Origin of the sequence: Marinobacter lipolyticus, assembly GCF_018424605.1 — a bacterium.
Classification (GTDB): Bacteria; Pseudomonadota; Gammaproteobacteria; order Pseudomonadales; family Oleiphilaceae; genus Marinobacter; species Marinobacter lipolyticus_B.
Genome location: NZ_QTKT01000005.1, coordinates 1 through 57,671, shown reverse-complemented (window position 1 = coordinate 57,671; position 57,671 = coordinate 1). Strand labels below are relative to the sequence as shown.

General features: G+C 59.9%; 49 protein-coding genes and 1 pseudogene (1 of these 50 running past the window's edge). 23 read left to right on the top strand and 27 right to left on the bottom strand.

The annotated features are described in order from the left end of the window. The 5 genes from DYI22_RS08815 to DYI22_RS08795 all read right to left on the bottom strand — a co-directional run. Positions 1-2,089: the 5' portion of a S8 family serine peptidase gene (locus DYI22_RS08815; RefSeq protein ID WP_213477699.1), read on the bottom strand. The gene continues 464 nt to the left of window position 1, outside the view; only the first 2,089 of its 2,553 coding nucleotides appear in the window; the start codon lies at positions 2,087-2,089; the stop codon falls past the left edge of the window. 280 nt (positions 2,090-2,369) lie between these two features. Beyond that, a complete protein-coding gene (locus DYI22_RS08810) occupies positions 2,370-4,421 on the bottom strand; it encodes a TRAP transporter large permease subunit (protein ID WP_213477698.1) in 2,052 nt (683 codons plus the stop codon). 19 nt (positions 4,422-4,440) lie between these two features. Continuing rightward, positions 4,441-5,451: a putative solute-binding protein gene (locus DYI22_RS08805; protein ID WP_213477697.1), complete on the bottom strand. Its 1,011-nt coding sequence runs from the start codon at positions 5,449-5,451 to the stop codon at positions 4,441-4,443. Between the two features lie 63 nt (positions 5,452-5,514). Beyond that, the gene (locus DYI22_RS08800) at positions 5,515-6,576 is read right to left on the bottom strand and encodes a hypothetical protein (protein WP_213477696.1); all 1,062 of its coding nucleotides are present in this window, start codon (positions 6,574-6,576) and stop codon (positions 5,515-5,517) included. A gap of 279 nt (positions 6,577-6,855) precedes the next feature. Further along, positions 6,856-7,482, bottom strand: coding sequence for a TetR/AcrR family transcriptional regulator (locus tag DYI22_RS08795; protein ID WP_213477695.1), 627 nt, complete (start codon positions 7,480-7,482; stop codon positions 6,856-6,858). Between the two features lie 146 nt (positions 7,483-7,628). Here DYI22_RS08795 and DYI22_RS08790 point away from each other — a divergent pair, with 146 nt between their 5' ends. The 8 genes from DYI22_RS08790 to DYI22_RS08755 all read left to right on the top strand — a co-directional run bounded on the left by DYI22_RS08790 (position 7,629) and on the right by DYI22_RS08755 (position 19,468). Continuing rightward, entirely contained in the window at positions 7,629-9,437 is a 1,809-nt protein-coding gene (locus DYI22_RS08790; protein WP_213477694.1) for an acyclic terpene utilization AtuA family protein, read from the top strand. Then, entirely contained in the window at positions 9,434-10,300 is an 867-nt protein-coding gene (locus tag DYI22_RS08785; protein ID WP_213477693.1) for an SDR family oxidoreductase, read from the top strand. Before DYI22_RS08790 ends, DYI22_RS08785 begins: the two co-directional genes overlap by 4 nt. A 10-nt stretch (positions 10,301-10,310) precedes the next feature. Beyond that, complete coding sequence (locus tag DYI22_RS08780; RefSeq protein WP_213477692.1) at positions 10,311-11,927, top strand: acyl-CoA carboxylase subunit beta; 1,617 nt, start codon at positions 10,311-10,313, stop codon at positions 11,925-11,927. A 549-nt stretch (positions 11,928-12,476) separates the two neighbouring features. Continuing rightward, positions 12,477-13,637: an acyl-CoA dehydrogenase family protein gene (locus DYI22_RS08775; protein ID WP_213477691.1), complete on the top strand. Its 1,161-nt coding sequence runs from the start codon at positions 12,477-12,479 to the stop codon at positions 13,635-13,637. Between the two features lie 151 nt (positions 13,638-13,788). Beyond that, the gene (locus DYI22_RS08770) at positions 13,789-14,610 is read left to right on the top strand and encodes an enoyl-CoA hydratase/isomerase family protein (protein WP_213477690.1); all 822 of its coding nucleotides are present in this window, start codon (positions 13,789-13,791) and stop codon (positions 14,608-14,610) included. A gap of 154 nt (positions 14,611-14,764) precedes the next feature. Next, a complete protein-coding gene (locus DYI22_RS08765) occupies positions 14,765-16,747 on the top strand; it encodes an acetyl/propionyl/methylcrotonyl-CoA carboxylase subunit alpha (RefSeq protein ID WP_213477689.1) in 1,983 nt (660 codons plus the stop codon). Further along, a complete protein-coding gene (locus tag DYI22_RS08760) occupies positions 16,744-17,571 on the top strand; it encodes an SDR family oxidoreductase (RefSeq protein WP_213477688.1) in 828 nt (275 codons plus the stop codon). Before DYI22_RS08765 ends, DYI22_RS08760 begins: the two co-directional genes overlap by 4 nt. A gap of 67 nt (positions 17,572-17,638) precedes the next feature. Next, entirely contained in the window at positions 17,639-19,468 is a 1,830-nt protein-coding gene (locus DYI22_RS08755; protein ID WP_213477687.1) for a long-chain-acyl-CoA synthetase, read from the top strand. A 173-nt stretch (positions 19,469-19,641) separates the two neighbouring features. Here DYI22_RS08755 and DYI22_RS08750 read toward each other — a convergent pair whose 3' ends face one another. Next, entirely contained in the window at positions 19,642-20,622 is a 981-nt protein-coding gene (locus tag DYI22_RS08750; RefSeq protein ID WP_213477686.1) for an NADPH:quinone oxidoreductase family protein, read from the bottom strand. A gap of 147 nt (positions 20,623-20,769) precedes the next feature. Then, positions 20,770-21,336: a BLUF domain-containing protein gene (locus DYI22_RS08745; RefSeq protein WP_213477685.1), complete on the bottom strand. Its 567-nt coding sequence runs from the start codon at positions 21,334-21,336 to the stop codon at positions 20,770-20,772. 173 nt (positions 21,337-21,509) lie between these two features. On the opposite strand from DYI22_RS08745, the gene DYI22_RS08740 reads away from it, so the two are divergent. The 3 genes from DYI22_RS08740 (at position 21,510) to DYI22_RS08730 (ending at position 24,147) form a co-directional block, all read left to right on the top strand. Then, positions 21,510-22,130 carry a trimeric intracellular cation channel family protein gene (locus DYI22_RS08740; protein WP_213477684.1) on the top strand — a complete coding sequence of 207 codons (621 nt, stop codon included), beginning with the start codon at positions 21,510-21,512 and terminating at the stop codon, positions 22,128-22,130. A gap of 147 nt (positions 22,131-22,277) precedes the next feature. Continuing rightward, positions 22,278-23,576 carry an NCS2 family permease gene (locus DYI22_RS08735; protein ID WP_213477683.1) on the top strand — a complete coding sequence of 433 codons (1,299 nt, stop codon included), beginning with the start codon at positions 22,278-22,280 and terminating at the stop codon, positions 23,574-23,576. A gap of 28 nt (positions 23,577-23,604) precedes the next feature. Continuing rightward, a complete protein-coding gene (locus DYI22_RS08730; RefSeq protein ID WP_213477682.1) occupies positions 23,605-24,147 on the top strand; it encodes an adenine phosphoribosyltransferase in 543 nt (180 codons plus the stop codon). 79 nt (positions 24,148-24,226) lie between these two features. Here DYI22_RS08730 and DYI22_RS08725 read toward each other — a convergent pair whose 3' ends face one another. Both DYI22_RS08725 and DYI22_RS08720 read right to left on the bottom strand, forming a co-directional pair. Further along, positions 24,227-24,829 (bottom strand): DUF2931 family protein, encoded by a 603-nt coding sequence (locus DYI22_RS08725; RefSeq protein WP_228300923.1) that lies wholly within the window; start codon positions 24,827-24,829, stop codon positions 24,227-24,229. After that, entirely contained in the window at positions 24,813-26,876 is a 2,064-nt protein-coding gene (locus DYI22_RS08720; protein ID WP_213477681.1) for a T6SS phospholipase effector Tle1-like catalytic domain-containing protein, read from the bottom strand. Before DYI22_RS08720 ends, DYI22_RS08725 begins: the two co-directional genes overlap by 17 nt. A 139-nt stretch (positions 26,877-27,015) precedes the next feature. Here DYI22_RS08720 and DYI22_RS08715 point away from each other — a divergent pair, with 139 nt between their 5' ends. Together DYI22_RS08715 and DYI22_RS08710 are read left to right on the top strand one after the other, a co-directional pair. Next, on the top strand, positions 27,016-27,678 hold the full coding sequence (locus tag DYI22_RS08715) for a fumarylacetoacetate hydrolase family protein (RefSeq protein ID WP_213477680.1): 663 nt from the start codon (positions 27,016-27,018) through the stop codon (positions 27,676-27,678). Positions 27,679-27,728: 50 nt separating this feature from the next. Beyond that, positions 27,729-29,066, top strand: coding sequence for an ABC1 kinase family protein (locus DYI22_RS08710; RefSeq protein ID WP_213477679.1), 1,338 nt, complete (start codon positions 27,729-27,731; stop codon positions 29,064-29,066). Here the strand turns inward: DYI22_RS08710 and DYI22_RS08705 are convergent. From DYI22_RS08705 to DYI22_RS08690, 4 genes are all read right to left on the bottom strand, one after another. After that, entirely contained in the window at positions 29,034-29,504 is a 471-nt protein-coding gene (locus tag DYI22_RS08705) for a hypothetical protein (RefSeq protein WP_213477678.1), read from the bottom strand. The two genes, DYI22_RS08710 and DYI22_RS08705, sit on opposite strands and share 33 nt — an antisense overlap. 14 nt (positions 29,505-29,518) lie before the next feature. Beyond that, the gene (locus tag DYI22_RS08700) at positions 29,519-29,899 is read right to left on the bottom strand and encodes a DUF6152 family protein (protein WP_228300922.1); all 381 of its coding nucleotides are present in this window, start codon (positions 29,897-29,899) and stop codon (positions 29,519-29,521) included. An 82-nt stretch (positions 29,900-29,981) separates the two neighbouring features. Then, positions 29,982-30,659 (bottom strand): SIR2 family NAD-dependent protein deacylase, encoded by a 678-nt coding sequence (locus DYI22_RS08695; protein ID WP_213477677.1) that lies wholly within the window; start codon positions 30,657-30,659, stop codon positions 29,982-29,984. Further along, positions 30,659-32,062 carry an FAD-binding oxidoreductase gene (locus DYI22_RS08690; RefSeq protein WP_213477676.1) on the bottom strand — a complete coding sequence of 468 codons (1,404 nt, stop codon included), beginning with the start codon at positions 32,060-32,062 and terminating at the stop codon, positions 30,659-30,661. The genes DYI22_RS08695 and DYI22_RS08690 overlap by 1 nt, the downstream gene beginning before the upstream one ends. A 201-nt stretch (positions 32,063-32,263) precedes the next feature. Here DYI22_RS08690 and serA point away from each other — a divergent pair, with 201 nt between their 5' ends. Further along, a complete protein-coding gene (gene serA / locus DYI22_RS08685) occupies positions 32,264-33,493 on the top strand; it encodes a phosphoglycerate dehydrogenase (protein ID WP_213477675.1) in 1,230 nt (409 codons plus the stop codon). Between the two features lie 346 nt (positions 33,494-33,839). Here serA and DYI22_RS08680 read toward each other — a convergent pair whose 3' ends face one another. Both DYI22_RS08680 and DYI22_RS08675 read right to left on the bottom strand, forming a co-directional pair. Further along, on the bottom strand, positions 33,840-34,496 hold the full coding sequence (locus DYI22_RS08680; protein ID WP_213477674.1) for an OmpA family protein: 657 nt from the start codon (positions 34,494-34,496) through the stop codon (positions 33,840-33,842). 25 nt (positions 34,497-34,521) lie between these two features. Beyond that, the gene (locus tag DYI22_RS08675) at positions 34,522-35,541 is read right to left on the bottom strand and encodes an alpha/beta hydrolase (protein ID WP_213477673.1); all 1,020 of its coding nucleotides are present in this window, start codon (positions 35,539-35,541) and stop codon (positions 34,522-34,524) included. Between the two features lie 131 nt (positions 35,542-35,672). Here DYI22_RS08675 and DYI22_RS08670 point away from each other — a divergent pair, with 131 nt between their 5' ends. Then, complete coding sequence (locus tag DYI22_RS08670; RefSeq protein WP_213477672.1) at positions 35,673-36,566, top strand: alpha/beta hydrolase; 894 nt, start codon at positions 35,673-35,675, stop codon at positions 36,564-36,566. Here DYI22_RS08670 and DYI22_RS08665 read toward each other — a convergent pair. Genes DYI22_RS08665 through DYI22_RS08650 form a run of 4 tightly spaced genes read right to left on the bottom strand, consistent with a single transcriptional unit; the run spans position 36,544 to position 40,537 of the window. Further along, positions 36,544-36,819 carry a GIY-YIG nuclease family protein gene (locus tag DYI22_RS08665; protein ID WP_213477671.1) on the bottom strand — a complete coding sequence of 92 codons (276 nt, stop codon included), beginning with the start codon at positions 36,817-36,819 and terminating at the stop codon, positions 36,544-36,546. The genes DYI22_RS08670 and DYI22_RS08665 overlap by 23 nt on opposite strands. Next, entirely contained in the window at positions 36,816-37,721 is a 906-nt protein-coding gene (locus DYI22_RS08660) for a DMT family transporter (RefSeq protein ID WP_213477670.1), read from the bottom strand. The genes DYI22_RS08665 and DYI22_RS08660 overlap by 4 nt, the downstream gene beginning before the upstream one ends. Beyond that, the gene (locus tag DYI22_RS08655; RefSeq protein WP_213477669.1) at positions 37,714-39,099 is read right to left on the bottom strand and encodes a sigma-54-dependent transcriptional regulator; all 1,386 of its coding nucleotides are present in this window, start codon (positions 39,097-39,099) and stop codon (positions 37,714-37,716) included. The genes DYI22_RS08660 and DYI22_RS08655 overlap by 8 nt, the downstream gene beginning before the upstream one ends. After that, positions 39,089-40,537, bottom strand: a complete 1,449-nt coding sequence (locus DYI22_RS08650) for an ATP-binding protein (RefSeq protein ID WP_213477668.1) — start codon at positions 40,535-40,537, stop codon at positions 39,089-39,091. The genes DYI22_RS08655 and DYI22_RS08650 overlap by 11 nt, the downstream gene beginning before the upstream one ends. 287 nt (positions 40,538-40,824) lie before the next feature. On the opposite strand from DYI22_RS08650, the gene DYI22_RS08645 reads away from it, so the two are divergent. Together DYI22_RS08645 and dctP are read left to right on the top strand one after the other, a co-directional pair. After that, positions 40,825-41,223, top strand: coding sequence for a DUF4168 domain-containing protein (locus DYI22_RS08645; protein ID WP_213477667.1), 399 nt, complete (start codon positions 40,825-40,827; stop codon positions 41,221-41,223). A gap of 147 nt (positions 41,224-41,370) precedes the next feature. After that, positions 41,371-42,474: a TRAP transporter substrate-binding protein DctP gene (gene dctP, locus DYI22_RS08640; protein ID WP_213477666.1), complete on the top strand. Its 1,104-nt coding sequence runs from the start codon at positions 41,371-41,373 to the stop codon at positions 42,472-42,474. Positions 42,475-42,476: 2 nt separating this feature from the next. Here the strand turns inward: dctP and DYI22_RS08635 are convergent, their stop codons facing one another. Beyond that, entirely contained in the window at positions 42,477-43,316 is an 840-nt protein-coding gene (locus DYI22_RS08635; RefSeq protein WP_213477665.1) for a 23S rRNA (adenine(2030)-N(6))-methyltransferase RlmJ, read from the bottom strand. Positions 43,317-43,449: 133 nt separating this feature from the next. Here DYI22_RS08635 and DYI22_RS08630 point away from each other — a divergent pair, with 133 nt between their 5' ends. Further along, complete coding sequence (locus DYI22_RS08630) at positions 43,450-44,778, top strand: MFS transporter (protein WP_228300921.1); 1,329 nt, start codon at positions 43,450-43,452, stop codon at positions 44,776-44,778. Between the two features lie 165 nt (positions 44,779-44,943). Beyond that, entirely contained in the window at positions 44,944-45,234 is a 291-nt protein-coding gene (locus DYI22_RS08625; protein WP_213477663.1) for a DUF6316 family protein, read from the top strand. A 454-nt stretch (positions 45,235-45,688) separates the two neighbouring features. On the opposite strand, the gene DYI22_RS08620 is transcribed toward DYI22_RS08625, so the two are convergent. Then, positions 45,689-46,051: a DUF4870 family protein gene (locus tag DYI22_RS08620; RefSeq protein ID WP_213477662.1), complete on the bottom strand. Its 363-nt coding sequence runs from the start codon at positions 46,049-46,051 to the stop codon at positions 45,689-45,691. Positions 46,052-46,120: 69 nt separating this feature from the next. After that, the gene (locus tag DYI22_RS08615; protein ID WP_213477661.1) at positions 46,121-47,761 is read right to left on the bottom strand and encodes a methyl-accepting chemotaxis protein; all 1,641 of its coding nucleotides are present in this window, start codon (positions 47,759-47,761) and stop codon (positions 46,121-46,123) included. A 273-nt stretch (positions 47,762-48,034) separates the two neighbouring features. Between DYI22_RS08615 and DYI22_RS08610 the strand changes: the two genes are divergently transcribed. After that, on the top strand, positions 48,035-50,236 hold the full coding sequence (locus DYI22_RS08610; RefSeq protein ID WP_213477660.1) for a PhoX family protein: 2,202 nt from the start codon (positions 48,035-48,037) through the stop codon (positions 50,234-50,236). Between the two features lie 61 nt (positions 50,237-50,297). Here the strand turns inward: DYI22_RS08610 and DYI22_RS08605 are convergent, their stop codons facing one another. Together DYI22_RS08605 and DYI22_RS08600 are read right to left on the bottom strand one after the other, a co-directional pair. Further along, the gene (locus DYI22_RS08605) at positions 50,298-50,597 is read right to left on the bottom strand and encodes a hypothetical protein (RefSeq protein ID WP_213477659.1); all 300 of its coding nucleotides are present in this window, start codon (positions 50,595-50,597) and stop codon (positions 50,298-50,300) included. A 128-nt stretch (positions 50,598-50,725) separates the two neighbouring features. Then, the gene (locus tag DYI22_RS08600; RefSeq protein ID WP_213477658.1) at positions 50,726-50,989 is read right to left on the bottom strand and encodes a hypothetical protein; all 264 of its coding nucleotides are present in this window, start codon (positions 50,987-50,989) and stop codon (positions 50,726-50,728) included. Between the two features lie 182 nt (positions 50,990-51,171). Here DYI22_RS08600 and DYI22_RS08595 point away from each other — a divergent pair, with 182 nt between their 5' ends. Beyond that, a complete protein-coding gene (locus DYI22_RS08595; RefSeq protein ID WP_213477657.1) occupies positions 51,172-52,464 on the top strand; it encodes an alkane 1-monooxygenase in 1,293 nt (430 codons plus the stop codon). 317 nt (positions 52,465-52,781) lie between these two features. Here the strand turns inward: DYI22_RS08595 and DYI22_RS08590 are convergent, their stop codons facing one another. After that, the gene (locus tag DYI22_RS08590) at positions 52,782-54,584 is read right to left on the bottom strand and encodes an acyl-CoA dehydrogenase (RefSeq protein WP_213477656.1); all 1,803 of its coding nucleotides are present in this window, start codon (positions 54,582-54,584) and stop codon (positions 52,782-52,784) included. A 257-nt stretch (positions 54,585-54,841) separates the two neighbouring features. On the opposite strand from DYI22_RS08590, the gene DYI22_RS08585 reads away from it, so the two are divergent. Together DYI22_RS08585 and DYI22_RS08580 are read left to right on the top strand one after the other, a co-directional pair. After that, positions 54,842-55,837 carry a GlxA family transcriptional regulator gene (locus DYI22_RS08585; RefSeq protein ID WP_213477655.1) on the top strand — a complete coding sequence of 332 codons (996 nt, stop codon included), beginning with the start codon at positions 54,842-54,844 and terminating at the stop codon, positions 55,835-55,837. Between the two features lie 112 nt (positions 55,838-55,949). Beyond that, positions 55,950-56,114, top strand: a complete 165-nt coding sequence (locus DYI22_RS08580) for a hypothetical protein (protein ID WP_213477654.1) — start codon at positions 55,950-55,952, stop codon at positions 56,112-56,114. A 19-nt stretch (positions 56,115-56,133) separates the two neighbouring features. On the opposite strand, the gene DYI22_RS08575 is transcribed toward DYI22_RS08580, so the two are convergent. Then, entirely contained in the window at positions 56,134-57,153 is a 1,020-nt protein-coding gene (locus DYI22_RS08575; RefSeq protein ID WP_213477653.1) for a CNNM domain-containing protein, read from the bottom strand. A 105-nt stretch (positions 57,154-57,258) separates the two neighbouring features. After that, positions 57,259-57,671, bottom strand: a pseudogene (gene fadH, locus DYI22_RS08570) (NADPH-dependent 2,4-dienoyl-CoA reductase); the annotation flags it as partial.

Here is a 57,671-nt window from a genome sequence, read left to right as displayed (position 1 = left end):
AGTCTATTCGCAGTTCCGCAGTATCGTTCTCGGCTTGTTCGAGCAACGCCTCATTAAGGCTCACCGTAATCGACGAAGGTGGCGGGGAACCTATCTGGAGCTCCTCCCCCAGCTCCAACCAATTTTCGCCAGAATCAATTCCGGTTACAACGAAATCCGCACCAGAGGGGTAGCGGTTCAGCGAGAGTTCCTGCTGATTGTTCGCTAGGTTAAGCGCAACAACAGGTGGCGAGGAAGCGAGCACCGCAGGAATCGCCCCATTGAGGGCAGCATCGACTGATTTTACAGCATTGATCAGGCCCGCGCCGTATTCGAATTCCTGACCAACAACGTCTGTCAGTTCGCCAGCCAGCAGAAGAGCAAAGAAGTCTTCTGCATCTAAAGCAGCATTTTCTGCCTTCATCAGGGCAAACACCCCTGACACATGCGGAGCAGCCATAGAGGTGCCTTGCAGTAGATTATAACGGGGTTCAAAAACGCCGTCGTCGTCCGAGCCCCAGGTACTCAAGACCAGATCAGCACTATTATCTAAGTTGGCATCGCGGCCCGCATCTCCTCCGGGTGCGACAAGATCGACGGAAGGACCAACATTCGAGTAAGAGGCGCGTACTCCCGCCCCATCTACTGCACCCACACCCACAACATTGTCGAAAGCGGCGGGGAAAGTAGCCTCGTCAGTACGCTGATTACCAGCTGCAGCTACCACCAACTTGCCGGCGTTATGGGCTGCATTGATAGCATCTTCCAACTGGTCGTTGGGGCCCACACCGCCAAGACTCAGATTGATCACGTCAATTTCTGGCCTCGAAGCTGCCCAGGCGATGGCATCGATAAGGTCACTGAGTGAACCCGTGCCACCTTCGCCTAAAACGCGGACAGGAATCAGGTCAGATTGGTTAGCGACCCCCACGCCCCCTTCACTGTTATCTACCCCGGCAACGATACCTGCAACGTGGGTTCCGTGAAAACTACTGCTAGTCTGACCATCTCCGGGATCAGCGGGGTTCTGATCGCGGCCCGGCTGATTGTCCAGATCATTGTCGGAACTAACGTAATCAAGTATCTGGCCACCAATGGTAAGCACATTATCCTGAAGATCCGGGTGCCAATTACCGATGGTATTCGGCGAACTGCTGAACAAACCTGTATCCAGAACCGCCACGCCAACGCCCGATCCGGCACGAGGGGCGGCTTGCCAGGCCACGGGCAGATTAATCAGCGGATAATGCCATTGGCGATTATAGAGGGGATTGGTAGCCGGCGAGAGGCTTTGAACGCGATATAGATAATTTGGCGAGGCAGAAACCACGTCAGGTTGTGTTTGCAGTTGACGAATCCAATCCATGGTTTCGGACCGGGCATTAACCGTCATGCTCATCGACTGAAAAACAGGGCGGCGGAGGTGCCACACTCCCGGCCGAAGTTCCCTGGCCGTTTCCGCTGACAGGGCCGTTGCCATTGCCTTCGCGCTGTTTCCGAATGTGTGTCCAGCGCTGGCCGTGACCACGGCCTCACCCGGAACAAATTCGGGCTCTGCGTAAGACGTATTCATTACACTACTGGCGTTTCGGTCTGCGCCTATCAACACGTAGCGGAACGGCCCCCCAGACTCCGCACTTACACGTATCACGTGTTCGCCGGCTGGGGATTCGATAATGTGAATGAATGGCTGTGGGGTGGCCAGATCATTACTGTCGAACACCGCTCGGTTACTGCTATCAAAAACCTGCAACCGCGGCTGCGGTTGACTCACGCGGGAGTCACTGAAAACTTGCAGCGACACGCGGTCACCAGGACGGAAGTCTGCAGCGTAGTAATCCTGGTTATCAGCCTCGAAATCAAATTGGGCATTATCTCCCGCCCTGAAGGGGTATGTCCCCGTCTCTGCACTCAAATACCCGCCTACAATCCCCGTTACGGGAAGTAGTTGCGCTTCATCATCACAGTTATTGCTCGAGGCTTGATTCAGCCTTAAATCGTCGGCTGTATCGACGTCGACCCGGGTTTGACTTTCTATTTCAATGACACCACTTACCTGTACTGCTGAAGCACCAATCGTGCTTTCCCCAATATTGGCAGTTTCGCCCAAACATCCGGAGGAGCTACTGGAACTCCCGCCTCCACCACCTCCGCACCCAACCAGAAAAAGAGCGCTTAGTAATAAAGTCAGGTGAACACCATGCAGCCCATTCATTGTTCTATCCAGCACCTGTCATCGAAGAGAATTGTATTAACAGAAACATACACCATATAAATTACTATTAGATCACGCTTTGTGTTGTGGTTACGTTCCAGATCTTTGCCCGGATGCAAAAAACCGCCGACAGGTTACCCCAGCGGCGGCTTCCGATGTGTTAACTACAGCCGGTTTACAAAGCGTAGAACAACATGGGCACGAATGCGGTCAGCAGCAGTGTGGGCCCCATCACCACCAGCGGCAGCAGCAGGCGCTCATAACGATGCCAGAAGGAACCGGTACGTTCCGCCGCCAACACTTCGGTTTCGCCGACCACCTGACGGGTCAGCAGATGGTTCAGCGCCACCGGCGGGCTCAGATAACCCAGCTCAAAGGCCACCAGGCACACGATCCAGAAATGCAGCGGATCAATACCCAGCTGGATAGCAGGCTGGGCAATCGTTGCCGATACCAGGATAACCGCACCGAACGGGTCCATCACCATGCCGATCACGGTGAGCATTACCACGATCACCAGCATCGCAATCCACGGGCTGGTCAGATCCTCCGGGAACAGTGTGTGTACGATGTCCGAGCGCTCCAGGATACCGCCGAGGCAGATCGAGAAGCCGATCAGCGCCAGCAGCGCGCCAATATGCACGGCAGAGTCGCTGGCCGCCGCGGTGCTGCGGGTCCAGAATGCCCGGGCGCGGCTTTGCCCCTCGTCCCGGCTGTCCTTACCGGCATCCAGGTAGACCAGTGCCAGCATGACCAGCGGCAGGATCATCGGCGCGCTGTATTCATTGAAGCCCAGGCCCAGAATTACCCAGATGCCGAGGATAACCGCCAGGGCTACCGCCGCGTATGGCGCTAGCGGCCTGAACTGCCTAATGGACTCGCGGAAGGCGCCCGGCGCCGGGCGCGGCCGCCAGTTGCCCTGGGTTTTGCAGACGATCACCGAGAACAGCGTGGCCGAGAACATGAACACCCAGAAGCCCCAACCGTACATCTCAGAAGTGGTGACTTCCTTGTTGAGCGCCGCCACCACCACAATCAGCAGGCAGGGGTTGAGCACCACACCCAGACTGCCCGACATGGCGGTTGTCGCCAGCGACAGCTGGCGACCGGCGCCGGCCCGACGCAGCTCGTCGTAGACCACCCCGCCCACAGCCAGAATGAAGATCCCCGATGCCCCGGTGAACGCGGTCGGGAATGCGGTGGCAAAGATCATCACCGAGGCCAGCATGGGCGCCGGCAGCTGGAATGGCTTGATGGTGTTGAGCAGCAGTTCGGGTATCCGCGTCTGCTTCAGTGCCATCCCCACCAGTACATACAGCCCGATGTTTATGAACATCGACGACAGGTTCGTCATCATGTTGAAGTAAATGGCCAGGCCTGATGAGTAGCCGTCCACCAGGAAGAAGTAGCTCATGGCAATCAGGCCCATGACGCAGTACAGCGGCACCACCAGACCGGAGGAAGCGCTCAGGCTTCCCGGCTTCATACGCTCGGGAACGTTTACGAAGCGCACCAGGTTGATAATCATGAACAGCCCGAACACCGCCGCCCAGGCATACTGAAAGACGATGGTGTCCTCGGTGCCCGGCGAATTGGCGAGCCTGCCAATGTACGAATAGAGCGAGAACACCATCAGCCCGTTCACGGCCAGTTGTGCGCCCTGGCTCAGGCGCCATTCGGCCCGGTTACGGGGCAGGCGCAGCGCAATGTGATCCGCGTCCAGTGCAGAGATCGCCGCGGCCATGGCGAACATGGCAATGAACAGGAACTTGGTCAGCTCAATGTTTTCCAGCAGGAACGAAGCGAACCCCTGCTCGACCGTTTTGAACACCGACAGCGCCGCCGTGGCGTGTTTCTGGTTCTCCGCGAACATCTGGTGCTTCTGTTCGCACAGGGCCAGATTGCGCTCCAGCGACTCGCGAATGGCGCCGGCATCCGGCGGAGAACTGAACAGATCATCCGGGTCGGGTTCGTACGCATTCATCCGTTTGCGCACTTCCGCCTCAACATCCATTGTCATGTTGCAGGTCGGCTCAGTCGCATCCGGATTGAGCAGATAGTAGTTCGGCCAGGTTTGCTCCCCCACCCAGAGCATTCTGGAGTGGAGGGAGTTGCCCATGCCAAGCAGCAGGGTGAAGATCAGCAGCAGCAGGAGAATGACCCCGTGCGACCGGTGCACGGGGTACAGAGTTCTCGACCCTGCTACGGAAATTGCTCGCCAGTTCATGAAGGATCAGCCTTGGTTATTATTCGCGATCGCTTGCGGTGCATTCAGACGCAGACGGGTTGCTGGCACAGCGGATCTTGCTGAGCAGGCTCATCATTTTGGGATGATAGACCTTGTCGGCTCCCTCAGTGCCATCCCGCAGCTGCAGGCGGTTATCACGGAACATTTCCTGATAGCCCTGAATATCGCTGTCCGGAATGTTGATCCACTTGTCCTCAGGAATGGCCTCTTCCTGGCCCTGAATCAGATTCATGGCCTGGCCATACATGCCCCAGGCCACTTCCCGGGACTTCTGCGCGGTTTCACTGTCCAGCACGCCTTCACGGGCGATCACCTGGATGGTGAGCTGGGCCAGCGGGTAATCCACAATGCCGCCGCCGTCGCTGATGCCTTTATAGAGTTCCAGAGCCTCGTAGGCGAAGGCGGGGGCGTAAGCGGTGTCAACCGAGCCATTGTTGAACTTGCCGGCAAAATTGGTGATGTCGGAGGGCACTACGGTGGCCTTGACGTGATTAACCATGTGAATGGCATCTTTCTGGTAATCCAGGGTTGCCATCCGCTTGCCGGCGAGTTCGCCTGCGGTATCGATACTGCGATCGTTTACAAACAGGTAGCCGGCGCCCACCGGCACAATACCCAGCACCTCATAGCCGTTGTCTTTCATCAACGGCGCAGCCTTGGGCTGCGCCAGAGTGGCCAGCACGGTTTTCAGATCGTCGTAGGTCGGGATAGCCCCGACCGCACTGATGCTGCCGGTGAACCGGTTGAACGGACGGGTACGCAGATCCGTGGCCGCCACGGCATCACATTGCCCGGAGTTGAAATCGCCGACGGCAACCCCTTCATCGGTGTAGGGGCGCAGTTCGAAGTCAACGCCGTGAGCCTTCATCTCCAGCGCGTAGTCTTTAACCATATTGAACATGTCACCGTTCGCACCGATGACATCGAACACACACATCTTGACCGGTGCTGCGGAGGCGAGCGGAGCCGCCGCAACGAGTGACAAGGCAACGAGGGATTTACGGAACATAACTGACCTCCGGGTCATTCTTGTGTTTGTAAGGAATTTCATTGGTCTGTGCCGGACGACCGCTTACAGCAGATCGTCCAGGTTCATGGTTTCGACTTCCGCCGTGCTTTCCGGGCTCATTTTGCCGAAATGTCGACGGGGCGTCCGATAGCCATAGTTGGCGGTCCAGTGCTTGTCGGACGAGAACTGAAGAACCCTGCGGGCAACTTCATCCACCAGCCGGTAGTCGTCCCAGACCTCGATGGTGTTTTCGGCTTCGGCAAACCGCGCGATGACGTCGGCCAGCACATCAGGCCGGCCGAAGGTTTCCGCGGCCACGGCCTCCAGAGCCATCGAAGCGCGGAAACCGGATTTGACGGACAGCTCCGAGCTGTTTTCCAGCACTTCCCACGGATCCGGTGACAACGCAGGACGGGTGTCCGGCAGCAGCAGCCACACCAGGCTGCGGATAGCGTTCGGCAAACCACCCCACTTTTCATTGTCGAGGCAGGTGGCCGCTCGCTCGGCCTGGGGCGCAATATTGCGCGGCACGCCCGCCATGGCGCCGGAGTTGGCGTCATTCACGATGGCCTGCATGCCGGTGAGGAGGCCCAGCAGGAAGGTCAGCTCATCCTGCGGTTCAAACAGAAACGGGCATTCCAGCGGCTCGGCGGCGGGATCAAATTCGTAGGCGGCCATGGCGCGCTGGAACGCGATGTAGCGGCGCTTGGCGGTTTCAGCGTTCAGGCGCTTGGCACGCTCCCGGGCGTCTTTGGCGGCGGGAACATTGCCGGCGTAATCTTCGCGCAGATACTCCAGCTCCGCCTCCCAGGCCTGGTATTCCGAGCAGTTGGCCGCCAGCAACATCAACAGCGAACCGGTGCTGTCCGGCGCTTCGGTCACCCGTGAGAAGGAGTAAAGCAACGGGTCAATGCCCTCCCCCAGCGCACACGCCATTTCCGGGTCAGACATCTGCATGACGTAGGGAGTCGCCTCCCCTTCGGAATAATTGGAGAGCACCACACCGGTGGTGGTGTAGATCGGATTGGCCGAGCAACCGGCCAGCAGGGCCAGGGCAGTGAGGGTAAGCAGTTTGTTGCGCATGGCGACCATGCACCCGACGGGTTTAACCAGTGAAGAGATCATAATTCGCCTTGAGTTCTGCGTTGTTTTTATACGTCATGGGTGGGAGAGGTTTCCGACCCATGCACCTTCGACGGATCAAAGAATGCGGCGATTCTTGTCTGACAAAAATGGCTCGAATGCCGATCCGGTTATGCCGATCAGGCCAATGGCCGGGCAAGAAAGGAAGGTTGCGAAATTATTTTTATACAAAACAATAACTTCAGAAAAGAGTTATGTGGCGTACATTTGTACCAATAGTGAAACATTTTGGTGGGATGTTGTGTCCGATTCGGCCGCGAACTAGTCCGCCAGCCCCATCATCGCCACCACCTGGTCGGTCAGACCATCCAGGCTCAGCCCGCCGTCGGGACGATACCAGGTCACCGTCCAGCTCAGGGCGCCGGTCAGCATCCGGCGCACGACAAACGGCTCGGCCTGCAGGCGGCCTTCCTTCTGGACCGCTGTCAGTACATCCAGCCACAGCTTTTCATACACATCTCGCAGTTTCAGCACGTCCTCGCGCGCAGGCTCGGACAGGCTTCGCCACTCGAATACCAGCACCGCCATGGCCTCACCGGTCAGGCCATTAATCGATTCAAGCTCCGCCCGGATCAGCGCCCGCAGTTTGTCCCTGGGGGCATCCACCGCATCCATGGCCGCCTGCATCAGTGCGGTGTTCAGGCGAATGGTTTCAACCATCACCGCCTTGAGAATGTCTTCCTTGGTGCGGAAATGGTGAAACAGGCTGCCGGACTGTATACCCACCGCGGCTGCCAGATCCCTGACGGTGGTGCGCTCATAGCCCTTGTCCCGAAACAGGCGGGCGGCTTCTTTCAACAAACGGCCACGGGCACCGGCAGGGTCAGAAACCAGATTATCGGCGATAAGGGATCGAAGGATAGCGTCTTGAGTCACAGGCTTTTCCATACAAAGAAACAGGACCTCGATTCTACCCGCAATTTGCCTGTTTACAAACCAAGCGCTTGCTTGGTATTGTCGTTTTATCGTAAGCCAACCTCCGTCCGGGCAGCGTCATCGCTCCCCGCACGGCCAACGGTCACAGGGCACATACCATGGCAGATTCTGCAAAAACCGTTCGCATCGGCTGTTCCGCCGCGTTCTGGGGCGATACCGAGACCGCAGCGGCCCAACTGGTTCACAAGGGCAACATCGATTACCTGGTGGCGGATTATCTGGCCGAGATCACCATGTCGATCATGGCCGGCCAGAAAATGAAAGACCCGTCCCAGGGCTACGCGCGGGACTTTGTGCAAACGGTGATGGCGCCTTTGCTGGGGGATATCAAGGAAAAAGGCATACGCGTGCTGGCCAATGCCGGAGGGGTGAACCCCGTGGCCTGCCGCGACGCCCTGCAGTCGCTGTGTGACAAGGCGGGGGTGGAGCTGAACATTGCCCTGGTACTGGGCGACGATCTGCTGACGCAAAAGAAACAGCTGGCGGAAGCCGGTATTACTGAAATGACCACCGCCCAGCCAATGCCGCCGATGATGGTCAGCCTCAACGCCTACCTCGGCGCACCGGGCCTGGTCGCCGCTCTGGAGCAGGGGGCGGACATCGTCATTACCGGCCGGGTGGCAGACAGCGCTCTGGTGCTGGCGCCGCTGGTTCATGAATTCGGCTGGCGCTGGAGCGACTATGACAAGCTCGCTCAGGGCAGTCTTGCCGGGCACCTGCTCGAGTGCGGCGCCCAGTCCACCGGCGGCAACTTCACCGACTGGCAGGAAGTGGCCGAAGGCTATGCCGATATGGGCTTCCCCATCGCCGAGGTCAGCGCCGACGGTCACTTCCACATCACCAAACCCGCAGGAACCGGCGGCAAGGTAAGCCGCGGCACCGTGGCCGAACAACTGGTGTACGAAATCGGTGATCCCCGCGCTTACCTGCTGCCGGATGTCACCTGCGATTTTACCGACGTTGAACTGACGGAAACCGGCGTCGATCAGGTCAGCGTTCGCGGCGCCCGGGGACTGCCGCCGACCGACAGCTACAAGGTGTCCGGCACCTGGCCCGACGGCTTCAAATGCACGGTCACCTTCCTGCTCGCCGGCATTGACGCCAAAGCGAAGGCGCAAACCGTGGCTGATGCGATTCTCGCCAAAACCGCCCGCCTGTTCCGGGAGCGCGGCCTGCCGGATTACACCGACACCAGCGTGGAACTGCTGGGCACTGAAGCGACCTACGGCGCCCACGGCCAGCGCCAGGATTGCCGGGAAGTGGTGGTAAAAATCAGCACCGCTCACCCCAAGAAGGAGGCGCTGGTGCTGTTCTCCCGGGAAATTGCCCAGGCCGCCACCGGCATGGCGCCGGGCATTACCGGCATCGTGGGCGGCCGCCCAACCGTGTGGCCAAAGATCCGTCTGTATTCCTGCCTGGTGCCGAAATCCGCAGTAACGGTCTCGGTGGATCTGGCTGGCCACCAGGGCAGCGTCGAGGTTGAGACCACCGGCGGCTTCGACCCCTCGCAACTGGCAGAGTCGGTAGCGAATCCGGAATTGCCGGCAACCGACACCACCGCGCCCCTGATCGATCTGGCCTGGGCCCGCAGCGGCGACAAGGGCGACCATAGCAACATCGGCGTGATTGCCCGTCATCCCGAGTTCGCCCCTTATATTGAAGCGGCGCTGACCGAATCCGCCGTAGCCGACTGGATGACCCATACCCTGCACCCGGAAACCGGCAAGGTTACCCGCTGGGCCCTGCCCGGCTTCCATGCCTTCAACTTCCTGCTGGAACACAGCCTTGGTGGCGGTGGTGTCGCCAGCCTGCGGATCGACCCGCAGGGCAAGGCCTTCGCGCAGCAATTACTGGAATTCCCTGTGCCCATTGCCCGGGCCGTTCTGGAAAAAGGACAACGTTCATGAGCTACCAATCTGTTTTGCGCCCCGGCCTGTTCAGCGGGCAGACCTTCATCGTAACCGGCGGCGGCTCTGGCATTGGCCGCTGCACCGCCCACGAACTGGCCGCCCTGGGCGCCCGTGTCGCGCTGGTGGGCCGCAAGGCGGAAAAGGTTGAGGCCGTCCAAGCCGAGATCAGCGAGGACGGCGGCATCGCCACCGCCCACGTGTGCGACATTCGTGAAGAGGAATCCGTCAGGGCCACCGTGGCTGCCATTCTGGAAGCACACGGCGGCCTCAATGGTGTGGTCAATAACGCCGGCGGCCAGTTCCCCTCGCCCCTCACCGGCATCAACCAGAAAGGCTGGGAGACCGTGGTGCGCACCAACCTGACCGGTGGCTTTCTGATGGCCCGAGAAGCCTACACCCAGGCCCTGTCGAAAACCGGCGGAGCCATCGTCAATATCGTCGCGGACATGTGGGGCGGCATGCCTGGCATGGGTCACTCCGGTGCAGCCCGCGCCGGCATGGTCAACTTCACCCAGACCGCCGCGGTGGAATGGGGCACGTCCGGGGTTCGCGTCAATGCCGTGGCCCCGGGCTGGATCGCCTCCAGCGGCATGGATAACTATCCGGAACACATGAAACAGTGGATTCGCAGCCTGGGCGACAACGTACCGCTCAAACGCATGGGCACGGAAAGCGAAGTCAGTGCTGCCATCTGCTTCCTGCTGAGCCCGGGCGCCGCCTTTATCAGCGGCGACTGCCTGCGTATCGACGGCGCCGCATCCCAGGGCGGCCGGGTATGGCCCTTCCCCAAAGCCAAGAACAACGAACCGTTCAACGGTTTTCACCGCGCCACCACCCCCAAAGTGCTGGGCGACGACTGAGGAGACAGCCATGCAGGTGATCGAATCCACCGTCAGCCCCCACTCGGATGACTTTCGCGCCAACGTCGACGCGATGGAAGCCCATATCGCCACCTTCCGCGCGGTGGAGCAGAAGGTGTTGGACCTGGCAGAAGCGGCCCGCGAGAAATTCACCAAACGAGGAAAACTGCTGCCCAGGGATCGCATCAACCGCTTGCTGGACCGCGGCACCCCGTTCCTGGAACTGTGCTCGCTGGCCGGCTACAAGATGCACGACGACAAAGACGGCAGCCTGTCCGGCGGCGGCATCATTGCCGGCATAGGCACCGTCAGCGGCATCCGCTGCCTGGTCGTAGCCAGCAATAGCGCCATCAAGGGCGGCACCATCACCCCGGCGGGTCTGGACAAGACCCTGCGCCTGCAGCAGATCGCCATGGAGAACAAACTCCCAGTGGTGTCCCTGTCCGAAAGCGGCGGTGCCAACCTGAACTACGCCACGGACATTTTTGTGCAGGGGGCCCGCGGCTTCGCCAACCAGGCGAGAATGTCTGCCGCCGGCATTCCACAAGTGACGGTTGTCCACGGCAACGCCACCGCCGGCGGTGCCTACCAGCCGGGCCTATCCGACTACGTCATCGCAGTGAGGGACCAGGCCAAGATGTTCCTCGCCGGCCCGCCGCTGCTGAAAGCCGCCACCGGCGAAGTCGCCACCGACGAAGAACTGGGCGGTGCCGAAATGCACGCCCAGGTCGCTGGCACCGCCGAATACCTGGCCGAAGACGATGCCGACGGCATCCGCCAGGCCAGAAACATACTGGAAGCCCTGCCCTGGAATGAGCAGTTACCACCTAAACGGGAACTGCAGTGGGAAGAACCGCTGCATCCCGCCGACGAGCTGCTGGGTGTGATACCTGCGGATTCCAAAAAACCGTATGACGTCCGTGAAATTCTTGCCCGCATCGCCGATGGCTCGAAGTTCATGGACTTCAAGAACGAATTCGACGACCAGACCGTTTGCGGCACCATCCGCATCGAGGGTCATTCCGTCGGCATCATCGGCAACAACGGCCCGATCACCCCGGCCGGTTCGGCCAAGGCAGCCCAGTTTATCCAGCTCTGCGACCAGGCGGGCACGCCCCTGCTGTTTCTCCACAACACCACCGGTTTCATGGTGGGGACCCACTCGGAACAGAACGGCATCATCAAGCACGGCTCGAAAATGATTCAGGCCGTGGCCAATTGCCGGGTGCCAAAAGTCGCAATTGTGATCGGCGGTTCCTATGGTGCAGGTAACTACGCCATGTGCGGTCGCGGCCTGGACCCGCGATTCATCTTTGCCTGGCCCAACAGCCGCACCGCGGTCATGGGTCCCGCTCAGGCTGGCAAGGTGATGCGCATTGTGGCTGAAGACAAGCAACGCCGCAGCGGCATCGAACCGGATCCGAAGACACTGGATTTTCTGGAACAGGCTACGGCCAAGAAACTCGAAGACGGCTCCACGGCCCTGTTCGGCACCGCCCGGCTGTGGGACGACGGCCTGATCGACCCGCGGGATACGCGGAGAGTGGTGGCGCTGGTTCTGGATGTGTGCCGAGAGGCCGAGGCGCGGCAGTTGCGGCCTAATACGTTTGGGGTGGCTCGGCTTTGATTTTGGTTTGAGCTTGGGGGAGCCCGCCTCGTGGGTGTCTGGTTTGAGTGCAGGAACCGTTTGGAACGTCCTGTCCAAAAACCGCTACGAGCACATCCATGTGCGCTTCTCTCCGGCCATCCATGGCCTCCGAAATTTTTGGACAGGCCGTTCCAATCGGCTCATCCGGGCCAAGCGATAACTCCTTTGGGGAGCATGATTTTCTAGAACGTCACAACAGAACACGTTGACTGTAGGTCGGATTAGCCGCAGGCGTAATCCGACAACCAAAGCCCAGCATGATCCGCCAATCTGTCGGATTACGCCTACGGCTAATCCGACCTACAAAGGCACAAAACTTTCAGCATGCAGCATCGAATTCGCAGACTAAGCGGGTGCGGGGGCAGGCTTCCAGAAAATGTCGGAGGCCATGGATGGCCGGAGATCAAGCGCACACGGACGTGCTTGTAGCGTTTTTCTGGAAGCCTGCCCCCGCACCCGCCACCCAAGCTAACGGACCTGCACCTAAAAAGGCAGGCACGAACTAGACATCAGTAGGAGAACAAGAACATGAAATTCACCGCCGAACACGACGCCCTGAGAAAAACCGTCCGCGACTTCGTGGAAAAAGAAATCAACCCCCATTGCGATGCATGGGAAGAAGCCGGGGAGTTTCCGATTCACGACGTCTTCAAGAAACTCGGCAACCTCGGCCTGCTCGGCATTCAGAAGCCGGAAGAATACGGCGGCATGGGGCTGGATTACAGCTACAACCTGGTCGTGGCGGAAGAATTGGGCATGGCCCATTGTGGCGGTGTGCCCCTGGCCGTGGGCGTGCAGACCGACATGTGCACCCCCGCGATTGCGCGGTTCGGGTCCGATGAACTCAAACGGGATTTCCTGACACCCGCCATCGCCGGCGACATGGTCGGCTGTATCGGTGTCAGTGAAGTGGGCGCGGGTTCTGACGTCGCCGGGATGAAAACCACCGCGAAGCAGGACGGCGATGATTACGTCATCAATGGCTCCAAGATGTGGATCACCAACAGCCCCAAGGCCGACTTCATCTGCCTGCTGGCCAACACCTCCGATGACAAACCCCACAAGAACAAATCCCTGATCGTGGTGCCGATGAACTCGCCGGGTATCTCTTTCAGCCCGCATCTGAACAAGCTGGGCATGCGCTCCTCCGAAACCGCGCAGATCTTCTTTGACGACGTGCGCGTTCCCCAACGCAACCGCATCGGTGCCGAGGGAACCGGGTTCATGATGCAGATGCTGCAGTTCCAGGAAGAACGCATGTGGGGCGCCGCCAACGTGATCAAGGCGCTGGAGAACTGCATCAACATGACCATCGACTACTGCCGCGAGCGCAAGACCTTCGGCCAGCCGCTGATCGACAACCAGGTCATTCACTTCCGCCTGGCCGAGCTGCAAACCGAAGTGGAAGCCCTGCGCGCCCTGACCTATCAGGCCTGTGAACTGCACATTGAGGGCAAAGACGTCACCCGACTGGCCTCAATGGCAAAGCTGAAAGCCGGCCGCCTGGGCCGTGAGGTGACCGACAGTTGCCTGCAGTACTGGGGTGGTATGGGCTACATGTGGGACAACCCGCTGTCCCGCGCATTCCGGGACGTGCGCCTGGTGTCCATCGGCGGCGGTGCCGACGAAATCATGCTGGGCATCATCTGCAAAATGATGGGAACCCTGCCGGGCAAGCGCAAAGACTAACTTTGGCAGAAGGACTGGCAGGCAGGAGGGGCTTTCCGGGACACGCTTTAAATACGTCCCTGTACGCTCGACGGCAGCATCCCTGCTGCCGACGGTCCCGGAAAGCCCCTCCTGCCTGCCAGCCCCCGGACACTTTACGTGGAGTCTTAACATGAGCCAGCTACCACACTGCGAAACGCTGCTACTGGAAAAACAGGGCCCCGCCCTGCACGTCACCATCAACCGCCCAGACGTGCGCAACGCCATGAGCCTTCAAATGGTGGCGGAACTGTCCACCGTGTTCGCGCAGGTCGAAAACGACATGAGCATACGCGCGGTGGTGATTCGAGGTGCCGGCGGTCATTTTTGCGCCGGCGGTGACATTAAAGACATGGCCGGCGCCCGGGGTCAAAGCGCGGCCGACGGCGAGGCCGATCCGTTCTACCGCCTGAACCGGGCATTCGGCCAGATGATCCAGCAGGTCAACGAATCCGCCAAGGTCGTCATCGCCATCACCGAAGGCGCGGTGATGGGCGGCGGGTTCGGACTGGCCTGCGTCTCGGACGTCGCTTTTGCAGGGCCAACGTCAAAATTCGGCATGCCGGAAACCTCTCTTGGGGTGATTCCGGCGCAGATCGCGCCCTTTGTCGTTGAACGCATCGGCCTGACCCAGGCCCGCCGGTTGGCGCTGCTCGGGCTGAGAATCAGTGCCGAAGAAGCCTGCGCTCTTGGCATTGTTCACCAGGTGGCTGCGTCGGACGAGCATATCGACAAATTGCTGGACCAGGCTCTCGAGCGAGTTCGCTTGTGTGCCCCCAAAGCCACCGCCGAAACCAAGGCGTTGCTCCACCGCGTTGGTCATGAATCCATGGGTGGCCTGCTGGACAGCGCTGCCGAAAAATTCGCCGCCGCTATCCGAAGCGATGAAGGCGCCGAAGGCACCATGGCCTTCATGCAAAAACGTGAACCAAAGTGGGCAAGCCACTCCGAATGACAGCGGGAGCGCCTATGGCGGGGAAGCGCTTCCAGAAAATTTCGAAGGCCATGGATGGCCGAAGAGAAGCGCACACGGACGTGCTTGTAGCGGTTTTCTGGAAGCGCTTCCCCGCCATAGGTGCGGACAGGCACCATTACAAGAGATCAGCACCATGTTAAAGAAGCTCCTCATAGCCAACCGAGGCGAAATAGCCGTCCGGGTCATCCGCACCGCCAAAGCCCTCGGATATCGCACCGTAGCGGTCTACTCCGAAGCCGACGCCCGCGCCCTGCACGTGCATGAGGCCGACGAAGCCGTGTGCGTTGGCCCGGCTCAGGTCGGCGCTTCCTACCTGAACGTGGACGCCATCTCCGACGCCGCACGGAAAACCGGCGCCGACTGCATCCATCCCGGGTACGGCTTTCTCTCCGAAAACGCCGGCTTCGCCAACGCCTGTAAAGACGCCGGCCTGGTCTTCGTCGGGCCTCCTGCCGATGCCATTGACCTCATGGGCAGCAAGCGCCGCTCCAAGATCGCCATGCAACAGGCTGGCGTGCCCGTTGTGCCCGGCTACGAAGGGCCCGTCAAAGGTAACAACGCCAGTGACGACGAACTCATCGCCGCGGCAGCGGACATCGGCTACCCGCTGATGATCAAAGCCTCTGCCGGCGGCGGTGGCCGCGGCATGCGCCTGGTGCAGCAAGATGCTGAACTGGCGGACAACATCAAACGCGCCCGCTCCGAAGCCAAACAAGCCTTCGGCGACGACGAACTCATCCTCGAAAAAGCCGTCATCGAGCCCCGCCATGTGGAAATCCAGGTCTTTGCCGACCGCCACGGCAACGCCGTGTACCTTGGCGAGCGGGACTGCTCGGTGCAACGTCGCCACCAGAAAGTGGTGGAAGAAGCGCCCTCCCCGTTCGTGACGCCGGAACTGCGCCAGGCCATGGGCGAGGCGGCGGTGAAAGCCGCACTGGCCTGCGGCTACGAAGGGGCCGGCACCGTCGAGTTCCTGGTGGACAAGGATCGCAATTTCTACTTTCTGGAAATGAACACCCGCCTGCAGGTGGAACACCCGGTCACCGAGCTGATTACCGGCCAGGATCTGGTGGCCTGGCAACTGGCGGTGGCCGAAGGGCAGCCCCTGCCCCTGCAGCAGGACGAAATCCGGCTCAATGGCCACGCCATCGAAGTGCGGCTGTACGCCGAAGACCCGGCCCACGATTTCATTCCGCAAACCGGACCGCTGCTGGCCTTTGCACCCGCCGAGGGAGAGGGCCTGCGATACGACACCGGCGTGCGCTCCGGCGACGTCATCACCCCCCACTACGATCCCATGCTGGCCAAGGTCATTGCCTGGGGCCAGACGAGGGACGAGGCCCGCCGCCGGCTGATCCGCGCACTGGAAGACACCACCGTGTTCGGCGTCACCACCAACCGCTATTTCCTCAGCCGCATTATCGCCAACGATACCTTCGGTGCCGGGGAAGCCACCACCGCGTTCCTGCAACAGGCCTTTCGGGAGGATCCGTCGCTGGCGCCGTTTACCCCCGGCATCCGCGAGCTCGCCATGGCAGCCAGCATCCTCGACCATGGCAGATCGGGCCAGAGCGCCTGGAGCAACGCCCCGGCGACGATGACACCGATGAAGCTGGACACGGGCGACGGAGCTGTCCAACTGCTGGTGCGCAAGGCCGGCGATACAGTGTCTGTCAGCCATGGCGACCGGCAGTATCAACTGATGGTGCAAAGCCTTGGCGATGGCCTGTTATGCATCATCGACAACGGGGTACGTCAGCGTTGCCAATACCACCGCGACGGGGATTCCCTATATTTGCAGGCGTTCGGGCAAGCCTGGGCGGTAAGGGACATTACCCACCAGCCAGCCGCCGGCGCTAACGGTGCGGGCAGCGGCAAGGTTCAGGCCTCCATGGACGGCGCCATCATTGATGTATTGGTCTCAGCCGGTCAAACCGTCCAGCAGGGCGAGACACTGGTTATACTGGAAGCCATGAAGATGGAACACCCGGTCAAAGCAGACCGGGACGGTGTGGTCGGCGAGGTGCTGGTCACCCGCGGCGATCAGGTCAAGCGCAGCCAGTTGCTGGTGAATATCCACGCTGGCGAGGCGACGGAACAGGAGGCCAACCCATGAACAGTCTGAACAAGCGAACTGTATTTATCACCGGCGGCAGCCGGGGCATCGGCCGGGCCATTGCCCTCGCCTGCGCCAGGCAGGGGGCGAACGTGGTGATCGGCGCCAAGTCCGACACCCCGCACCCGAAACTGCCGGGCACCATTCACAGTGTGGCGGAGGAAATTCGTGACGCCGGCGGGCAGGCGCTGCCGCTGGTACTGGATGTACGGGACGAAAACCAGGTGCGGCAGCGGGTGAATGAGGCGGCCGAGCACTTCGGGGGCATTGATGCGCTGGTGAATAACGCCGGCGCCATCCGGCTGACCGGGGTGGAGAAACTCAAGGCCAGCCGCTACGACCTGATGCATCAGGTCAACGCCCGCGCGGTGTTTCTCTGCAGCCAGGCGGCCCTGCCCTGGCTGAAGGCTTCGGACAACGGTCATATCCTGAGCCTGTCACCGCCGCTGAACCTGGACACCAAATGGTTCGCGCAGTATGGCCCATACACAACCACGAAGTACGCCATGACCATGCTCAGCATGGGGATGGCGGAGGAATTCAGGCGCTACGACATTGCCGTGAACTGTTTGTGGCCGAAAACCCTGATTGCCACGGCCGCCATCGAGTTTGAAGTGGGCGGACCGCAGATGATGGCCCAGGGCCGCAAGCCGGAGATCATGGCGGATGCCGCCGTCAGCATCCTCAATCGACCGGGCACCAGCCTGACCGGGCAGGCCCTGATTGACGAAGACGTCCTGCGAGAGGACGGCGTAACCGATTTCGAACAGTACCGATTCGCCGCCGGCGACAAGCCGCTGCTACCGGACCTGTTCCTGGATTAGCCCCGGAGAAAGACGGTGTCCCGGGGCCACAACAAAACCACAACTCAAAACCCTTACGGATAGCACCATGAGTCAAGACAACGTTTCAGCCCGTGACATCGTCCGCAGCATTCCCGGCATCGTGCGCCGGTTTCCGGCCATCGCCAAAGGCTACTATTACTACTCGATCAAGAATGAAAACAAGGAACTGACCCTCGGCGTCCTGGTGGAGCGTAATGCGGAGAAATACCCCTCCCGCCCTGCCATTGCCTACGAGGATCGCAGCATCACCTGGTCCGAGTTCAATAACTGGGCCAACCGCATTGCCAACTTCCTGCTGGCCCAGGGGCTGGTCAAGGGCGATGCCATCGCGGTGTTTCTGGAGAACCGCCCGGAACTGCTCGCCGTGGTCGCCGGCGCCGCCAAGATTGGCGTGTCCTGCGCCATGCTCAACACCTCCCAGAAAGGCAAAGTGCTGGAACACAGCATCAACCTGATCAAGCCGCGCATGGTGGTGGTTGGCGAGGAGCTGACCGAGCCATTTGACGCGGTGAAAGCCGATCTGCAGACCAACCATGGCACGCCGTTTCTGTTCCTGGCGGACGCCAACACCCAGAGCATGTTCGGCGACGCACCGGAAGGCTATGTCAACATGGCAGAAAAGGTGAGCGCCTACAGTGGCACCAATCCGGTGCTGAGCAACCCGCCTAAAATGGGTGACACCGCCATTTACCTGTTCACCTCCGGCACCACCGGCCTGCCGAAGGCTGCACCCGGCAGCCATCGCAAGTTCGTGAAGGCCTACGGCGGCTTCGGGTTGATGTCCCTCGCCATGGAACCGGAAGACGTCCTGTACTGCACGCTGCCTTTGTACCACGGCACCGCGCTGTTGGTGTGCTGGGGCTCGGTGCTGGCCGGCGGCTCGTCCATCGCCCTGCGCCGCAAGTTCTCAGCCAGCGCCTTCTGGGACGATGTGCGCCGCTATAAAGCCACCACCTTCGGCTACGTCGGCGAACTCTGCCGCTACCTACTGAACCAGCCGGCCAGCGACCAGGACCGCAATCACAGCCTGACCAAAATGATCGGCAACGGCCTGCGCCCGTCCATCTGGAAAGAGTTCAAGCAACGCTTCGGCATCGAGACCGTGGCGGAGCTCTACGCCTCCAGTGAGGGCAACATCGGCTTCTCCAACTTCTTTAACATGGACAACACCGTGGGCTTTTCCACGGCGCCCTACAAACTGGTCAAGTTCCACGACGGTACCCGGGACCCGATCCGCAATCGCAAGGGTTACATGGAAGAAGTCCGCAAGGGTGAACCGGGCCTGCTGATCGGCGAGATCACCAAGAAGTGGTCGTTCGAGGGTTATACCCAGAAAGACGCCACCGAGAAATCCATCCTCCGCGATGCCTTCAAGAGAGGCGACAGCTGGTTCAATACCGGTGATGTGCTCAAGGAAATCGGCTGCGGCCACCTGCAGTTTGTCGACCGCATGGGCGACACCTTCCGCTGGAAAGGCGAAAACGTGTCGACCACCGAAGTCGAGAACATCCTCGATGGCTCCGGTATGGTGGAGGAAGCCATCGTCTACGGCGTGGAAATCCCGAAAACCAACGGCAAGGCCGGCATGGTGACGCTGGTGCCCCAGAGCAACGGCAGCGAGTTCGACATCAACAAGCTGTTCGCCTACCTGAAGGAGAACTTGCCGGCTTACGCCATTCCGGTGTTCGTCCGCGTGACACACGCCATCGAGAAAACCGGCACCTTCAAGTACCGCAAGGTGGATATCCAGAAAGCGGGCTATTCCCTCGGCAAAACTGGCGAAGAGGTTTATGCGTGGTTGCCTCGCACAGAGGGGTATACCAAGCTTGATAAGAAGCTGGTATCCGAGATTGATGCGGGGAAGGTAAGCTTCTGACTTTGGAGGGGCCTGATTCTCCCGGCCCCAGCCTGCTTATTGAGGGGGCTGCGCTGATGGGCGCCCCCTCCCAAAAACCGCTACAAGCACGTCCGTGTGCGCTTCTCTCCGGCCATCCCTGGCCTCCGAAATTTTTGGGAGGGTGCGCCCACCAGCGCATTCGGACAGCTCAGTTATGTCCCGACTTTTAGCACCACCTTCCCGGTAGCACGCCGCTCGGTCAGGGCCCCCAAAGCTTTCGCGTAGTCTTCGAACTCGAACACTTCGCTGATCTTCGGATCGATCTTGCCCTCGGCGTAGAGCTTCATCAGCTCCATCATGTTCTGGGCGCTGGCCTGCGGCTCGCGCTGGGTGAAGCTGCCCCAGAACACACCGACCACGGAACAGCCTTTCAGCAGCGTCAGGTTGGCGGGGATCTTGGGGATGTCGCCGGCGGCAAAGCCGATAATCAGATGGCGACCGTTCCAGGCCATGGCGCGCAGAGCCTGCTCGGTAAATTCACCGCCAACCGGATCGTAGATAACATCCACGCCCTTGCTCTTGGTGAGCTTTTTCACCGCCTCTTTCAGGGGCTCTTCGGTGTAGTTGATCAAGTCGTCAGCGCCCGCCGCTTTCGCGACCGCCAGCTTTTCCGCAGAACTGGCGGCTGCAATCACGTGAGCGCCCATGGCCTTGCCCAGTTCGACTGTGGCCAGACCGACGCCGCCGCTGGCCCCCAGCACCAGCAGGGTTTCACCCGGCTGGATGTTGGCGCGCTGCTTCAGGGCATAGTAGGACGTGCCGTACACCATGGAGAAGGCTGCTGCTTTTTCGTCCGGCATGGCGTCAGGAACCGGCAGCAGGTTCTGCTCCGGCGCGACGATTTCTTCAGCAAAAGCACCATAGCCGGTGAGGCCAGCAACCCGGTCACCTGGCTTGAAGCGGGTGACTTTCTCACCCACGGCAATCACTTCACCCGCCATTTCACCGCCCGGTGAAAACGGCAGCGACGGCTTCAACTGGTACTTGTTCTCGATGATTAGCGTGTCCGGGAAGTTCAGGCCGGCCGCCTTTACGCGGATTTTCACGCCGTGGCCCTTTACCTCAGGACTGGCAACCTCTTCGATCACCAGCTTATCGGCTGGACCGTACTCTTTGCAGAGGATGGCTTTCATTCAGTGACTCCATTGTTATTAGCAGAACGGAATTGGGGGAAGCGGAATTGCCGCATTTGATGTCCATCAAGCTAAACAGAGTCGGGGCATGAAGCAAATAAAGATATCTTATTCAGCCGCATTAGGTTGGCTTATAACAGCCTGCCGTTAAAGCATGGTGCCAGCGTAGGCAAGCGCACCAATAAGGCCCACGGCCGCAATCACCAGTCCTGTCCGCACCACAGGTGAAAAGGCCGCAGGCTTCGAGCGGGAAACGGCCGGATCATCGTGGTTCACCAGTTTCTGGTCCTGGCTCGACTGGCGAATCAGTTCGATCATTTCCTCACACTGGCGGCGGGAGAAGTCCATCGGATTGAAACGGTCCAGTCCGTGGGACGACAGAAAGCTGCGCACGTCGGCGGAGGCCGGCACGTATTTCATCGACCAACTGGAAAAGGTGCGCCCCGTCAGCGGTTCTTCGATCAACGTGCGGACGTTGCGGTGCCGGTCATCGGACAGGATACGCTGGTAGGTTTTGCGAACCTCCGCTTCCTCGCCTTCCAGGTATTGAAAGAAATGATCGTCGCCGTAATACAGCCCGCCGACCAGTTCGGTTTTGGCGTTATTCCGCCGCGAGGTCATCAAAATTCTCGCCACGTGGGGTTCCACACCCTGCTCGACCGGCTTGGCTTCAAACGTGGCTTCACTGGCGTAGGCCAATCGCATCAGGGACATGGGCGGCTCCGTACTTCTTGTCATCGGTAAGGTGAACTTCAGATACGTTTGATGGCCCGTTTACGGATCACTTACCGCCGGGCCTCGGGGATGAATCCCCACTGGATTTAAGCTATCCTTCGCGCACTCAAACCGGCCGGTCCGCCGTTGTTTCCCGCCTTTCAGGGTCTGCTATGTTCGACATCATCTATCTTCTTGAAATGATTGGTATCGTGGCGTTTGCCATTTCAGGAATGATTATCGCGCGCTCGAAAAACATGGACCCTGTGGGCGTGTTCACCATCGGCTTTATCACCGCCCTGGGTGGCGGAACGCTGCGTGACCTGATGATGGACAACCACCCGCTGTATTGGATCAAGCATCAGGAACAGCCGATTCTGATCCTCGCCATGGCCATCGTCTTCAGTTACTGGCACCGGGCGGAACGCATTCGTGAGTCAAGGATCGTGTTTCCGGATGCCATCGGCCTGGGAATTTTCTCCATCCTCGGCGCCCAGTTGGCCCTCGACCTTGGCCATTCGTGGTTCATCGCCTCCCTGCTCGGGGTGATGACCGGCTGCTTTGGCGGCGCTTTGCGGGATACGCTGTGCAACGAAGTGCCCTACATATTCCGCAAAGATCATATCTACGCGTCGATTTCCTTCGCCGGGTGCTGGCTCTACTTTGTCTGCCAGTGGTTTCTGGAAAATGAAACCCTATCGCTCACTGTTGGCCTGCTGTTCATCGTCATCGTGCGAATGCTGGCGGTGCGCTTTGACATCCGACTGCAGCGGGACCCCCACCCCCACAGCTGACAACACACCGTAACGATGAACTGTCAATCATCCCTTGGCCTGAGACCTCTCACCCGGTAAGATTGCCGTTTTTTCGCCCAATTCAGTTTTACCGATCCTGATCAAACCCTTAACCCTACCCAGCACTCAGTGAGGCAGACCCCCGTCATGCTTGAGCGACTATTTCAGTTAAAAGCCCATGGCACCAATGTTCGTAGAGAAGTGGTGGCTGGCATAACCACCTTCCTGACCATGGCCTACATCATCGTGGTCAACCCCAGCATGCTGCAGGCAGCCGGCATGGACTATGGCGCGGTGTTTGTCGCAACCTGCCTGGCGGCCGTGATCGGCACCCTGATCATGGGCCTGTGGGCCAATTACCCGATCGCTCTCGCCCCCGGTATGGGCCTGAACGCGTTCTTCTCGTTTACCGTTGTCGGCAGTATGGGTTACAGCTGGCAGGTGGCTCTCGGGGCAGTCTTTATCTCAGGTTTCCTGTTCTTTTTGCTGAGTATTTTCAAAGTCCGTGAATGGATCATCAACAGCATTCCGCTGTCACTGCGCTTTGGCATCTCCGCCGGTATCGGTTTCTTCCTCGCCCTGATCGCGCTGAAAAACGCTGGTATCGTGGTGGATAACCCAGCCACCCTGGTGGGCCTGGGCGATGTCAAAGTCCCGGAAGCCCTGCTGTTCTTCGGTGGCTTTGCCCTGATCTGCGCACTGGCCTTCCGCCAGGTGACCGGTGCGGTGATGATCGGCATCATTGCTGTCACCGTCATTGCGATGATGCTGGGCATGGTGGACTACAACGGCTTTATTTCCACACCCCCCAGCATGGCGCCTACCTTTTTGCAGCTGGATCTTGCCGGCGCACTCAATATCGGCATGATCAGCGTGATCTTTGCGTTCCTGTTCGTGGATCTGTTTGATACCTCCGGCACCCTGATTGGTGCCGCCCAGCGTGGCGGCCTGCTGGATAAAGACGGCAAGCTGCCGCGGCTTGGCCGCGCACTGATGTCGGACTCCGTGGCCACCATGTCCGGCGCCGCGATGGGCACCTCCACCACCACCAGCTACATCGAGTCCACGGCAGGCATCTCCGCCGGCGGCCGCACCGGACTGACGGCCGTGGTCGTTGCCGCCCTCTTCCTGGCTTGCCTGTTCCTTTCGCCGATCGCCAGCGTGATTCCGCCCTACGCCACCGCGCCCGCGCTGCTGTTTGTCGCTGTGCTGATGACCTCCGGCCTCAAACTGATCGACTGGGACGATGTAACCGATGCCGCGCCGGCGGTGGTGACCGCGCTGATGATGCCGCTGACCTTCTCCATCGCCAACGGCATTGCACTTGGCTTCATCACCTATGCTGTACTGAAAGCCCTGGCTGGCCGCTGGTCGCACCTGAACGCCAGCGTGGTGATCATTGCCGTTGTTTTCGTTCTGAAATTCATGTTCCTGGACGCGGCGTAAGCCGCCTCCAGCGTTTTGCGGATCATTTATGGATTACTTTTCAGAGAGCATCAAAAAAGCCATTCGCACAGTGCCTGACTGGCCCAAGCCCGGTGTCGCCTTCCGTGACATTACCACCGTGCTTCAGGACCGCACCGCGTTCCGTAAGCTGATTGACGCCTTCGTGCACCGCTACCACGGCCAGAGCATTGACGCCGTGGCCGCTGTAGACGCCCGCGGGTTCATCATTGGTTCAGCACTGGCCTACGAACTCAATGCCTCACTGGTGCTGGTACGCAAGAAGGGCAAACTCCCCTTCGACACACTGGTGGAAGACTACGAACTGGAATACGGCACCGCCTCGGTGGAACTTCACAAAGACGCCTTCAAGCCCGGCGACAACGTGGTGCTGGTGGACGATCTGATTGCCACCGGCGGCACCATGCTGGCCGCTACCCGGCTCATCCGCCGCATCGGCGCCGAGATCGTGGAAGTGGCCGCAATGATCGACCTGCCGGATCTCGGTGGCTCCCGCAAGCTGCAGGAAGAGGGGCTGAAGGTTTATACGGTGTGTTCTTTTGAGGGGGAGTGACCCCCTTGTTCAGCTTCTGTAACCTGGACCTTATCCAGCCGGCTTCGAAATCAAAGCCGGTTGGATTACCTTTCTAACGTTACCAACCCTCCAGCGGAATTCCGTGCTTCTCGAGGTAATCACCATTGCGCTCGAAATAGTTCACGCTTGCTTTCTCAAACTTCGAAGAATCACCTTCAATTTCGTTAGCCTGCAAGCGGGCTAGTTCAATCTCATTGCCGACTTGGTTCTTCGCCCAAACCACGATCCTGCCACCTGGTGCCAAACCAAACGTCAGGATGTTCCGTGGCGCTTCGAACCTGCCCTTGGCGGTTACATAGGTCGCGGGATTCTGCATTTTGTTGTGCCAGTCGGGGGGTATTGATATTAGGCGCTGATAGATTTTCTGCTCCGCATAGGAAAACCACTGTACCCCTACATAGTTTGGGAAGAGCTCCAAACGCCCTCCCGGGCCTCTAGGTCCCCCTTCCCCAACCCAACAACATGATACGAAGCCCGGAGCTTGGTGCCATGCAGATACGCCCGACTTCTCGAACTCCATAAATTGTACCCAGATGTCATAATGCTTGGGAGCAGCTACCTGAAAGTACCAAGTGGTATCTGGCATCTTGGATGGTGTTGCGCTGCAGCCAACGCAAAGCAGAATTAGTATAACCAGACCTCCTTTATGCATGAGATACATGGCCTCTCTCCGGTTCTATATTTGGATGAACAATTCTATTTCTATGGAACGTCGGCCTGAACGGGTGCATTGTCTGAAATGGGAACTCATAGTTTACGTGCATGTCTTTAATTAGTGATTTCATCAGGTTGTAATGATCTGAGTGGTGAATATACCGCTGAAGAAGCAGGTCTAGCCGGCGCTGTTCCAAAACAATAGTGTCCTCCCCTTCCGCGATTCGGCGATTGCACTCTTCCAAAACCCCTTTCAGCTCGTCAGGTAAAGAACTGTCACTCATACTTTCACTAATCTCGGATAGCGGCACCCCAGCTTCTTGAGCAAGTCCATGCATAAGCCCCAGCGAAACTTTTGAGTAATCGCCCAATACCAATCGCTTCATTCTCAAGCTAAGCAGTACTTGCCCATCTGGTAGAGGGTGCTCGAGCCTCTTTACTTCAATTTCCAGACTTGGATCTTGGCCACTTGGTAGGGAAAGACTTAAATCTCCGATCCAACCAGCCTGCGCCACTTCACTCCGCAACGCTTCTACGTTGTCCCACTCCATTGTCTGATTGGGCCAACGAGCCTGACTCCCCCGAATGCCCAGCACTGGCGTCAGCAAAACATCTTCGACTTGACTGGCTGGATAGCCGCCCCCTATGTCTGAGTGCGCACCGGGCAACGCAATCTCCTGAAAATTCTCGGGTAAGTTCCCATCCATATCCCTGAGGCTGTTCAACGAAAAGTTGGCTCTCTTTTCGTGACTTGCTGTCAAATGAACAGCTTTGCCAACGGCAAGCGGGTCCAAGAAGAGATTAACAGGATATGTGCGCTCGTTACCTGGAGCGACGTCGAGCTCTGGCAAATTGACGATGCCTGCCACAGTATCGAACAAGCCTACGAACCGCACTCTGGAACTAGCCGGCCAAGCAATGCCTTCGGAATCTAACGCGGTGCCTAGAACGCCTTCTCGCTCCTTCAGAATTTCGTTCACAGCATGCCTTGCCGCAGCGGCTCCCCGGCTAAACCCGAAAAAGTCGACGGTTAATCGATAGGCTCTGCCTTCGCTGTTGGCATCTTTTATTTGTAGGGCAAGATTGAAAAGCAATCGCTTAACCTGCTCAGGCACACCTGTCTCCCCCAACCCTGTCGCCATACCAATCACCGAGTCTTCACCACCTGTTTTCGTGCCTGCGCCGGGGGAATATACCTTGATGAAAACCGTTCCAGTCTCATCCTCTGACTGGCCAGAGTCCCGATACAACTGCCAAAGCTTCGCAACATTCGTCGGTGCACCGGCATAACTTTCCCCCATCAACAGGCGAAGCCGCTCCTCGCACTCGGCGCGCTTTGAAGGGTCTTCCCGCATGGGTGCCAGACATTGCTCTTCGACCTGGCGCTCAAATTCGCGGATGTTGTCGACGTTGTTCAGGGTGCCATCCGTGAACAGGCCGGCAACAATTTCCAGTGGCGGTTCTTCAGAAGGGCTCTGCTTTTTCGGCCTCACATCTGCCACTACCGGCACTGCCGTCGCCATTGATGCCGCCGTAGCGGTGCCGGATGCGCGATTGTGGGGGTCAGTTTGCGGCCTGCGGTCTTCCTGTTTGATGCGCTGCTGCCGAACTTCAGAGTCAATATCACCGGCCCGGGCACCGCCGATGCCTACGGCGGATTTCAGATCCCGGGGTTTCAAGCCGTGGCGGTTGAGTGCGGCTACCGCGCCCTCCACGCCGGGGCAGGACATCGGCGTGCCCCGGAATACCCAGTGCCCTTGTTCCTCCCGGGAATCGTCAGGCCTCCATGTCACCACCGGTGAGAACAGCTGGCTTTGTTCAGAGTCGCTGTACACCAGCAACAGCTCGCCCGCCGCTACTCTCGAACATAGCTGCGCTTTCCGCGTGGGCATGTTATCGCCGTATGCCATCAAACCATGGGGTAACGCCAGGCGCGCCCGCTCGTGGGAATAATAGGAGGAAAGTACCGAGCGGACCCTGTCAGCCGCAAAAAAGGGGGATTCAATCAGCGGCAGGTCCTGTGCCGTGAGATCCCGGGGGTATTTGAGTTGCATCACTGTCCCTGTTGATTTCGTTTACCTGAGCATCGATCCGTCGACACCCGACCGCAGGAAACCTAAAGAACTTTGGCAGTTAGTGCAAGGAAAACGGTTTCCGGTTTAGACTCAGGCAATAGTTCAAGGAGAATTTTGCATGCCCGACTATCAACATCACTGGAAGGATGGCACCCCGGTTCATCTGCCCCTGGGCAAAATTGTCTGCATTGGCCGCAATTACGCCGAACACGCCCGCGAACTGAATAATCCCGTGCCGGACGAGCCGTTGCTGTTCATCAAACCGTCGACGGCAGCGGTGCACATTACCCGGCCGCTGGATTTCCCCCGGGATCGGGGTGACGTTCATTTCGAGACCGAGCTGGCCGTGTTGATTGGCCGACCGCTCACTAACGCCTCCGCCACTGAGGCGGAAGCTGCCATTCTTGGCTACGGTCTGGCCCTGGATCTTACCCTGCGGGATGTCCAGAGCAAGCTCAAGGAGAAGGGGCAGCCCTGGGAGCGGGCAAAGGCGTTCGACGGCGCCTGTCCACTGTCGCCATTTGTGGGTGTCGACAAGGTGCGCAAGAATCACCTCACGTTCACCCTGGATATCGACGGCCAGCGCCAGCAGACCGGGGATACCCGGGAAATGCTGAATCCCGTGGTACCGCTGATCGCCTACATGAGCAGTCAGTTCTCGCTGTTGCCCGGTGACGTCGTGCTCACCGGCACGCCGAAGGGCGTCGGCCCGCTGGTGGCAGGCCAGACCCTGTCGCTGGAACTGGAAGACGCCCTGTTTGTCGAGACCACTGTGCTCTAGGGCGCGTTAGGGTACTCTGGTCCATCAGCCCGTCAGGACGTATATCAGGCATGGCAAAAAAACCCGTTACTTCCCGCAGTGGACGATTCATCAAGCTCGCCGGCATGACCGCTTCCGTGGCCGGTCAATACGCCGGCCAGCGGGCGCGACGTCTGTTTCGCAGTGAGGACGACAACGAAGGCGCCCGTACCGAGAGCTATACCCGCATGGCCGATCAGATTGCCGACACCCTGGGCGAACTCAAGGGTGCGGTAATGAAAGTCGGGCAGATTGCGTCCCAGACCCAGGATTTTCTGCCCAAGGAGTTCTCCGACGCCCTGCAACGACTGCAGAAAGAAGCGCCGCCCATGCCGTTCGAGGTCATTGTGGCGCAGGTTGAATCTGAGTTGGGCCGGCCGATATCCGAGCTGTTCGAATATCTGCAGGAAACGCCCTACGCCGCTGCCTCGATCGGCCAGGTGCATCGCGCCCGGCTGCACGACGGCACCGATGTCATCGTGAAAGTCCAGTATCCCGGCGTGGACGAATCCTGCGACAGCGACCTCAAACAGCTGCGCCTGGCGCTAAAGCTGGGCGGTCTGCTGAAGATGCCGAAAGAGCACGTGGACCAGCTGTTCGGTGAAATCCGCGTGCGCCTGAAGGAAGAGCTGGATTACGAGAACGAAGCCCGCAACCTGGAGGCGTTTCGCCAGTTCCATACCAAGGACGACTGGATCGTGATTCCGCGGGTGTTTTCCAGCCACTCCTCACGGCGGGTGCTGACCATGGAACTGGTCGAGGGCGACCACATCAGCGCCATTACCCCTGGCAAGTACAGCCAGGAGACCATCAACCTGATCGGCCATCGCATCTTTACCATGATGGCAGACCAGCTGTTCCGCTTTCAGTGCATTCACGGCGATCCGCACGCAGGCAATTTCGCCTACCGCCCGGACGGCTCGATCATCCTCTACGACTTTGGCTGCGTGAAAAAACTGAAACCGGAGATCATCGAGGCCTACCGCAAGGCACTGGTGTCTGCGCTGGAAGAGGATTACGCCGCCCTCGACAGCCACCTGATTGATCTCGGTGCGCGCGTGGAGTCGCAGCCGGCGGTAGATGAGGCGTACTACGCCATGTGGCGAGACATCCTGATTGTGCCGTTCAGCCAGGATGAACCCTACGACTTTGCGGAATCCGACATCCACAAACGGGTCGCCGCCAAGACCACGACCGTCTTCAAGTATCTGGACTATTTCAAGCCGCCGGTGGAGAGTATCTTCATTGACCGGATGATTGCCGGACATTACTGGATGCTGAAGCGGCTGGGAGTACAGGCGGCGTTTCGCACTGAACTGGAGAAGTACCTGCAGAGCTCAGAAGTATCCCACCAATCGCCCCAAAAGTAGCACAAGACACCAGCCAGACAGGGATAGCAAGGCGCAGAGTTTCAGCCCGGGGGACACCCCCCGTTCCGCATAGACAGCCAGCGGATAGCGGGCGGCCACGAAAGCCGCATTGGCAAGGGACAGCAGGAGGATCGCCATTTTCCCCAGAAAAAAGCTGGAAGCGAGATAGTCGGAAGCGCGGGTCACAAAGAGCAGGAGTCCGGTGGTCAATGCCACGGTCAGGCCGGTAGCCACTGTCGCTCTCAGCGCCCGCCAGAACCACACCAGCGGCAGCTTTGGCCACAGCCCGAGAATCCTCAGGTCCAGTGGCACGATACCGCCCACCACCAGCGCTATCCCCAGCAGGTGGCCGGCATTGACTAGCGGGTAGAGCCAGACAGATTCCCGCAGGGCGACGGCGGGAGCGGTCTGCTCCAGAAGAATGGCGATTTCCTGCACGCGGCGCCCTGGACTCAGGAGCGCCGATCGGGGTAAAGGTTGTACTCTTTGCCGTCAATCACCAGACGCTCGGCCTTGACCAAGCGCTCTCCCTCTCGCGCGGACCGGTGACCATGAACCGTTACTGTCCGACCGTCAGACAGCAGTTCCGCGGTGAGACCCACGCGCTCATTACGCCACGGCTGACCGACCTCGATCACCCACTGCTCACCATCCACATCCAGCGTCACTTCGCCGTGAGGGTTACCAAGGCGCTTGCCGGTGACGGTACCGGTAATCTCGAATTCCTGATCGGTCGCCCAACCCCAGCCATGATGGGCCGTCGCCAGGGTGGAACCCAGAACAAGGAGTGTAAGGAGCGGGATGGAAACCATTGCGCGGATGTGCTGAAACATGACCTGCCTCCTGCATCGGACTGTCATCTGAGCGTAGCCCAGTTCCAGCAGCTGAGACAGCGTCAATACCCGAAGGTTCAGGCTAGCGCAGGCCGGCCACCCACTCGGCCACGCCCTCACAGGCACCCTTGCGGATAATATGGGCCCGGGAGACGGACGCCGGCTCGCCCGGATCGATAACGGTGATGGGCACATCAAAGTCCGTTTCGTACACCAGGCCTGCGGCCGGGTAGACCTGCAGAGAGGTTCCAACAATCAGCAGGTGATCGGCGGTACGGACGACCTCCGCCGCCTTTTCCAGCATCGGAACTTCCTCGCCGAACCAGACGATGTGAGGACGAAGCTGGGCGCCCTGATCGCAGGTGTCCCCGGGGCTGATATCGCGATAGCCGATGTCATACACCAACTCCGGAAAGCGGGAACTGCGAGCCTTGGTGAGCTCACCGTGCAGATGGATCACGCTGGAGGAGCCACCACGCTCATGCAGGTCATCGACGTTCTGGGTGACCACAGTAACGCGGTAGCGCCGTTCCAGTTCGGCCAGCAGCCGGTGGGCCCGGTTCGGCTGTGCGGATTGAAGCTGGCGGCGGCGTTCGTTGTAGAACCGCAACACCAGCTCCTGATTGCGGGCAAACGCTTCGGGCGTGGCCACATCGTACACACTGTGCTGCTCCCACAGCCCGCCGTTGTCCCGGAAAGTGGAAAGCCCGCTTTCGGCGCTGATACCCGCGCCGGTCAGTACAACGATGTGATCCTGCATCAGTCGAAAATCTTGCCCGGGTTCATCACGCCATTGGGGTCGAACACCTGCTTGATGCCGCGCAGATAGGCGATTTCCGCCTCACTGCGGGTGTATTGCAGGTAGGGCTTCTTGGTCATGCCCACACCGTGCTCGGCGGACACACTGCCCTGATAACGCTCAACGATCTCGAACACCCACTTGTTGACCTGCTGGCACTTCTCGAAGAAGTCCTCTTTCGCCATGTCTTCCGGCTTGAGGATGTTCAGATGCAGGTTGCCGTCCCCGATATGGCCGAACCAGATGATCTCGAAATCCGGATAATGCTCGGTTACCACCGCATCGATTTCCTGCAGGAAGCCCGGCACCTTGGACACCACCACGGAAATGTCGTTCTTGTAGGGCGTGCGCGGCGCGATGGATTCGGAGATCCGCTCCCGCAGCTGCCACAGGTTCTGGGCCTGGGTCTCGCTCTGGCTGATGACGCCATCCAGCACCCAGCCGTTTTCCACACACTGCTCGAACAGCGTCATGGCGTCGTCCATCACCTGATCGGACACTGCCTCGAACTCCAGCAGCGCGTAATAAGGGGCCTCGGTCTCGAACGGGGCCTGTACCTGGCCGTGGGCCAGCACATGGCCCATCGCCTGGTGGGAGAAAAACTCATAGGCGGTCAGGTCGATCTGCTTCTGGAAGGTCTGCAGCACGTCCATGGTATTGGTCAGATCGTTCAGGCCCAGCACCAGTACGGTCAGGTTATCGGGCTTGCGGGCAAGCTTCATGGTGGCTTCGGTGATGAAGCCCAGGGTGCCCTCGGCGCCGATAAACAGGTGGCGCAAATCGTAACCCGTGTTGTTCTTTTCCAGATCCTTGTTCAGATCCAGTACATCGCCCTTACCGGTCACCACTTTCAGGCCGGCAACCCAGTCCCGGCTCATGCCGTAACGGATCACTTTGATGCCACCGGCGTTGGTGGACAGGTTGCCACCCAACTGACTGGAACCGGCGGACGCAAAATCCACCGGGTAGTACAGGCCGTTATCTTCTGCGAAGGTCTGCAGTTGCTCGGTCACCACACCGGCCTGGCACTTGACGGTGCGGTCGCTGGCGCTGAAATCCAGAATCTGGTTCATGTTATCGAACGCCACCACCACTTCGCCGTTGGCAGCCACCGCACCGGCGCTGAGCCCGGTGCGGCCGCCCGAGGGCACCAGGGCTATCTGGTTGTCATTGGCAAACTTCACCAGCGACTGCACCTGCTCGGTGGTTTTCGGCAGCACAATGGCCAGCGGTTTCGGCGGGTAGATCTTGGTCCAGTCCTTGCCGTAGTTTTCCAGGTCGGCCGGGTCGGTCAGCACCTTACCCGGGGCGTCGCCGGCGGCAACCAGCTCTCGTAGCGAAGCGACAATCTGTTCGGAATTCATGAAGTTAATCATCTCATAAGGGTTCGGCGGCCGGTCGCTGAAAGGCTCATGCCTGGCCAATCATCAGTCAGTTGATTAAGGCAACCTGACGCGCTGTGAAAATCTGCGTTTATGGTATCATACCGCCCCTGTTCTGTGAGCCAGCCTGACGATCACTGGTTCCAGGTCATTTCACGTGACGAAAGGTTCGGAAGCAATCCCATGTCAAATACGTCTCTCGAAAAGAGCAAAATCCGGATCCTGCTGCTGGAAGGCGTGCATCAATCTGCTATTGATACCCTGAATGCCGCAGGCTACACCAACATCGAATATCTGACTCACTCGTTGTCCGAGGAAGACCTGATTGAGAAGATTGCCGATGCGCACTTCGTCGGGATCCGCTCTCGCACCCAGCTCACCGAGAAAGTATTTGAAGCCGCCAAGAAACTGGTGGCTGTCGGTTGTTTCTGCATTGGCACCAACCAGGTGGACCTGCAGGCCGCAACCCGCAGGGGCATTGCCGTTTTCAACGCACCTTTCTCCAACACCCGCAGCGTAGCCGAGCTGGTACTGGCCCAGGCGATCCTGTTGCTGCGCGGCGTGCCGGAAAAGAACGCCAAGGCCCATCGCGGCGAGTGGCTGAAGTCCGCCAAGGACAGTTACGAAATCCGTGGCAAGAAGCTCGGCATCATCGGCTACGGCAACATCGGCACCCAGTTCAGCGTACTGGCTGAAGGTCTGGGCATGGACGTGTATTTCTACGACGTGGTCTCCAAACTGCCTATCGGCAACGCCACCCAGGTGGGTACGCTGCAGGAATTGCTGAACATTTCCGACGTGGTCAGCCTGCACGTGCCGGAAACACCGGCCACCAAATACATGTTCAAGGCCGAACAGTTCGCCCAGATGAAGCCCGGCTCCATCCTGATGAACGCCTCGCGGGGCACCGTGGTAGACATCGACGCACTTGCCGATGCCCTCCGCAGCGGCAAACTGCTGGGCGCGGCCATCGACGTGTTCCCGGTCGAGCCCAAGTCCAACACCGAAGAGTTCGTGTCGCCCCTGCGGGAATTCGACAACGTGATCCTGACGCCGCACGTGGGCGGGTCCACAATTGAAGCCCAGGAAAACATCGGGCGCGAAGTGGCGGAAAAACTCGCAATGTACAGCGACAACGGCACGTCGGTGTCGTCCGTCAACTTCCCGGAAGTGGCGCTGCCGTCGCACCCGAATCAGCACCGCCTGCTGCACATTCACGAGAACGTCCCCGGCGTCATGTCCGAGATCAACCAGGTGTTCTCCGAGAATGGCATCAACGTGTGTGGCCAGTACCTGCAGACCAAAGAAGACATTGGCTATGTGGTCGTCGATGTTGATAAGGCCTACGGTGAACTGGCGCTGGAGAAGCTGCGCCAGGTCAAAGGCACTATTCGCTGTCGCGTACTGTTCTGATCCCTGCGGTCAGTAACAGGCGAAAAAAAAAGCGGGAGCCTCGGCTCCCGCTTTTTTGTGCCTGCGGTATCACCGCTGCCGGTCACTCCGGAGCGCGCAGTAGCAGGTTCGGCGACCCCTCCCCGAGGTTACCCAGCACGTTGGAGGTGGTCCGCTCCAGAATGGCGGCGCTCACCTGAGCTGGCGGTCATACACGCATTCCTTGTTTTTAGTTATGAAGATCTGAAACAACAATAATCGGTCACAGCTCCTGCGCGGAAACATATCTCGGGAGGCCAAACTGAAGGCATTAAAAAAGCCCCGTCACGGTAATGCGACGGGGCTTTTTTCAAGGCATCCGGACCGGTTACTGCATCGGCACCAGCGTCAGCTCAACCCGACGGTTCTGCTCCCGTCCTGCAGCCGAATCGTTGGATGCGATCGGATACCGGGGACCATAACCGACAGCGCGGGTGCGCTTGGGCTCAATGCCCTGGTTCAGCAGGAAATCCCGTACCGAGCCGGCGCGACGTTCACTGAGCAGCTGGTTGTAGCTCTGTGAACCGGTGCTGTCAGTGTGACCTTCAATCTGAATGATGGTCTTGTCATATTCCTGCAACACCAGCCCCACGGACTCAAGGGTGCTGCTGAAATTCGGCTTGATGGTGGATTCATTGGTGTCGAACGTGATGTTGCCCGGCATCACCAGCTCAATCTGGTCACCGTTGCGCACCACACGCACACCCGAACCTTCCAGTTTCCGCCGCAGCTCAGCTTCCTGCTTGTCCATGTAATAGCCGATACCGCCGCCGACGGCAGCACCGCCGGCCGCGCCGATCAGCGCGCCTTTGCCACGGTCACTGCTGCTGGAGGTCGCGGCGCCTACCGCAGCGCCACCGATTGCACCAATGATGCTTCCTTTTGTAGCGCTGGAGGTTTTCTCTTCACCGGTGTAGGGGTCATAGGTCATGCAGCCACCCAAACCAACCGTCGCAACCGCGAAAGCGAGAACAGTTTTCTTCACAGCATTCTCCTGAGATTGTGTGTTCCTAACAGGCTTCAGAGAGAGGCCCTGCCTGGTCATTCAAGAAGGTGTCAATAATGGTATTGAACACCGTCGCTTGCAGATCTTGCGCTTCATTCACCAGATGATGACGACCATCCGGTATTCTCACTTCCTCCACTGAGGAAAATTTGTTCCTGATGATTCGCAGATTGTGTTGCCAGTCTACGGTCAGGTCTTTTTCTCCCTGAACCACCGTCACCGGAAAACTCACCGGGCGGGCTGACTCAATGTGCGGCACCCACTGTCGCAAGGCACTGACCCAGTCCACATGAACCGCCCTCGCCTGCAACGGATCGTGCTCTCGCAGGAACTGCAGAAAGCGGGTGTTGCCGCTGTTCTGCCCGAACACACGACGCCAGCGGGTCAAAAACGGCTTGGCAAGGCTGTGCAGCACTTTCGCCCCCAGCCAGCCCATCGGCCTGACCAGCGGAGCCAGCAGAACAACCTGGCGGAAATCCGACGTCTGCTGGTTGTGGTGATTCGACAGCAGGTAATCGATCAGGATGGCGCCGCCGGTGCTCTGGCCGACCGCATACCATGGCTCCTGAACCTTACCCTTCAAATTCGCCATCACCTCCGACAGTACTGCCTGGTATTCCAGAAAACTGCCAATGGCTGCCGGCGTCCCGCTGGACAGACCGTGACCTGGCTGGTCGTAGGCAAGGACATCGAACCCTGCCCCCAGGCAGCGGTCAATCAGCTGACTGTACAGCCCGACATGGTCGAAATAACCATGAAGAATGAACACCGTCCCCTTGCTCGCGCCGCTATCCGGTAAACGGAAGTAATGCACCATCACCTGATGCCGCCCGGCACTGACATAGCCCTGATGGTATTTGACCTCCGGGTGTTCCACCCACAGATCCAGGCCGTAGAAGCGGCAGTAAGCGACCATCTCGTTACTCAGTTGACGGTCAGCCGCAGGATTGAACGGCTCCAGCCGCTCCAGCAGCGAACTCCGGTCCCAATCAGGAATTTCTATGGTATCTGTTTTCCAGTACACGTAGAGTTACACGCTTGTCATGAATGTGTTGGAAAATGGCCCCGGGGCCCCTTGCTCGCCTGAGCGATCGACAATAGGTTAGCACACCACCCTGTCACCGGCAGAACCTGTTCATTCTCAAGGAGGAATTGATGCTGCAACGCGTGCTTGAAGCCACCCTGCGACAGACCATGAGCCGGCTCATTCGACCATGGCTGCACCCTGCGATTCCCGTCCCGCTGCAAAGATCTCTCGTGGCCCAGGCGTACCGTAGCTCCGTTCCTCCCCGCGGCTGCAGGTTCAGCACCGTCAGTGTCGGAGGCATCCCGGCCCTCCGCTCCGAGTGTGGCACCGCCGGCCCCGGCCTCGTGCTCTACTTCCACGGTGGCGGTTATATCATTGGCTCCGCCAGGACCCATCGCGGCGTTACCGGTCACCTGGCGAAAGCGTGCGGCCGTGCCATCATCGCCCCGGACTACCGCCTGGCACCGGAGCACCCCTACCCGGCCGCTTTGGACGACGCCGAAGCGGCCTACGAAGCCATACTCAGGGACGGCCACAACCCGAATTCAATCACCATTGCCGGCGATTCCGCCGGCGGGGGCCTGACCATCGCGCTGGCCATGCGGCTGCGCGACAAGGGTCGCCCCCTGCCCGCGTCCCTGGCGGTCATGTCGCCTTGGGTCGATCTGACCCATGAACACCTTTACGCTCCAGAGCGCGAACCGGTTCTGCAGCCACGATGGATCGACAAGGCGGCGCGACTCTATTGCGGAACGGAGTCACCAACGAACCCTTACATCTCACCAGTGTACGGCGATCTCAGCGGCCTGCCGCCAGTCCTGATTCAGGTCGGCAGCGAGGAAATCCTGCTTAATGACGCCCGGCGGCTCGCCGAAGCAGCGCAGCGCCGGGATGTTGACTGCACACTGGAGATCTACAACAGCCTCTGGCACGTGTTCCAGGTGCATGCGGGGCAACTCGACCGCGCCACCCAGTCGCTCAACGCCATGGCCGATCACCTCAGACAATATCAGGGAGCGTAACGTCTCCGCGCACCAGTGCCTCCTTGCGGCTGCGGGGCCATTGTTTCAGGTGCCATTCCAGCCGGGAGGCAACACTGCGATCGACCACCGCGGCCGAGAACACCAGTTCCAGCGGCCCCTTGCCCCTCAGGCTGCGGGCACCCCTGGGCGCGCCCGCCTGATGTTCGGCGACGCGCCGCGCCACGTCGGTGGTGATCCCGGTATAAAGTGCGCCGCGGGCGGTACGGACCATATACAGATGCCAGTCGCTCATTTCCCCTCCAGCGGAGCCAGTCGGGCCCGGGTTTTACGCTGCTGCAGCCAGAGGCCGGCCATGATCAGCACCAGCCCCACATAGGTGGATGGCAGGATCACCTCACCCAGAATCACCGCAATGAAAACCAGCGACAGAAACGGCGAGATAAAGATCAGATTGCTGACCCGTGAGGTGTTCTCCGCTTTTTTCATGGCGTAAGACCAGAGCACAAACGCAATCCCCATTTCAAACACACCGACATAGATCGCCGCGCCGACGGCGATGCCGAATCTGACGTCAAAACCATCCGTCAGGGCGCACAACGCCACAATAAACGGCAGGCCACACAGAAAATTCAAAAACAGACCGACCACCGGATCACGGCTATCTCGCGTGGCAATGATCCAGTACGAGGCCCAGACCAGCGTGCTGGCAATGGCCAGGGCAACACCCAGGGGGTCGGAAAAGCTGAGCGAGAGAACATTGCCGCGGGTGGCGATCACCACCACCCCCGCGTAGCAGACCAGGCCGGCCACCACGTCCAGCCGCCGCAGTCGCTGGCCAAGAAAGGGTACGGACAGGTAGGCCAGCACCAGCGCCCAGGTGTAATTCAACGGCTGGGCTTCCTGGGCCGGCAGGCGATCAAAGGCACCGAACAGCACGAAATAGTACAGGCACGGGTTGATCAGTCCCATACCTACCGACTGCAGGTATTGCCTTCTGGTCAGCGAAAACACCAGGTGCCAGCGCCCCTGACCGATCAGGATCAGCGCCATCACCAGTACGGACGCCGAACAGGCAATGGCCAGCATCTGCGTCGGAGACAATTCCCGCAGCGAGAGCTTGAAGGCCGTCGCCACGGTTGACCACAGCAACACCGTCGCCAGCCCGTAAAGCATAGCGTGCTTCTGGTTAGTCATCGCGGGCTCCTGATTCCGCATCCAGCCAGCGATAGAGCGTTCGCCGGTTAACGCCAAGAATCTGGGCGGCCCGCCGCTTGTTGCCCTCCACGGCACGGATCACCCGGCTGACGTACTCCTGCTGAACGGACTCCAGTGTGGGCCAGGCCGCGAGGTTGTCGGAGCTCACCTCTGCAGACCCCGGCAGCGACTCCACCTGGCGCTGGCGAATGCGGGCTGGCAGGTGCTCCGGCTGGATGACGTCGCCGTCGCAAAACGTCACCGCGCGCTCAATGGCACTGGCCAGTTCGCGGACGTTGCCAGGAAACGGGTAGTCCAGCAGCATGGTGGAGGTCACTTCGCTCAGACGCATGAAACCACGGTTATGGCGACGCGCCGCTTCCCGGAGAAAGTGCATCGACAGGATATCCACGTCGTCGCCACGCTCTCGTAGTGGGGGAACCACCAGCGCGAGGGTTTCCAGACGGTAGTAGAGGTCTTCGCGAAACGCGCCCGCCTCCACGGCCTTGAGCAGGTCCACGTGGGTGGCGGCAATAACGCGGACATCCACCGTGTCTTCCTGATCCGCTCCCACCGGTTTGATGGTACCTTCCTGCAAAACCCGCAACAGCTTGGCCTGCAGCGACAGCGGCATCTCGCCGATCTCATCCAGCAGCAGGGTGCCGCCGTCGGCCTCGGCAAAAAGGCCTTTGCGGGCCTGCCTGGCGCCGGTAAACGCACCCGCCTCGTGGCCGAAAAACTCGCTTTCCATCAGCTCATGGGGAATACCCGCGCAGTTCACCGGCAGGAACGGCCTGGTCTTGCGCGCGCTCTCGTTGTGAATGGCACGGGCGACAAGCTCCTTGCCGGTGCCGCTCTCTCCGGTGATCAGCACGGCCGCGTGGCTGCGGGCAACCTGACGAATCTCGGTGCGCAGGCGCCGCATCGCGGCACTGTCGCCCACCAGCCCGAGCGAGCTGTCATCCTCACTGCGGGACTTATACCGCGCCAGTTCACTGGTAATGGCGGCCTGGGACAGCAAGCGCCGAATCTTCAGTCGCAGATGGTCGGTAGACAGCGGTTTGGTCAGAAAATCATCCGCCCCTGCTTTCAACGCTTCCACCGCCTGATCCACCGTGCCAAAGGCGGTGATAATAACGAAGGGTATTGAGTGACCCGCGGTCTGCAACGCCCGCATGATTGACAGCCCATCGTCATCGGGAAGACGCAGGTCGGAGACAATCAGGTCCGGCACCTGCGCCAGCGCTTTTTGCTGACCTTCGGCGGCGGTCGCAGCGGTGTCGAGCCGGTAGCCGTCGAGCTCGAGTTCCTCGGCCAGCAACATCCGCAGGCTGGCATCGTCCTCAATCAGCAGAATAAACGGCTGCTTATTGTTCATGGCCACTCACCCCCGCCCAGAACAGGCTCATACGACAACCACCAAATTCACTCTCGCTGACTTCCGCGTAGCCACCATGCTCTTTCAGCACACTGCCCACCACGGCCAGCCCCAGCCCGGTGCCCTCGCCCGCGGGCCGGGTACTGTAAAACGGCTCGAAAACCCGCTCGCGCACCGCCGGATCAATGCCTGTGCCGTCATCCTCCACACGCACTTCCCAGTGCTCGCCACCATCAATCAGCGACACCTGGACCCGGCTCTTACTGGCCTGACACGCATTGCGAATGACATTCACACAGGCCAGTTCGAGCCGTGTCGGCTCGGCCTTGATGTGGGCCAGCTGATCCAGCCCATGGGTGGCCACAAGGGCGTTGGCGCATTTAGGATCGTCGCCAATACGCTGGATGACTGTTCTGAGCACCGAGGCCAGATCCGTGATTCGTCGGGAATCCGGCACGTGGCGAAAGCAGTCCAGCAGTTGCTGGATGATCAGTGTCATCCGTTCCACCTGATGCTCGATATCATCGAGATGACGCTGCTGCCCGTCGGGTAATCCCACGCGCCGCAGAATATGGGCCCGGCCCTGAATCACATTCAGGGGAGCTCCCAACTCGTGGGCCACGCCACCGGCAACCCGACCAATCATGGCCACCTTCTCCTGATATTCGAGCTGTTCGGCCAACTCCCGCTCCCGGGTCACCCGCTCGCTGATTTCGGTTTCTGCCGCGGCCATACGCTCGCCCATGTCGCGGAGCCCTTCGTAGATCTGCCGCAGTTCCCGGGGACCTCCGGCAGGCTCATCAACGCGCCAGCGGCCGGGCTTCATCCGGTACATGATTTCCAGCAACCGGCTGACGTGGCGACCGACGGTGCCGTAATGGCCCAACACCACCACCAGAATGACGATCAGCGACAGCGCCGACCAGATCACAATCGCCCAGAGCCGGCTGGATGCCACCAGCTTGTGGAAATCGCTGCGTTTACGGGTAATCTGGAGCAGCCCCTGAATGCGGCCATTGTCCGCGACCAGTGGCGTAAACTGGGAAAACACGGGCTGGCCATCGACCCGCCGGAAAGCGCCACCCAGTTCGCCACTGGCTATGACCTTTTCCGCGCTTTCACTGCTGCGGACGTCGCTGTCTGCTACACCCAGACTGGCCACCTGATTGCCGGCTTCATCGAATACCGAGGCACCGTAGACCCGGCCGATGCGGAAAATCGACTCCAGTGACTCCCCCATAACGATCTCATCGCCCTCTGACATGGCGCGGGACAGGGGGCCACTCACCGCCCGGGCGACCAGCTCAAGGTCTTCCCGCAGCCGGTCATTCAAAGCCTTCTCTACCGCCCCAAGGCCGATGTAAATGGCCAGCCCGCTGAATACCATCAGGGGCACCACAAGACTCAGAACCAGTGTGAGACGCAGGGAACGAAACATTTTCCGAGCCCGGATAACCGGTCGTTGCATGACGTGTGCTCCGACAAAATGTCACACAGTTTTGCCACATGTGACATTTCGCCTCAACGTGCATTACACACACTTAATGCTAAGCGAACCCAACCGACTGTTTTATATAGGTTTTTAATTGCAGAAAACCTGGCACGTCTCTTGATACTCCTTGAGCACCGAAGCAGAAAACCCATCGCAACCCGAGGGTTCCAAAGCAGCGGCCAGCACCGGTTTACTCCGGCTGACCGCTCTCAACCGAAGGAAAGGAGAACCTTATGAATAAGCTACTGACCTCACTGACCGTCTCCATGGCACTGCTCGCGGCCGGCCCGGCCCTGGCTCAGCAAAGCCAGCAGCCGGATCCCGCACAGACTGGCCAGGAAGGCTACAGTGATCCGGCCTCTGCGGGCACCCAGAACGCCCATTACAACGACGCGGAACTGAAAAAATTCGTCGAGGCACAGAACGGCATCAACGAAATCCGCGATGAATACATGGCGAAAATCGAGAAGGCAGAGTCGCAGACCGAGGCTCAGGAACTGCAGATGGAAGCCAACGACGAAATGGTCGAGGTGATCGAGTCAGCCGATCTGGATATCCCCACCTATAACGCCATCGCCACGGCTTACAACAGTGAGCCGAAGGTGCGTAACCGCATCGATGCGCTGATGTAAATTCTCACCCCGCAATCATCGTCAGTTCACAGCCCCGCAACCGCGGGGCTTTTTTCGTCAGGGCATTCCGGCCAACCACCACGCCTGCTGTGTTGTGATACCTTGTTATCCGGAGATTCTGCAAAAAACGTCATTGGAGACATAGAGATGCCACGATGGAGCCTGGGGACGATTCCCCTGCTGGCCGGAGTGCTGATGGTTCTGGCCGGCTGCTCGGAATCGCAAACTGACACTGGGCCCGAGGCTGCCGCGAGCGGTAACGAAGCACCGGAGTACCCGGTTACCTGGCGCTTCGCCCTGGAGGAAATTGAAGGCAGTGTTCAGCACGCTTACGCCACGGAATTCAAAGAGCGAATTGAAGCGCTTTCCGAGGGCAACATTGAACTGGATATCTTTCCCTACGGCTCTCTGGGCACTTCCGCGGAGCTCACGGAGCTGACCCGCAACGGCTCCGTTCATCTGGCGTTCGCCTCACCGGGCCACCTGGCCGACAAAGTACCGGAAGTGGGCGTTTTCACGCTGCATTTCGTGTTGTCGGATGATAGCGACGTCAACCGTAATCTGCTGGCCAGTCAGGAACTGGTGGATCTGTTCAGCGACAGTTACGCCGAACACGACATGAAACTCCTGGGCTTCGTCCCTGAGGGCTGGATGGTCTGGAGCGCCAATAAACCGCTGCGCTCGCCAGACGACTTTGCCGGTTTCCGGATCCGCACCATGACGGCCGACATTTCCGCTGAGAGCTACCGCGCGTACGGAGCCGATCCGCAACCAACCCCCTACGCCCAGGTCTACAGCGATCTTCAATTGCAGCGCATTGATGGCCAGGCCAATCCCGTCTTTGCCATCGAGGAAATGGGGTTCTATGAAGTGCAGAGCACACTGACCTTCGCCCGTCCGGCCCAATTCATCGCTTCCGTCATATCCAACCACCAGTGGTACGTTGATCTGCCGACCGATCAGAAACGATGGCTCGACGAGGCACTGGCAGAAGTGGCGGAGGAGATTTACCAAAGGCAAGCAGAGCTGAACGAATCGAGACTGGCCACCATCCGCGAAGACAGCAACATCGCCACAGTCGAGTTGACCGCCGGGGAGCGGGCGCGCTTTCGCGAGGCCAGCCTGCCGGTCCGTGACCGGTATGTTGAAACCGCTGGCGAGCGCGGCCGGAAAATTCTCGAGACAGTTCTGGAGATGGTGGCTCGCGGCGAACAGGAACTGAACGCCGCCAGCAATAACGGCGAGCGCTGAGTCTACTCCGGAACCAACCAGCTCATGGCCGACGAGACCGACAGTCCGTCAGCGCCGGACACGTCGGCCAGCAGCTTCTCAAGGCGATCACCGAAGCCCCAGGGCGGATTGACCACCAGCAGGCCCGATCCCACCATGCCTCGCTCCGGCGGTCGTTCGAGACGTATCTCGCTGCACAGCACAGCGGAGACCGGACCGCTTTTGACAGCGTCCTTCAGCGCCTGCTCAAGCCCGGAGGTCAGCAGTGGATACCACACCAGATACACGCCATGCCGACACTTGCGCCACGCCCTTGCCAGGGTGTCCGCGACATCACGGTATTCGGACTTGACCTCATAAGAGGGATCGATCAACACCATCAGCCGTGGCAGGCGCGGCGGAAGCTGGCGTAAAAGCCCCCGCAACCCGTCTTCGCGGAACACCCTGGTGGTGCCGCGGCCACCCCACGCCGCCAGTTGCTCCCCCTCGGCGGGATGAAGCTCGAACACGGTCAGACTGTCCTGATCCCGCTGCAAACGTCGAAACCACTCGGGCGATCCCGGATAACGGCGCAATTCATCGACGTCGCCATTCAGATCCGCAAGCACGTCGATCAGTGGCGCCCAGTCGTCAGTCTGCAACCGGTCGCGGAGCGCCCAGAGTCGGCCGACCCCGGCGTCGGCCTCCGCGGTTTTCCGTGCCCGCTCACTGCGAAGATCGTATAGGGCACTGCCGGCGTGGGTATCAAAACACGCAATGCCGCTGGGCTTCGCCTGCATCATTCGAAGCGCCAGTACCTGGGCGGCGTGCTTCTGAATATCGGCCAGATTACCGGCGTGAAAGCCGTGAAGATAACTGAGCATGAAACATCCTGATGCCATTGTCCGTCGTATCAGGGCATTAAGCCCTAAGAACAGGACGGGAGCAAGGCGACTGGGGCCGTGCCCCGCGCCCTGTTATGATGCCCGGCTACCCGCATTCCTACAGGAGGTTCCCTTGTCTGCCAAAGCCACTTCGTCCGGAGCCGGCAACACCACAGAACAGCTGTACGCCCTGATCGCAAACGAGGAAGACGCCCGGGTCTGCAAGGACATCCCCGAGGAAGCCTGCCGGGAAGTGCCGCGTAATTTCTTTCTGATTCTGGCCAGCAATGTACTGACCAAGCTGGGTGACCTGCTGATCAGTCCGAAAACAGTGCTGGCGTGGTTGCTGGGCGCGGTGGGGGCTCCGGCCCTGGTGGCGTGGCTGGTGCCGATCCGGGAATCCGGCTCCATGGTGCCACAAATGGCCATTGCCGCCTGGGTACGGCGCAAGCCGGTGCGCAAATGGTTCTGGATGCTCGGCAGCTTCGGCCAGGCCCTGAGCGTTGTCGCCATGGCCGCCAGCGTCTGGTTCTTCGAAGGCTATGCCGCCGGGGGTGGCCTGATAGCGGCGCTGGTTGTATTTTCCCTGGCCCGCGGGTTCTGCTCGGTGTCCATGAAAGATGTCCAGGGCAAGTGCATCCCCAAAACCCGGCGGGGCCGCCTCTCCGGACTGGCCACCACCATCGGCGGCGCTGCCACCGTGGCCCTGACGGCGTTGCTGTTCTGGGACCGTGGGGACCCTGGCATCGGATTCTACGCCTTACTGTTGCTGATGGCCGCCAGCCTGTGGGTGATCGCCGGCCTGCTGTTTGCCAACATCGAGGAACACGAGGGCGAGACCGGTGGCGGCGATAACGCCCTGACTGAAGCATTCCGCAGCCTATCACTGCTGCGGGACGATGCCCCATTCCGGCATTTTGTGGTCACCCGGGCGTTGCTGTTGTGCTCCGCACTGGCGTCGCCTTACTTTGTGGTGATGGCCCAGAAAACGGCTGACAGCGACTGGCTTCTGGGGGTGTTCCTGCTCGCCAGCAGCCTTGCCAGCTCTCTGAGCGCCAGCGTCTGGGGATGGATGGCCGACACCTCGAGCCGGCGCGTGATGATTCGCGGCGCGGCTATTGCCAGCTCAGCCTGCCTGGTTGTTGGCGTCATCGCGCTGCTGGCCGGGGAACAGAGCGGCGGCTTCTGGTTCTACCCGATCGCATTTTTTGTCCTCAGCGTTGCCCACGCCGGGGTGCGACTGGGCCGCAAAACCTATCTGGTGGATATGGCCGGCGGCAACAAACGAACAGACTACACCGCCGTCAGCAACACCGTTATCGGGCTGCTTTTGCTGGTCACCGGCGGCCTGACCGCCCTCATTTCGATGATCTCCGACGTTGCTGTCATCCTGACCCTCGGCCTGATGGGCCTGGCCGGGACCATCAGTGCCATACGCTTACAGGAAGTGACCGCGGATTGACCCAAAAAACCGTGAACTGGGTCACAGCAATCAATGTACAGGTGCGGCGTTTCCGTATGATAAGCCTAGAAGCAGGCGTATCGAACCCTGCGGAGGAAGTGACAGACAACAGGGACGTGTTGTTTCGTGCAGTAGTTCTGAAGTTGACTCCATCGAGGATTGAACATGCGGACAACCACAGCAATTCCACCCAGTCACACCAAACGCCTGGTACATACCGCCTTCGGCTGGTACGCCATGACCCGCGAGCAATCTGACCTGGGCCCCTTCGCCAGTCAGCAGGAAGCCTCCAACGCGCTGAGTCGTCACATCCGGGTCTACCGTGGGGTGAATATCAGGGGCGACGGCGCGGCTCATTCCGGCCTGTCGCTTCACGATTCAGCAAGCTGTCGCAAATCCAATTGCGCGCTGTGCGCCGAGGCTCATGTCTTGCGCCAGACACTGGTCGCGTCGTGAACGGCCCCTGCCCGGTAGATGGGGAGCAGGATCTGCTTATCCCCCAACACCGGCGGCTCCGAGTACTCACCGCCCTCTGTGTGTTCGCCATGGGTGTGATGGCGGTGCACTGGGTGTCCGGCCTCTGACGTCACTGGCTGCCGCCCCGAATACCGAAAAGCCCTGATCGTAGTACGGTCAGGGCTTTTTTTTGTGGACAAGTACTCCCCACGCTCGGGGTTGGCCCGCGAGTCCGCGTTCAATTGTCATATCGGCAATGACACTTTTGAGTGAGGTCGACACGGCCCGCAGGCCACCAAAAGAGTGACCGCGCCAGTAAAGGTATGAAATCAACTAAGCCTATGAATAAATTAGACTTCTTCGAATGCACCGAGCCTCGGGCTGCGAACCTCGTCACGGTGCCGGGGGCGTCCGCCGGCATTTCGACACCCGGTCGATTTTTTTGCCGACCGTTTCATGGCGCCTTGCCGTCGTTCAGCGCCAGCGCCCCTTTCACGATCCGGTAAATCAACCAGATCGAGATTCCCAACAGGATAAACCAGCCAATAATAATGGCCGTCGTCACAATACCAATGACGGTCCATAACAGACCGATCCAGAAGGTGCGGATCTGCCAGCGGAAATGCGGCTCGATCCAGGTGCCCGCAACATCGTCCATTTTGACGTAATTGATGATCACACCCACCAGGCCGGTAATGCCGCCGAGGAAAAAGGACAGGCCCTGGAGTATGTACACCACCACCGCAAGGTTGCGCGCGGAATCGGCCCGGCGCGCAACGGGATCGGAATCGGCGGGAATGAATTCTTGATCAGCCACTGCTCACTCCTGTCAGGTCTTTACCCGCAGTCTACCACCGGGGCGCTGACCGAGGAACGACCGCGCGACTCAGTGTTTGTCCGGACGATAGCCCAAGCGGAAGCCGCCCCAGTGGCGGCCATTAACGAACACCGGCACCGACAGGTCGTGCATAATCTCTCCGGTGTCCCGGCGATAAGTCTGCAGCAACATGGTTTCGGTGTGCGTTCCGCACCGGGCACCGGTGCGGTCATTGAACAACCGCTTGCTGCGACTTCTGACCAGATCCACCTGCTGATCCCCGGTGGGCGGATGGGCAAAATCCCGGTTATGGGTGGGCACATAACCATCGGCAGCCGTGGCAATGGCGAACACCACCTCCTCTGCCGAGTCCTTCACCGGCTCCTGCACCGGTGGCAGATACTGATCGGTAAACTGGTCAAAGGTACTCGAGTACTTTTGCGGGTGAGTATTGGCAATGGGCGTTCGGCGTTTATCGAACAACGCCCCTTCGGTCAGCCTGCCGTCACGGATTGCCTCTTCAAACACCCGGCCAATCCGGTCTGCCCCCGCCCGCGCCTGGTCGAAGAAAAACCGGTGATAACTGGCGTCACTGTGCAGGGCGAACGCCGCATTCGCCTGCTCCGCCAATTCCATCAGGGTGCTCGCCTGCTCTGCCAGCGACACCACACTGTGGTCACTTTCAGAAATCTGATCACGGACGGTTTCGATACCGGCTAAAACGCGATCCAGAGTTTGCTCGTTGCTCTGATCACTCTCGGCAATCTGCGCGACCTGCTGTTGCAGCTGGTCGGACTGATCGCGAATCTGATCCAGTTGCGCACCCACGCGCTCAACGTCGCTCAGGCCTGACTCGACACTGCGGGCGAGGTCTTCTATTCGCGTTACAATCAGTGCGGTGTCGGTGCGAATTTCCTGAAGGGTTTCCGCCGCCTCGGCCGTGGCCTGGGCGGTGCGACCCGCCAGTTGCCTGACCTCATCGGCCACCACGGCAAACCCGCGCCCCTGATCTCCGGCACGCGCGGCCTCTATCGCGGCGTTCAGCGCCAACAGATTGGTCTGTTCCGCAATAGCCTGAATGGTGGTGGTGACGCCCTGAATGCGACTGGACTTCTCGTTCAACGTCTGAATAAGCGTCAGGTTCTCGCCAGACTGCCGGTGTACGACGCGCACACTGTCAATCGCGTCAGACAGAGCGGCTCGCCCTTCCGCACTGATCTCGCTGGCCTGCCGGGCCAGTACCGCGGCTTCAGTGGCCTGACGTGAGGATGCACGCACGGTTTCGGCAACCTGGCCGGTTTCCTGCGCCATCTGCGCGGTCTCTTCCACCTGGCGATCGAGCCGCAGCTTCAACTGGTCGGCGGCAAACGAAACCTGAGCCGCGGAGATGGCATTCAGGTCGGCGCTGCCTGACAGCGTCTCCACCAGCGCTCGTCCGGCTTCCGCTTCGGCGAGCAGGCGGGAACAGCGCCCACGCAACGGACTGTTCTCAGGCAACTGGCCCGAGTCCAGCAACTTCAGCCCGCGTTCCACAGGCTCCAGAACCCGCAGTACAAAGTACACCGACGCGGTGGCCAGACCCAGCACCACGCCAACCATGACCGATGCAATGTCCAGCCCGATCAACGGCGCCACCAATGCCGCGCCGACGGCAACACCGAGGGCCAGCGCGGCCCCCGCAACAAGCACAGGACGCTCAAGAAATCCCATGACAACCTCGTTTTTATCATTATCAGCTTGTACAGCATGCCAGCAGCAGCCTTACGCGAGAGTAAAGAATTGATACAGGTTTATAACTGAGACTTTAGTGGATCACGCCCCGGGCGGGTGTCAAAAATCTTTTATTTTACTGTCACCTCAGTGAACCCGCCGTGTCACATAAATTCGCGATGCTCTCCCAGGACGCCCTGCCCGTTACTGCTTAACGGCCGGAAGGGTGAAACCTTTTACCCATTGTGATAAACGGAAACCAAGGAGAGAGTGATGGGACACCATCCGGTTGAGGACAGCAACAACAGTAACAACCGCCCGTTTGAAGAGATCATCAATGCCCGATTTTCCCGCCGGCGCCTGCTGACCGGCACCGCTTCCGCCGCCACGGTCAGCGTGCTGGGTGCCTTCGGCCTGGCGGCCTGTGGCGACAGCAGCAGTGGCGGCAGTGGCGAAGCCCCGGTGGATACCGGCGGGCTCACCGTCAGCCCGGAGAACCTTGGTTTCCGTGCCGTGCCGACCAGTCTTGAAGACCGGGTTGTGTTGCCCGAGGGGTACCGCGCCGACGTTCTCTTCGCCAAGGGCGACCCACTGATCAGTGGCCTTGCCCCGTTCCGCAACGACGGCACCGACGTGGACTACGACAACCGATCCGGTGACGAACATGACGGCATGCACTTTTTCGGCCTGAATGGCAGCGGCCAGTACGACGCCACCGTGTCCGACCGGGGCATTCTGGTGCTCAACCACGAGAACCTCGAAGACAACACCCTGCATGAAACTGCAACCGCAAAGCAGGACGCCATCGACGCCAACGATCTGGTGAGCCTGAAGCGGATCGTTGACCGTGAAATGAACGGTCACGGCGTCTCCTGTGTGGAGGTACGTAAAACCGACGGCAAGTGGGCGGTGGTGCTGGACTCCCCCTATAACCGCCGCCTGACTATCTTTACCGAAATGGAACTGAAAGGGCCGGTGGCCGGTGCAGACTTTGTCAGAACCCGCCTGTCCCCGGATGGCCGCAAGCGTTTCGGCACCATGAACAACTGCGCCAACGGCTACACCCCCTGGGGCACCTATCTGGCGGCCGAAGAGAACTGGTACGCCTACTTCGCCGCGCTCAGTCCCGCAGAGATTGGCGCGCTCAGCCCGAAAGAACAGGCATGGGTCGCCCGCTATGGCATCGGCGCTGCCTGGGCCTACCGCCAGTGGGATCTGGTACCTGGCGACCAGTATGCGCGGTTCAGTATCGCCGCAACCGGCGCCACCGCGACCGACGATTTCCGCAACGAAGCCAACGCCCACGGCTACATCACCGAAGTGGACCCCTTCCGTCCCGCCCAGAAGCCGCGTGTCCGCACGGCGTTCGGCCGTTTCTCCCACGAGGGTGCCTGGGTGGCACCCGCCAAGGCAGGCCAGCCGGTGGTGATCTATTCCGGTGACGATTCCCGCCGCGAATACATGTACAAGTTCGTGTCCACGGCGCCCTGGGACCCGGCTGACGAAAACGCCGGGCTGGTCGCGGGCGACAAGTACCTGGATGAGGGCACGCTTTATGTCGCCGTATTCAACGAGGATGGTACTGGCCAGTGGAAAGCACTGACCATCGACAATCCGGAGCTGGCCGGCACCCAGAGCTATCAGCTCGATGACACCACCAGCCTGGATTACGATTTCCAGACTCAGGCCGAGGTTCTGGCGAGCGCCCGCCTGGCGGCCGATGTGGTCGGAGCAACCCCGATGGATCGACCGGAATGGGCCGCCGTTAACCCGCTCAATGGCGACGTCTACCTCACCCTGACCAACGGTAACGCCGACAACCGGCCGGCGGATGACCTGGACGGCGCCAACCCGCGAGCGGTGAACTCCAACGGTCATATCATTCGCTGGAAAGAAAACAGCGCCAACCACGCCGCCACCACGTTCGAGTGGGACATCTTCCTGTTCGGCTCGTCCGCCGATGCAGACGCCGACTACAACGTTTCCGGGCTGACCCAGGACAACGAATTCTCCAGTCCTGATGGCCTGTATATCGACCCGCGCGGCGTGCTTTGGCTGCAGACCGACGATGGTTCCAGCGGCATCCGCAGCACCACCAACAATCAGATGCTGGTGGCGATCCCCGGCTCCGTCGGAGACGGTGAGAGCGTGACGGTGACCACTTCCGATGGCACCACCCAGGCCTCCATCGACACCCTGGTTGGTCAAAGCGCAGAAGCGGTGCAACTGAAGCGTTTTCTGGTCGGCCCGCGAGGCTGCGAGATCACCGGTATTACCATGACGGCCGATGCCCGCTCGCTGTTCGTGAACATCCAGCATCCGGGCGAAAACGGCACCGCCGAGGAGTTCAACCGCGACGACAGCACCTGGCCGGCCAGTTCCGGCGATGCCACAGCGGTGGGTGAGGCGGACAACCGACCGCGTTCAGCAACGATTGTGATCTATCGGGAAGATGGGGGAGAACTCGCCGTCTGATTCGACAGGCACAAAAAAAGCCGACCACTCAGGTGGTCGGCTTTTTTTCGGGAACAGAGACTTACTTTTCGTCTTCAGTCGCTTCGTCCCAGCTTTCTTCCATGGAGTCGCCAGCTTCATCGGCGGCTTCACTCATTTCTTCGCCAGCATTCTCGGCGCCTTCTTCCAGTTCACCCATGGCGCCTTCGTCCTGGCCAGTCATCTCTTCAGCGCCTTCTTCGATGGAATCACCGGCATCGTCCATCATCTCACCGGCATTTTCGGCGGCTTCTTCAAAATCGGCACCTTCGTCTTCCTGACTGCAAGCTGTCAGACCCAGTGTCATCATCAGAGCCAATGCACTCAAAGTAAGCTTGTTCATACCATGTCCTTTCGTTGGCGAATGTATACAACGGAGACAAGTGTATTGCTGTCGGCAGATAGACGCAATTACTGCGGCATTACTCTTTTGTTAGCTCAGACAGCAAGTTAGCTCCATTTCCTCTGTCTTTAGCCGATTCCCCCCGATATTTCAGTGCCGTCAAGCATCACGATGTGATCCAGTCGCAGCAGCTGCCCTCGCCCGATCAGAACGAACTCCCGACCGGCGCGATTGAACAGATCGCGGATCACATCGTGCACGATCCGGACCTGGCCGGCGTCATCCCGATACACAATCTCCAATAGCTGGCCGGAGAACAGATACTCGCGAAGCAATTGCTGGATGGACCAGTGAATGGTTTCCGCTGGGTGCGGCTGATTTCCCGTGGCCATAGCCGGCGCTTCCCTGTGTGTCGTGACCGATGCTCCTGAGTCTGGTTCAAAATTGCACGACTCGCCAGTTTCAGACGGCACGGATGCACTCTGGCCCAAAACGACCAGTTTTCAGATTACTGTTGCATTGTACGATTGTCCGACATAAAGTCTGAGTACATCCTGATGACTGGAGCCCAACAATGAACGCAAAAACCCGTGACAATCTGGATAGCCAGGCGACGCAGACCGCCCTTGAAAGCGCCACCTCCCCTGTCACTCCGTCAAAACCCGGCAAGGACTGGAAAGACCCGAAACGTTACCTGTGGTTGATGGGCCCGGCACTGCCCGGTATCGGCCTGGCCGCACTGGCGGGTTATGCCGTGGCTCCGAAAAAATTGCGTTCACTGGCCTGGACCGGCCCTGCCCTGGTCCACGGCATCATCCCCGCGCTGGATCGCGCCATTGGTGAGGACAAGAGCAATCCGCCGGAATCCGCGGTGAAAACCCTCGAGCAGGACAAATACTACGACCGCATCGTGAAGGCCTTCATCCCCACCCAGTACGCCATGACCTTCATGGGCGCCTGGCTGGCCAGCCGTAAAAACACGCCGCTGTCGGACAAAATCGGCATCACCCTGACGGTCGGCGCCATCAACGGCGTTGGCATCAACACCGCCCACGAGCTGGGCCACAAGTCCAACAAGCTCAATAAACTGATGGCTATGGCCGCACTGGCACCGACCGGCTACACCCACTTTGTGGTGGAGCACAATTTTGGCCACCACAAACGTGTCGCCACGCCGGAAGACCCGGCCAGTAGCCGCATGGGAGAAAGTTTCTGGAAATTCCTGCCGCGCACCGTGGTCGGTGGCATCAAGTCCGCCGTGAAGATTGAGAAGGCGCGGCTGGCACGCAAGGGCAAGGGCTTCTGGACACTGGACAACGAATTGCTGCAGGGCTGGGCCATGAGTGCCGGCTTCTTCGGCGCCACCACACTGATCTGCGGCCCGCGCGCAGTGCCTTTCCTGGCAGCTCAGGCGGCGTACGGCGCCAGCCTGCTGGAGACGGTGAATTACGTGGAGCATTACGGCCTGCTGCGCCAGAAAGACAGCAAGGGCAAGTATGAGCGCACTCAACCGGAGCACAGCTGGAACAGCAATCACATTGTGACCAACCTGTTCCTGTACCAGCTGCAGCGCCACTCGGACCACCACGCCCACCCACAGCGCAGCTTCCAGGCGTTGCGCCACTTCGAGCACGCGCCGCAGCTGCCGGGCGGCTACGCCTCCATGCTGCTACCGGCGTACCTGCCGTCCTGGTGGTACGAGATGATGGACAAGCGGGTGATTGATCACTACGAGGGCGACCTGAGCAAGATCAACTGGGACCCGGATCGCAAGGAAGAGCTGATGAACAAGTACGCCGACTATGCAGCGGCGGTGTCAGCTGAGGCCAAAGCCCGGAAGGGATCGTCTTCTGAAGAGGCTGCCTGAGACATTCTCGGCTTGGGAGTCTGCGGTCAACTGGCCCCTTCTCCCGGGACACGCCGTGAATACGTCCATGTAGGCTTGAGTGCAGCATCCCTGCTGCACACAGTCCCGGGAGAAGGGGCCAGTCGCCCGCTGTCCGGCCTGTAGGGTACTTCCCCGACTGGGACAAAGGCGGCAGCATTCCCCAGAGTCTGGGCGCAGTCGGCCGGGAAGAGCTTCAGGGACCGTCTGTGGCCAGGGATGGCCACAGCCGAGCCTACAGGGATGTACTTGTGGCGTGTCCCGGGAAGCCGTACCAACCGTTTGTGCTTACTCCAGACTTAGAACCATTCGGACTTCATGTTCAGACAGGTATCATCCTCATTCCGCAACAACACCAGATCCTGCGCCACCGTCGGCAACTCCCAGTGGAAGAAATACTGGGCCGCCTGCAGCTTGCCCTGATAGAAGTTCCGCTCATCGTCCGTGTTGGCTGACGCCAGCGCATTGGCCGCTGCGTTGGCCTGACGGAGCCACATCCAGGCCACGATAATGTGACCGAACAGATGCAGGTAGCAGGACGCATTCGCCAGGGTTTTGTCCACGTCGCCGCCCATCAGCGATTTACCCAGGCTCTGAGTGACTTTCACCGCCTGCTGCAGGGTTTCGCTCAAGGACAGCGCCCATTGCTGGCAGCGGTCGGTGGTGGCCGCTTCCAGGTCCACCTGCATTTCCTGCATCAACAGCTGCAGGCCGTGGCTCTGGTCCTGCCAGATCTTGCGGCCCAGCAGGTCCAGCGCCTGGATGCCGTTGGTGCCCTCGTGGATGGGGTTCAGGCGGTTGTCGCGCCAGCACTGCTCTACCGGGTATTCGCGGGTGTAGCCGGCACCACCGTAGACCTGAATGGCCAGGTCGTTGGCCTTCGGGCCGTACTCGGAGGGCCAGGCCTTGATCACCGGGGTCAGCAGGTCGAGCAGTTTGCCGGCTTCCATGCGCTTCTGTTCGTCGGGATGGGTGTGCTGGTCATCCATCAGCCGGGCGCCGTAAAGGCACAGGGCCAGACCGCCTTCGCTGTAGGCTTTCTGGGCCAGCAGCATGCGCCGCACATCGGCGTGGTCAATGATCGGTACCTGCGGCGATTCCGGGTTCTTTTCGCTGGCCTTGCGGCCCTGCAGCCGGTCTTTGGCGTATTCCAGGCTGTGCATGTAACCGCGATAGCCGATCACCGCCGCGCCGAAACCGACGCCGACACGAGCTTCGTTCATCATCTGGAACATGTATTTCAAGCCCTGGTGGGGTTCGCCCACCAGGTAGCCATGGCAGGGAGCGTCATCACCAAAGCTCAGCGCGGTGGAGGTGGTGCCGCGGTAACCCAGCTTGTGGATCAGGCCGGCGAGGCTGACGCCATTACGTTCGCCCGGGTTGCCGTTTTCGTCCACGTGGAATTTCGGGACGATGAACAGGGAAATGCCTTTCACGCCGGCCGGTGCGCCTTTGATCTTGGCCAGCACCATGTGAACGATGTTGTCGGTAATGGACTGCTCACCGCCGGAGATGTAGATCTTGGCGCCTTTGATCAGGTAATGGCCCTCTTCGGTGGGCGATGCCGAGGTGCGGATGTCTGCCAGGGAGGAGCCGGCGTGGGGCTCGGTGAGCGCCATGGTGCCACTGAAGCGACCACTGAGCATGTGCGGCAGGAAGGTGGTCTGCTGCTGTTCGCTACCGAATACGCGAATAAGGTTCGCCGCGGCGGTGGTCAGGAACGGGTAGCCGGCGGTTCCGGGGTTGGCAGCGGTAAAGAAGCCGTTGCAGGCGGCCATGACGGATTCCGGCAATTGCATGCCACCAAGCTCGTAATCGTAGCGACCGGCGATGAAGCCGGCTTCGGCGTAGGCGTCGAAGGCTTCTTTGACCTGCGGCAGCATCTCGACCTGGCCGTCGACGAACTTCGGTTCGTCTTTGTCGGCGGCGCTGTTGTGGGTGGCGAACTTCTCACGGGCCATTTTGTCCGCGGTTTCGATGACGGCGTCGAAGGTGTCGCGGTTGTGTTCGCTGAAGCGCTCGCGGGTGATCAGGCTGTCGGTATCAAGAACTTCGTAAAGCTGGAACGCCAGGTCGCGGCGGTCGATCAGGGTGTCGGTCATGCTTGGTCTCCTGTTTGTTGCGGATAGCCTCTCATACCTCTGTTTTTCTGGAAACCGGCATTTATGACATAATCATGGCGAATATCGCCAACCAATACTTTTACCCTTAATGATTGGGTACTCGGCGGCCGGCCACCGGTGGGGAAGTACCTCCCGGGGCACGCTGTGAATACGTCCCTGTACGCTTGAGTGCAGCATCCATGCTGCACACAGCCCCGGGAGGTACTTCCCCGCCGATGCCCTACGCTGGAGAATGCATGCGGACAGTTTCGGTCATAGGGTTCGATGGAGCTTTGGCTAGTGCTATCACCGGCATTATTGATCTCTTCCGGCTGGCCGGAGTCACCTGGGCGCGGATTAACGGGGAATCGCCGGAACCGCAATTCGCCACCCGTCTGCTAACCAGAGACGGCGCACCCTGCCGTTGCATTAACGGGCTGATCATCCTGCCCGATGGCGCCTGGAACGACCGAAGTCCTGCCGAGCCCGATACCGATCTCGTGATCATTCCCACCATCGGCGGGCCAATTGAGCGGGTATTGAGCGAGAATCCGGAGCTGATTGCCTGGCTGGGTGGCTTTCAGAGCTCTGACACGGGACAGGTTCAGGTGGCCAGTAACTGCACCGGCGCGTTCATGCTCGCCGAGGCCGGGTTGCTGGACGGGCGGCAGGCGACGACGCATTGGGGGTTCAGTCGGCAGTTCCGTCAACGCTACCCAACGGTGGATCTGCAGCCGGACAAGCTGGTCACGGTGGATGGCCACGTTGCCTGCGCCGGGGGCGGGATGGCCTGGTGGGATCTGGGGGTTTATCTGGTGGAACGCTTCGCCGGGGCGCAGGTAGCGCGGGAGCTGGCCAAGGCGTTCGTGATTGATGTGGGGCGGACGAGCCAGGCGCCGTACAGCGCTTTGCAGGCCCGCCGGTATCATTCCGACACCGCGATTCTGAAACTGCAGGACTGGCTCGATCATCACTACAGTGAGCCGGTGACGCTGGCCGGCCTGGCGGTGTTAAGCGGGCTGACAGAACGCTCGCTGATTCGTCGTTTCAAGGCGGCGACGGGCGATACGCCGACCGGTTACTTGCAGCTTCTGCGTATTGAGGCGGCGCGGCAACGGCTGGAGAATTCAAGGGCGGCGGTTGAAGAGGTGACCCGATTGGTGGGTTACGAGGATGTCAGCTCGTTCAGTCGCCTGTTTCGTAAGCACACAGGGCTGGCTCCGGGTGCCTACCGCGCCCGCTTTGGACGGTAATGTGCGGAAGCGAACCTCTGGCGCGGGTTATGCATCGTCAGTCAATGAGGGCCATTTCATGGCCTGTAACGTAAAGAATACCGACACAGGTGTAAAAATGGGGAGGTTCGCCATGAACGCACCGATCAGACAAAGCCAGGCAGACATTCTGAACAGGCTTTATGACATGAAGCAGAAGCAGATAGCCCAGGCCTTACAGCAGGGAAACAGCCTGCGTTGTCAGGTACTTACAGCAGAAGCAGAAGCCATCTTCAACGCTCTACAGTCCGTGCGCTGAAGCGCACCCCAGCCCACGCTCAGGAGCCGTATTTTTTCAGACGCCGGCTCCAGCGCTGCTTCGCATAGCGGCGAAGATTGGACACGTTATCAGTTTCGTCCATGATTTCGGTGCCCAAAAGTGTCTCCAATATGTCCTCCAGCGTCACTATTCCCAGCCAGGTGCCCAGTTCGTCATACACCACAGCGAGGTGCTGACGTTCCCGCAGCATCTCCGAGAACACCAGTTCGATATTCGTGTTGCCTTTGACGCGCTTGACCCGGCGCATGTGATCGAGAAGATTCACATCGTCTTCCAGGGTTATCAGGTCGGCGCGATGGAGGTAGCCCAGTGTCTCGCCGTCGCCGTTGATCACCGGATAGCGTGAAAACGGGGACTTCTTCACCTGCTCGCGGAACTGCACCGTGGTGATATCCGGTGCCACGAACTTGCAGACGGTTCGGGGCGTCATCACCGCGCTGACCTTGATCTCGTGAAACCTCAGTACGTTCAGGATCATCCGCCGCTCGTCTTCATCCAACGCCTGCTGGTCACGGCCGATCTCCGCGAGGGCACTGATTTCCGCGCGTATATCGGTGTCCGGCTCGCTGGAAGCAATGCGGCGGGTGATCTGCTTGGACAACCAGATAAACGGTAACAGTGCCTTGATCATGACCCCGAGTATCGCCGGCAGCCGCGGCGCGATGGTGCGCCAGTATTTCGCACCGATGGTTTTGGGAATGATTTCGGAAAGTATCAGGATCGCCAGGGTCATGACGGCGGACGCCAGGCCCAGCCAGGCTTCGCCGAACACCACCGCCACCTGCGCCCCCACGCCGGTCGCCCCTACGGTATGGGCGACGGTATTGAGAGTGAGAATCGCCGAAAGCGGATCGTCGACGTTGTCCTTGAGCGCGCGCAAGCGGGCGAAAAGTTCCGGGCGCTCTTTCTTGAGCGACGCGATGTAGCTTGGCGTAACCGACAGCAGCGACGCCTCAAGAATAGAACACAGAAACGAGAAACCAATAGAGAGAACGGCGAATGCGACTAGGAGTGTCATAAAGACCTTGTGAACGGGGCGATGCTAGAAGTCTATCGAATGGCCCACTGATTCTCCATCGCTTTGCGCCCGCCGCCTTCGGCGGACGCAAAGCTGGACGGGGCGTTACAGCCCTGCCGCCACTTCGGTTCCCTGGCGGATGGCGCGCTTGGCGTCCAGTTCCTCGGCCACATCCGCGCCGCCGATCAGGTGAGCGCGGACGCCGGCTTGCGCCAACTCGTCATACAGGGTCCGGAAGGGCTCCTGGCCGGCGCAGATGATCACGTTATCTACCTCCAGTACCCGGCTCTCGGTGACCTTGCCATCCTTGTCACGGACGGAAATGTGCAGACCTTCGTCGTCAATGCGCTCGTAACTGCAGCCTCGCAGCATATCCACATCCCGGTGTTTGAGACTGTTGCGGTGAACCCAGCCGGAGGTCTTGCCAAGCCCGCCGCCCACCTTGCCCGTCTTGCGCTGCATCAGATAAATCTTGCGGGGTGACGAAGTTGGCTTACGCTCCGCCAACCCTCCCGCCC

Bases quoted from the DNA above. Each gene is read 5' to 3' on its own strand.
- DYI22_RS08810 (WP_213477698.1), bottom strand. From the start codon at position 4,421: ATGAACTGGCGAGCAATTTCCGTAGCAGGGTCGAGAACTCTGTACCCC.
- dctP (WP_213477666.1), top strand. From the start codon at position 41,371: ATGCCACGATGGAGCCTGGGGACGATTCCCCTGCTGGCCGGAGTGCTG.
- DYI22_RS08615 (WP_213477661.1), bottom strand. From the start codon at position 47,761: ATGGGATTTCTTGAGCGTCCTGTGCTTGTTGCGGGGGCCGCGCTGGCC.
- DYI22_RS08775 (WP_213477691.1), top strand. From the start codon at position 12,477: ATGAAATTCACCGCCGAACACGACGCCCTGAGAAAAACCGTCCGCGAC.
- DYI22_RS08740 (WP_213477684.1), top strand. From the start codon at position 21,510: ATGTTCGACATCATCTATCTTCTTGAAATGATTGGTATCGTGGCGTTT.
- DYI22_RS08575 (WP_213477653.1), bottom strand. From the start codon at position 57,153: ATGACACTCCTAGTCGCATTCGCCGTTCTCTCTATTGGTTTCTCGTTT.
- DYI22_RS08795 (WP_213477695.1), bottom strand. From the start codon at position 7,482: ATGGAAAAGCCTGTGACTCAAGACGCTATCCTTCGATCCCTTATCGCC.
- DYI22_RS08785 (WP_213477693.1), top strand. From the start codon at position 9,434: ATGAGCTACCAATCTGTTTTGCGCCCCGGCCTGTTCAGCGGGCAGACC.
- DYI22_RS08590 (WP_213477656.1), bottom strand. From the start codon at position 54,584: ATGACCGACACCCTGATCGACCGCCGCGACCTGGCGTTCCAGCTTTAC.
- DYI22_RS08800 (WP_213477696.1), bottom strand. From the start codon at position 6,576: ATGATCTCTTCACTGGTTAAACCCGTCGGGTGCATGGTCGCCATGCGC.
- DYI22_RS08715 (WP_213477680.1), top strand. From the start codon at position 27,016: ATGCCCGACTATCAACATCACTGGAAGGATGGCACCCCGGTTCATCTG.
- DYI22_RS08730 (WP_213477682.1), top strand. From the start codon at position 23,605: ATGGATTACTTTTCAGAGAGCATCAAAAAAGCCATTCGCACAGTGCCT.
- DYI22_RS08735 (WP_213477683.1), top strand. From the start codon at position 22,278: ATGCTTGAGCGACTATTTCAGTTAAAAGCCCATGGCACCAATGTTCGT.
- DYI22_RS08770 (WP_213477690.1), top strand. From the start codon at position 13,789: ATGAGCCAGCTACCACACTGCGAAACGCTGCTACTGGAAAAACAGGGC.
- DYI22_RS08595 (WP_213477657.1), top strand. From the start codon at position 51,172: ATGAACGCAAAAACCCGTGACAATCTGGATAGCCAGGCGACGCAGACC.
- DYI22_RS08695 (WP_213477677.1), bottom strand. From the start codon at position 30,659: ATGCAGGATCACATCGTTGTACTGACCGGCGCGGGTATCAGCGCCGAA.
- DYI22_RS08635 (WP_213477665.1), bottom strand. From the start codon at position 43,316: ATGCTCAGTTATCTTCACGGCTTTCACGCCGGTAATCTGGCCGATATT.
- DYI22_RS08610 (WP_213477660.1), top strand. From the start codon at position 48,035: ATGGGACACCATCCGGTTGAGGACAGCAACAACAGTAACAACCGCCCG.
- DYI22_RS08665 (WP_213477671.1), bottom strand. From the start codon at position 36,819: ATGAGCGACTGGCATCTGTATATGGTCCGTACCGCCCGCGGCGCACTT.
- DYI22_RS08690 (WP_213477676.1), bottom strand. From the start codon at position 32,062: ATGAATTCCGAACAGATTGTCGCTTCGCTACGAGAGCTGGTTGCCGCC.
- DYI22_RS08750 (WP_213477686.1), bottom strand. From the start codon at position 20,622: ATGAAAGCCATCCTCTGCAAAGAGTACGGTCCAGCCGATAAGCTGGTG.
- DYI22_RS08670 (WP_213477672.1), top strand. From the start codon at position 35,673: ATGCTGCAACGCGTGCTTGAAGCCACCCTGCGACAGACCATGAGCCGG.
- DYI22_RS08780 (WP_213477692.1), top strand. From the start codon at position 10,311: ATGCAGGTGATCGAATCCACCGTCAGCCCCCACTCGGATGACTTTCGC.
- DYI22_RS08710 (WP_213477679.1), top strand. From the start codon at position 27,729: ATGGCAAAAAAACCCGTTACTTCCCGCAGTGGACGATTCATCAAGCTC.
- DYI22_RS08720 (WP_213477681.1), bottom strand. From the start codon at position 26,876: ATGCAACTCAAATACCCCCGGGATCTCACGGCACAGGACCTGCCGCTG.
- DYI22_RS08790 (WP_213477694.1), top strand. From the start codon at position 7,629: ATGGCAGATTCTGCAAAAACCGTTCGCATCGGCTGTTCCGCCGCGTTC.
- DYI22_RS08585 (WP_213477655.1), top strand. From the start codon at position 54,842: ATGCGGACAGTTTCGGTCATAGGGTTCGATGGAGCTTTGGCTAGTGCT.
- DYI22_RS08760 (WP_213477688.1), top strand. From the start codon at position 16,744: ATGAACAGTCTGAACAAGCGAACTGTATTTATCACCGGCGGCAGCCGG.
- DYI22_RS08725 (WP_228300923.1), bottom strand. From the start codon at position 24,829: ATGTATCTCATGCATAAAGGAGGTCTGGTTATACTAATTCTGCTTTGC.
- DYI22_RS08755 (WP_213477687.1), top strand. From the start codon at position 17,639: ATGAGTCAAGACAACGTTTCAGCCCGTGACATCGTCCGCAGCATTCCC.
- serA (WP_213477675.1), top strand. From the start codon at position 32,264: ATGTCAAATACGTCTCTCGAAAAGAGCAAAATCCGGATCCTGCTGCTG.
- DYI22_RS08655 (WP_213477669.1), bottom strand. From the start codon at position 39,099: ATGAACAATAAGCAGCCGTTTATTCTGCTGATTGAGGACGATGCCAGC.
- DYI22_RS08645 (WP_213477667.1), top strand. From the start codon at position 40,825: ATGAATAAGCTACTGACCTCACTGACCGTCTCCATGGCACTGCTCGCG.
- DYI22_RS08600 (WP_213477658.1), bottom strand. From the start codon at position 50,989: ATGGCCACGGGAAATCAGCCGCACCCAGCGGAAACCATTCACTGGTCC.
- DYI22_RS08745 (WP_213477685.1), bottom strand. From the start codon at position 21,336: ATGTCCCTGATGCGATTGGCCTACGCCAGTGAAGCCACGTTTGAAGCC.
- DYI22_RS08625 (WP_213477663.1), top strand. From the start codon at position 44,944: ATGCGGACAACCACAGCAATTCCACCCAGTCACACCAAACGCCTGGTA.
- DYI22_RS08765 (WP_213477689.1), top strand. From the start codon at position 14,765: ATGTTAAAGAAGCTCCTCATAGCCAACCGAGGCGAAATAGCCGTCCGG.
- DYI22_RS08605 (WP_213477659.1), bottom strand. From the start codon at position 50,597: ATGAACAAGCTTACTTTGAGTGCATTGGCTCTGATGATGACACTGGGT.
- DYI22_RS08700 (WP_228300922.1), bottom strand. From the start codon at position 29,899: ATGTTTCAGCACATCCGCGCAATGGTTTCCATCCCGCTCCTTACACTC.
- DYI22_RS08650 (WP_213477668.1), bottom strand. From the start codon at position 40,537: ATGTTTCGTTCCCTGCGTCTCACACTGGTTCTGAGTCTTGTGGTGCCC.
- DYI22_RS08660 (WP_213477670.1), bottom strand. From the start codon at position 37,721: ATGACTAACCAGAAGCACGCTATGCTTTACGGGCTGGCGACGGTGTTG.
- DYI22_RS08805 (WP_213477697.1), bottom strand. From the start codon at position 5,451: ATGTTCCGTAAATCCCTCGTTGCCTTGTCACTCGTTGCGGCGGCTCCG.
- DYI22_RS08580 (WP_213477654.1), top strand. From the start codon at position 55,950: ATGAACGCACCGATCAGACAAAGCCAGGCAGACATTCTGAACAGGCTT.